The organism is Raskinella chloraquaticus (SeqCode), from assembly GCF_021731865.1.
Classification (GTDB): Bacteria; Pseudomonadota; Alphaproteobacteria; order Rhizobiales; family UBA4765; genus Raskinella; species Raskinella chloraquaticus.
In genome coordinates, this window is record NZ_JAKFWN010000015.1 from 1 (window position 1) to 55,498 (window position 55,498).

Sequence of the window (55,498 nt, forward strand, 5' to 3'; positions counted from 1 at the left end):
GCCGTGAAGGCCAATCAGATGAACATCGTCAATTTCGCCAGCGCCACCGACGGTGCCAAGGCGCAAGGCTTCACAATCGCGGGAAATCGTGTTCTGGGGGTTTATCGCAATGATTTTGCCCGGCGCATGCTGGCGGCGAGCGTCGCCGCTGGTATCGAGGCGCCGATCCGTGTCTATCTCACCGAAGGACCGGATAAACTGGCCACACTGTCCTACCGCGCACCGTCCACCATGTTCGCACCTTATTTTGACGATGGTGGCGAGCCGCTGAAGACAATGGCAGGCGAACTCGACGTGATCTTTGCCAAGATCGCGGCTGACGCGACCAAGCCCTGAGACGCGACACAGGCATGCGCCAGGCCGTACTGTCATCGCGCGCAGACAGGGCTAAAACACGCGTTCGCTGATCACGGCGCGGGAGAAGGGCTAAATGAGCAACCACACCTCGGCTCTGCCCGTCGCTCCTGTCGTGACCTACAAGCCTGATCGCAAACTTGTCCTTGGAGCGCTTTGCGGCATGATTGCCGCCGCCTCCTGGGGCAGCTCCTTTGGTCTGGCGCGGGCCGGCACGCTGGCTGGCATGGGCCCGCTCGACTTCATCGTCCTGCGGTTGTTGCCTGGTGCCGTCCTTGCGTTACCGTTGGTGTTGCGACGCAGCTTTTTGACGTCGGGTGAATTCGTAGCCAGCCGGGCGGTCCTTCTCAGCCTGTGCATCGGCCCACCCTTTGTGGCGCTGGCAAGCGGCGGCTATCTCTTTGCGCCGCTTGCTCATGGCGCCGTCCTCCAGCCTGGCACCATGACGCTGTCGAGCCTCGTCATTGCCACGCTCTTTTTCGGTGATCGGCTGACCCTGCAAAGGCTGGCGGGCGCCCTTGCCGTCATCTGCGGTCTTGTGCTGGTGGCTGGCTCAGGGATCGCGCATGCCGGGCCACAAAGTCTGATTGGCGATGCCATGTTTGCCAGCGCGGGCCTGTTATGGGCAACCTACACGGCGCTGATCCGGCGCTGGAATATCTCCGCCCTCGGTGGCACGGCGATGGCCCTGGTGGTCGCCGGCATCATCACGCTGCCATTGGCATTGGCGAGCGGCACCTTTACCCATCTCACGCAATTTCCCCTGTCGCTCGTTTTGGCTCAACTCGCCGTTCAAGGGGTGATTTCAGGCTTTCTCGGCATCTTGTTCTACGGCTGGTCGATCCGCCTGATCGGTGCATCGCGGGCGACGCTCTTTGCCGCCATCGTCCCGGTGGTGGCGATCTTGCTGGGAATACCGGTTGCCGGCGAATGGCCCGATCCGGCGCAATGGCTTGGCGTCGGCATCGTCACCAGCGGATTGCTGTTAGGGCTTGGAGTGCTTGATCCGCTGTTTCGCCACGCCTCTCCACCCGCATGATCGCGCCGCTGCGGCGTTCTGCGTTCGCAGCGCCGGTCACAACACCATCAATTGCAAGGAGCAACCATGATCGACCTTTACTACTGGCCAACCCCCAACGGGCACAAGATCACCATCTTTCTTGAAGAGGCGGGCATTCCCTACACCATTCATCCCGTCAATATCTCGGCCGGTGATCAGTTCAAGCCGGATTTCCTGAAAATCGCTCCCAACAACCGTATGCCGGCGATTATCGACCGCGCACCGCAGGATGGGGGGGCGGCAATTTCGGTCTTCGAATCAGGCGCCATCCTGCTTTATCTCGCCGAGAAGACCGGTAAATTCCTTCCCGGCGATATGCGCCAGCGGCAGGCGGTGCTCGAATGGCTGTTCTGGCAGATGGGCGGTCTGGGGCCGATGGCCGGTCAGAACCATCATTTCAGCCAGTACGCCCCCGAAAAAATCCCTTACGCCATCAATCGCTATGTCAACGAGACCAACCGTCTCTACGGTGTGCTCAACCGTCGTCTCGAAGGGCGCGACTTTATTGGCAGCGCCTATTCGATCGCCGATATGGCGGCCTACCCATGGGTTGTGTCGCATGAGAAGCAGAGCCAGAAGCTGGAGGACTTCCCGCATGTCCAGCGCTGGTATGAGATGATCAAGGCGCGCCCGGCGGTTATCGCTGCCTACGCCAGGGGCGAGGCCTACCGCGGCCAGCCGGCGGTCACCGAGGAAGGCAAGAAGATTCTCTTCGGCCAGACGTCAACAACCACCCGCTGACGTTAGCGTACCTATCGCTGGCCGCCATGGTTGATCAACGTGTCAGGCGCGGGGCTGCAGCTTGACGCTTGCCTTGCCAATGTCCTCGATGCTGGCTTCAACCAGCGCGTCGGCCTTGACGGGAACAAGCCCGCACAGCGTGCCGGTGGTGACGATCTGTCCGGCACGAAATCCACCCAGATGATCAAGCGGCTGATTGGCATAGGCAATGACGGGCGTCAGAGGATCGCCATTGCCGTGGCCGCCACGCCTGGCATGGACCTCGATGCCATCGAAGCTGAGCCGCGTCATCAGGTTGCCGAGGTCAAATCTGTCCCATGTCGTGAGGACGTCGCCGATAATGTAGGCGCCATTGGCCATGTTATCGGCGAGCACCAGCGGGAAGGGGGCGTTGCCATGGTCGGTGAGGCGGGTCGAGACGATCTCGATACCGATAAAAATCTGGTCGCTCGCCGCCACAATATCAGCGCGCGTATACAAAGCGCCAGGGCGGGGAGGCAGATCGCGCGCCAGGCGCAGGCCGATCTCGACTTCAATTCCCATCAGTCCTGACGGCGCGACGGGGAAGGTGCGGGCGGTGCTGACGAGATGGTCAAAAAGCGGCGCTGCCACCGCCACGCCGTCAGGGCGGATCGCGACTTTCCAACCCGCCACCCTTGCCTTGAGTGTGCCGGCAACCTCGGCCTGGACCTTCATCGCCGCCGCGTAATCAGCCGGGACCGGTAAGCCGGCGAGCATGGCAGGGGGCGATTTATGCCCGGCGGCAAGTGCACTGGCGAGCGAGTGTGTGGTGTTGGTCATCGCATTCCCCATCGGATTGGCGAAACGGCCATGTTCTCTGTCGAGCACGCCCGGCAAGAGCGCCTATCTATAAACGGCTGGCGTTTCGCGGGGCAATGATTTCATCGCCATGGTTGCGGCGAAGGCGGCTCGATGGCAGTCCGATGACCACAGATATCAACGAATGCTTTCAAAAAAACGAACAGTTTATGTAAAAGTATTCAGATGTGTGACACAGTTGCAAAAATAATTATGCAATATTTTGGCACACACACTTAGCGTCTGACGTGCAGATAAAATACCAACACCACCATAGATAGGCAGATTTGTCCTCTTTTGGGACATGGCACAACTGGCAAGGATTTTGCAATTACTGGTCAACGAGAACATCGAGGGTCAGTGTTTTGTTAATTCTGTCGCACATTCAACGTTTTCTGGCCGACCGGGGTGGCGCAATTGCCCCGATCTTCGCCATCGTTGTCATCCCCGTTCTTGGGCTTGCAAGCGCAGCGATCGACTACAGTCGCGCCGCGACCGAACGCAGCCGCCTCCAGGCAGCCGTTGATGCCACCGCGCTTTCCGTCATTCACCTGCCGCAAGGCACACCGGCAAACGTCGTGCAGTCGACGGCGCAGTCCTTCTTTCAATCCATTTACACGCCGCCCTACGGCATCCCCGTGCCGCAGGTTGTCACCAGCTACGCCAACGCAACCTTGAACGTCAGTGCGAGCGAAACACTGCCGACGGGAATTGCCAGCATCATCGGCGTTTCGAGTGTGACCATCGGCGCGCGCTCGACCACGCTCAACCAGCAATCTTCAGTCGAGATCGCGCTTGCGCTCGATAATACGGGGTCGATGGCACAGAACGGCAAGATCCAGTCGCTGAAAACAGCGGCCAATAATCTGTTGACCAGTTTGCAGAATTATTCGCGCACGCCGGGCGATGTGAAAGTGTCGTTGGTGCCGTTCAACACGCAGGTCAACATCGGCACCGCCAACCCCAACGCCAACTATCTGCGCTATGACGTCGGTGTTACCAATACGTCCTTGCGCACCTATCTCCAGTCGGTCGGCATCTCACGCAATGCGCCAACACCTGCCAACTGGAATGGCTGCCTGTCGGATCGCGACCAGAGCTATTTCAATTATGATACCAGGAGCGATGGAGTCAGCGGTGTCACCAACACCAGATATGTCGCTTCATTCTGCCATTATTATACAACCGGCTCGGCCTCGCCGGGTGCGCAGATTGTACCCATGCGGACGCTGACCACCGACCTCGAGGCAATTCGCACCGGCGTGAACTCCATGCAGCCGACGGGTGCCACCAACATCACCATGGGCATGGTGATGGGCATGGCGACGCTGCGCAGCGACAATCCCTTCGGCACCAATAGCTCGTCTGATCCGTTCACCAAAAAATTCCTTGTTCTGCTGACCGACGGTGCCAATACACAGAACCGCTTTGCGGGAAATGGTTCGGCCAGCAGCTCTGCGGTCGATGACCGTATGACGCTCGCCTGCAACGACGCCAAGGCGCGCTCGGTCCGCGTCTTCACCATCGGCGTTCTTGATGGCCAGAGCGCTCTGCTGCGCGATTGCGCCAGCGACTCCTCAAGCTATTTCCCCGTGAGCGATGCCTCGCAACTCAACGCCGTGTTCCAGCAGATCCTCGGTCAGGTGACAGGCATCCGCGTCGGCAGCTGATCGAGGCGCCGTCTCACAGGTCGAAAATGTGGCGCACCGTCCTGCCGCTGGCGAGCGCCTCCAGCGCCTCGTTGATCCCGGCAAGCGAGCTGCGGCTGGTCAGAAGCTTGTCGATGGGCAGTTTGCCGCGACGATAGAGCCCCATATAGCGTGGCAGATCGCGCATCGGCACAGAGCTGCCGATATAACTTCCCTTCACCGTCCGTTCCTCGGCCACCAGCGATACCTGCTGGATGGACAGGGCATGGGCGGGATTGGCAAGGCCCGCCGTCACTGTCTGACCACCGCGCCTGGTCGCCCGATAGGCAAGTTCGAAGGCTTTGACCGAGCCGGCAAGCTCAACCGCGATGTCAACTCCGCCTTTACTCACCTGCCGGATCTGATCGGCCGCATCGGCGTTGGCGGCGTTCACCGCATGGGTCGCCCCGAGGTGGCGCGCTATGTCCAGCTTGTCCTCGGCAAGATCAACCGCGATGATCGTTTCCGCTCCCGCCGCCACCGTCCCCAGCAGAGCCGCCAGCCCGACGCCACCAAGGCCGATGACAGCAACCGACTGACCGGGGCGTATCTGCGCCGTGTTGACCACAGCGCCGACGCCGGTCAGAACGGCGCAGCCGAACATGGCCGCGATATCAAGTGGAAAATCTCGATCAATCTTGACCAGCGAGCGCTGCGAAACCACGGCATGCTCGGCAAAGGCCGATACGCCGACATGATGATGGACGGCATGGCCGTTCCACGCGAGGCGCCGATGGCCGCCAAGCAATGTTCCCGCTCCATTCGCCGCTGCGCCGGGCTCGCACAAAGCCGGTCGGCCCTCCGCGCAGGGATTGCAATGGCCGCAGGACGGCATGAAGACGAACACGACGTGATCGCCCGCCGTCAGCTGATCAACGCCGGCGCCTGTCTCCAGCACCACGCCTGACGCTTCATGGCCAAGCGCCATCGGCACCGGTCGTGGCCGATCGCCATTGATCACCGACAGATCGGAATGGCAGAGCCCTGCGGCTACCACCCGCACCAGCACCTCGCCTGGACCGGGGGCGGCAAGATCAACCTCCTCGATGACGAGCGGCCTGGTGACATGGAAAGGGCGCTCCACAGGCGCTGATTTCAGCAAAGCCGCTTTGGTTTTCATGAGCTCATCCTGCTTCGAGATGTTGCAAGCCTCTGCCGCGCGCGCCTGAAGGTCAAGCGACAGGCCGCAGTCCCGCCGCGCCGGCGCCAATCAGATCAGAGGGAAACTCATTCTGGTACAAACAAAATGGGCGTAGAAGCATGATACTAAACAATAAATTGGCACATTAGTACATCACGTCCGACTGTCGTGAATGTGTCGCACAGGGCAGCTAGAACAGCGCGTGACAGACCTTAAGTAACCTTCCCGATCGGAAACCTGCTTTGGAGATAATGATGTCCTTGATGAGTCGAAACGGCATGCGCGCAATTATGTTGGCCGGTTCAGTGGCCGGACTGGCATTTGCCGCGCCAGTTGCCAAAGCCGTTGATTTCACAGGCGCAGGCGCCACCTTCCCGGCGCCGGTCTATGCCGCCTGGGCGGCTGATTACAAGGCAAAATCCGGCGAAAGCCTGAATTATCAAGCGATTGGCTCGGGTGGTGGGCAAACCCAGATTCTCAACCGGACCGTCGATTTCGGCGCCTCCGACGCGCCTGTTGCCGGCGACAAGCTCGCTGCCGGCAAGCTTCTTCAGTTCCCCGCCGTCATCGGCTCGGTCGTCATCATCGTCAACCTTGATGGTATCGCCGCCAACCAGTTGAAACTTGACGGCCCTTTGGTCGCCGACATCTACCTCGGCAAGGTCACCAAATGGAACGACAAGCGGATCGCTGACCTCAATGAAGGCGTCAAGCTGCCTGATCTGGCGATCATCCCGGCCTACCGCTCGGACGGATCAGGAACAACCTTCGTCTACGCGTCGTATCTGGCGGCCGTCAGCCCGGAATGGAAAGAGAAAGTAGGCGTTGCCACCTCGATTTCCTGGCCTGCCGGCAATGGTGCAAAGGGCAATGACGGTGTCGCCGCCTCGGTGAAGAATTCCAAGGGCGCCATCGGCTACGTTGAGCATGTTTATGCCGCTGCCAACAACCTTGTGACGGCGCAGCTTAAGAACAAGGCGGGCAAGTTTGTTTCGCCCTCGACCCCGGCGTTTCAGGCCGCTGCTGCCAATGCTGATTGGGCCGGTGCCAAGGATTTCGCTGCCAGCATGATCAACACTCCCGGCGACACCACCTGGCCGATCACCAGCGCCACCTTCATTCTGTTGCCGAAGAACCCGGCCAAAGCCGAACAGTCTCTGGCTGTCATGAAATTCTTCGACTGGGCGTTCGCCAATGGCGGCGCCACGGCGGAGAAGCTGCACTACATCCCGCTTCCCGCCAGCGTGACCGCGCGGGTCAAGACGGCCTGGGAAAGCGAGATCAAGGACAGCGCCGGCAATCCGGTGTGGAAGAAATAAGCGCTCGGGCACAGTCCGGCGGGCCCGATCTGCCCGCCGGCTCCCCGGTGCTGGCGCGTGATACATGTCGCACCCGACACGCGTCGTGATAGGGTGGGGCGTTGCGGTGAAGCGACAAGTAGAGGGTTTTGCCAGTGAGTGATGTTGCAGTAGGCACGTTATCCTCTGCCCCCGTATCGCGGCACCGTGGCTTTGCCCGGGGCGAGCAGGCCTCTGATGTCATTTTCCGGGGCGTGCTTTATGCTGCTGGCATCCTGGTTCTGACACTGCTCGGCCTCATCATCATCCTGTTGTTTCACGGCGGTTTACCGGTTCTCTATGCCTTCGGCATTGATTTCTTTACCAGTTCAGCCTGGAACCCGGTCACCGAAAAATACGGCGCCGTGGTTGCCGTCTACGGAACAATTATCACCGCTGTCATTGCCGTTGTGGTTGCTGTCCCTGCGGCGTTCGGTATCTCCTTTTTCCTGACCGAAGTAGCGCCACCGGTCCTGCGTCGCTCCATCGGCACCGCCATTCAGCTGCTTGCCGCGATCCCTTCGATCATTTTTGGCATGTGGGGTTTTTTCGTCGTCGTGCCTCTGATGGCAACCTATGTCCAGCCCGCGCTCGCCAGCACGCTTGGAGTGGTGCCGGTGATTGGCACGCTCTTTTCCGGTGCGCCGATCGGCACAGGCATTCTCACCGCCGGGCTGATCATGGCCCTCATGATCCTGCCCTTCATCACCGCGCTTTTCGTTGAAGTCCTTGAATCGGTGCCGCCGATGTTCAAGGAGGCGGCTTATGGTGTGGGCGCAACCACGAGCGAGGTCTTCACTGCGGTTTCCATTCCCTATGGCCGCACAGCAATCGTCGGCGCCGTCATGCTGGGGCTCGGACGGGCTCTGGGCGAAACCATGGCTGTCACCTTCGTCATCGGCAACGCCAACCGTATTTCGGCATCCCTGTTTTCGCCAGGCGCCTCGATTGCCTCGACGATTGCCAACGAATTCCCGGAAGCTGCGCCCGGCTCTCTCAAGCTTTTTGCCCTGCTCGAACTGGGCTTCCTGCTTTTTGTGCTGTCATTCATCGTCCTTGCCGTTGCTCGCTTCCTTGTCAGAAGCCGGCTGGAGACCTGAACGATGTCGCAACGTCTTCCCCTCCGGCTTGCCCGTGATGCGACCTTCCGGGTCGTTGCCACGCTGAGTGCGGGGGTTGCCTTGCTGCTCCTCGCCTGGATCCTGTGGACCCTGGTCAGCCGGGGCGCCTCATCGCTGTCAACCGCGCTCCTCGTCACCGATACCCTGCCGCCCGGTCGCGGCGGCGGGCTCAGAAACGCCATCATCGGTTCGCTGATCCAGGTGGGAATGGCGGTTATCATTGCCACGCCCATCGGCGTATTGGCCGGTATTTTTCTGGCTGAGCTTGGCGACCGCAGCCTGCTTGGTCGGGTCGTCCGTTTCATCAACGACGTGCTGCTGTCTGCCCCGTCCATTCTCATCGGCCTTTTTGTCTATCAGATCCTTGTGCGCCCCTTCGGCGGCTTCTCGGGTATTGCCGGAGCGATCGCGCTCGGCATCATTATTCTGCCGGTGGTGGTGCGCGCGACCGAGGACATGTTGCGCCTCGTGCCGCCGGCCTTGCGCGAGGCAGCTTTCGCCCTTGGTGCCCCTCACTGGCATGTCGTTGCCAATGTTACGCTGCGCGGCGCGCGCGCCGGGATCGTCACCGGTATCCTGCTGGCGATTGCTCGTGCCGCCGGTGAAACAGCGCCTCTGCTGTTTACCTCTCTTGGCAGCCTCAACTGGTCGGTTGACCTGACGAAGCCGATGTCGAGCCTGCCCGTGACGATTTATCAATATGCCGGCAGCCCGTTCGATGAATGGGTTGGCATCGCCTGGGCTGGCGCCCTGCTGATTACGCTTGGCGTCCTTTGCCTTAACATTGTGTCGCGTCTGCTCCTGACGCTTGGCCGTGGGAAGTGACCTATGAATGATATTTCAACCACAGGCCTGATCGCGGCCGAGCGCAAGGTCAATGTTGATGCTGTTGACGACGGCATCAAAATTCTCGTCGAAAATCTCGATTTCTTTTACAGCGGCAAGCAAGCCCTGTTTGATATCAACATGGCGTTTCCCGAAAAGCGCGTAACCGCGATGATCGGACCGTCAGGTTGCGGAAAATCGACCTTCCTGCGTGTCATCAACCGCATGTTCGATCTCTATCCCGGCCAGAAGGCGACAGGGCGGGTGATGATGGACAATCAGAACATCGTTGAACCGCAAGTGCGCGCGGCCGTCGTGCGCAGCCGTATCGGCATGGTGTTCCAGAAGCCGACGCCCTTCCCCATGAGCATTCACGACAACATCGCCTACGGCATCAAATTGAACGAGCGGGTATCGCGGGCCGAAATCAACGAGCGTATCGAATGGGCGCTCACCAAGGCGGCCCTGTGGGGTGAGGTCAAGGACCGGCTGCACACATCCGCCATCGGCCTTTCAGGCGGTCAGCAGCAGCGACTGTGCATCGCGCGTACCATTGCGGTAAAGCCCGAAGTGGTGCTGCTCGATGAGCCGACATCCGCGCTTGACCCGATCTCGACCGCCAAGATCGAGGAATTGATCAACGAACTGCGTAGCGAATTCACCATCATCATCGTCACGCACAATATGCAGCAGGCGGCCCGCGTTTCCGACAAGGCGGCCTTTTTCCTTCTCGGCCGCCTTGTGGAATTCGACCAGACAGCCCGCATATTCACGAACCCGCGCGAAAAATCGACGCAGGATTACATCACCGGCCGCTTTGGCTGAAGCCTATCTCCCTGGTCGGGCAAGCCGCAGGCAGGTGCGGGCCTGAAGCGTGCTGGCAACCGCGTTCGCGCTGTCGATTTTACCGGCGCGTGCCAGCAGTTTTGCCTGCCGCCTGGCAATCCGTTTGATATTGGTCGACGCGGCGACCGAGGGCACGACTTCCTCATAGATGCGCTTCGCGTCAGCTTGCAGCGACACAGCGCACATATCGGCTTTTTCACGATCTGCCAGCGCGACGCTTGGCAGGCACATCACGAGCATTGCCACGACCAATCGCTTCATGTTCGCTCCTCCGCTTCACCCTCGTCGCTGAAACGCACTATCCCTCGAACGCGTTTGACGACGTGATCCGACACCATCATCCCGCCTGCATCGACACTAACAGACCACACGCGGTTTTAAACCGCGACGAAGGACCATCCAGCGCCGGCGTTTTCTAGTAGGAGCGCGGCATGCCAAGGACATGTTCGCCAATATAGGCAAGAATGAGGTTGGTCGAAATCGGGGCGACCTGATAGAGGCGCGTTTCACGGAACTTGCGCTCGATATCATAGTCAACCGCAAAGCCGAACCCGCCATGGAACTGGATGCAGGCGTTGGCAGCCTCCCAACTTGCCTTGGCCGCCAGATATTTGGCCATGTTGGCCTCCGCGCCGCACGCGGCATGAGCGTCAAACAGGCTGCAGGCGCCAAACCGCATGAGGTTTGCCGCTTCAAGCTCGATGAACGCCTCCGCAATCGGGAATTGGACGCCCTGATTCTGGCCGATGGGCCGGCCAAAGACGATGCGCTCCTTGGTATAAGCCGTCACCTTGTCGATGAACCAGTAGCCATCGCCGATGCATTCAGCCGCTATCAGGATGCGCTCGGCATTCAGACCATCGAGAATATAGCGGAAACCCATTCCCTCCTCGCCGATGAGGTTTTCAGCCGGGATTTCCAGATTGTCGAAAAACAACTCATTGGTCTCGTGATTGACCATGTTGGCGATGGGCCGGACCTCAAGCCCCTTGCCGATGGCCTCGCGCAGATCGACCATGAAAATCGACATGCCGAGAGATTTGCGGCTGACGTCAGCAAGCGGGGTAGTTCGCGCCAGCAGGATCATGAAATCGGAATGCTGGATGCGGGAGATCCACACCTTCTGGCCGTTGATGACGTAGCGGTCACCCTTGCGTAGGGCGCTCGTCTTGATCTGGGTGGTGTCGGTGCCTGTGGACGGTTCCGTCACGCCCATCGACTGCAGGCGTAATTCACCAGCTGCAATCTTCGGCAGAAAATAATCTTTCTGCGCCTGCGAGCCATGACGCAGCAGCGTCCCCATATTGTACATCTGCCCATGGCACGCGCCGGAATTGCCACCCGAGCGGTTGATCTCTTCCATGATAACGGACGCTTCCGTCAGCCCCAGCCCGCTGCCGCCATATTCCTGCGGAATGAGCGCAGCCAGCCAGCCGGCCTTGGTCAGAGCCTGCACGAATTCATCGGGATAGCCGCGTTTCTCATCGATCGCGCGATGGTAGGAGGCGGGAAAAGCTGCGCACAACGCTCGCACTCCCTCGCGAATGCTTTCATGGTCGGTCGCGCGCAGCCCCATCGATCTCTCCGCTCGTGCTCTCATCGCCAACGGACGATCGATCCGTTGCTTGTCAATCACCCGGTTACCTGTGCTAGCGCTGCAGGGCAACAACACAGACGGGCAGCCCTGATGACGAATGATACACCACATCTGCCAGCGGGCGCGGACGGCGTCGAGGCTGCTATTTCCAGCCGCCGCTCGATTCGCGCCTTCCTGCCAACCGAGGTGCCCGAGGCGCTCGTCTTGCGTATCCTTGATATCGCGCGGCGCGCCCCCAGCGGCACCAATATGCAGCCCTGGCAAGTCACGGTGTTGCGCGGCGCGGCGCTGGCAAGTCTGGGTGCGCGGCTGGAACAGCTGGCGCTTGCTGGTCATCAGGGTAAGGCAGCCTATGCGTATTATCCGCCGACCTTCCGCGAGCCCTACCTGTCACGCCGGCGCAAAATCGGTCTTGATCTGTACGGGCTGCTCGGCATCGCGCGCGGCGAAGACGACAAGATGCGCCGCCAGCATGCGCGCAATTTCCGCTTTTTCGACGCGCCTGTGGGCCTCATCTTCACCATCGACCGCGATCTCGAACTCGGCAGCTGGCTTGATTATGGCATGTATCTGCAAAACGTCATGACGCTGGCCCGTGCCTATGGGCTTGATACCTGCGCTCAGGCAGCCTTCATCACCTTCCATGAGGAGATCGCGGCGCATCTGGGTTTTGCTGAAGGCCGGGCTCTGGTGTGCGGCATGGCGCTTGGCTACGCCGACCCGCAAGCCCCTGAAAATCGCCTGGTGAGCGAACGCGCGGCGCTGGCGGATTTTGTCGAGGTCAGGGACAGCGTTTGAGCGCCATCAGGCCGGTGCCCGCACCGCGCATCAGGCCGCGCCCGACCAGCTGTTCTTGGTTCCGCAATCGGCGCAGATGATGGTGACCGGGCGTGCGCGCTGATCGCTCTCGCGCATGAAGCGTCCCGCCGGAAAGCGCATCAGGACAACGCCACAGCCTTCGCAATGCACTTCATTGACCGGCGCGGGTGAGGACATTGCGGCTGGAGCATAATTCATCAACGCATCACCAATGTTTGCCCGATTTCCGTCGACATCTCAGGTTTCGACAAGATTGCCCGGATATCCTGCAACGCGCCGGTATAACGGATGCTCCACTAATCATGCTGCAGCGCACACGTCAAGGATCGGCGGCACATGTGGTAAAGACCGCAAATCTGCTGTCTTGCGCATCGGGAAAATCCATGTTCCTTGCCGCTTCGAGGGAGAAAAGAATGAAATTTTTTATCGATAGCGTCTCGCTGGATGATATCAGCGCCCTATATGCGCTTGGCCTTGTGGATGGCGTCACCACCAACCCGTCGCTGGCTGCGAAAGCCGGTCAACCCTTCAAGCCATTGCTGAAAGATATCTGCGCACTTGTGCCGGGGCCGGTATCGGCGGAAGTCGCAGCCCTTGATGCGCCTGGCATGCTGGCCGAAGCAAAGGTGCTCTCGGCGATTGCTGCCAATATCGTCATCAAGCTGCCGCTGACGCCCGAAGGGCTCAAGGCCTGCCGGGCGCTCACCGCTGACGGCGTCAAAACCAATGTCACCCTATGCTTCAGCGCCAATCAGGCATTGCTCGCTGCCAAGGCCGGCGCGACCTTCATTTCACCCTTTATCGGCCGGCTGGACGATATCGGTATTGACGGCATGGACCTGATCCAGGACATCCGCCTTATCTATGATAATTATGGTTTTACCACCGACATTCTGGCAGCCTCCATCCGCAGCCCCGCTCATGTGCGCGCCGCCGCTCTCGCCGGAGCTGATACCGCAACGGTGCCTGCCGCCATTCTGCGCCAGCTCTTTCACCATCCCCTGACCGACAAGGGTATCGACCAGTTCATGGCTGACTGGAAGGCAAGCGGCTTGACCATCCTTTAATCGCCATCCGCTACGAAGAAGCCTCGGGACAAGCGCGAGCGGAGGTGGGCATGGCAGTTCTGGTAACCGGCGGCGCGGGCTATATCGGCAGCCATATGGTTCTGGCGCTGCGCGACCGCGACGAGCAGGTTGTGGTTCTCGACAATCTGTCGACCGGTTTCCGCGAGGCGCTCGCGCCCGGGGCGATCCTGATTGAAGGCGATGTCGGCGATCGAGCGCTCGTCTTGGCGCTCATCAAAAAACACGGAATCGAGGCGATCATCCATTTTGCAGCAAAAATCGTCGTGCCCGATTCGGTTGCCGACCCGCTCGGCTATTATCTCAACAACACTGTCAAGACCCGTGAGATGATTGCCGCTGCCGTCGAGGGCGGGGTCGGCCAGATGATCTTCTCGTCGACTGCTGCTGTTTACGGCAACCCGCAGGCGACGCCGGTCGCCGAGGACGCGGCGCTCATGCCTCTGTCGCCTTACGGCACGTCAAAGATGATGAGCGAGATGATGTTGCGCGATGCAGCGTTTGCCCATCCCTTGCGTTACGTCGTGCTGCGTTATTTCAATGTTGCGGGGGCTGACCCGGGCGGGCGCTCGGGCCAATCGACACCGAATGCCACGCATCTGATCAAGGTCGCGGTACAGACGGCGCTCGGCATGCGCCCGTCGATGCAGGTGTTTGGCGATGATTACGCGACACCCGATGGCACCTGCGTGCGCGATTATATTCATGTCAGCGATCTCATCGGCGCGCATGCGGCAGCCCTGGCCCATCTGCGGCACGGCGGTGCGTCCGATGTTTTCAACTGTGGCTATGGCCATGGCTATTCCGTGCTGGAGGTCATCGATGCGGTAAAGCGCCTGTCGGGCGTCGACTTCAAGGTCGATATGGCGCCACCGCGTGCCGGTGATCCGGCCTCGATCATTGCCGATGCCGCCAGGATCCGCCACAAGCTCGCCTGGATGCCGGAACATAACAGCCTTGATACGATCGTGCGTTCAGCCCTTGCCTGGGAACGCCAGCTGCTGAACCGACAGTCGTAACGAGGGAATGATGTCAACCGAGACGGATCGCTATCACGCTCAGGCGGTACACTTGTTCGAGCGCTCGATCGCAGTGAAGCAGGCGGTCCGTGACGCTCACCTCCGCGAGGTCGCGCGGATGGCTGCCATGGCGGTGACGTGTCTGGCCGGAGGGGGCAAACTTCTCTTTGCCGGCAATGGCGGCTCTGCGGCCGATGCCCAGCACATCGCCGCTGAATTCGTGGTGCGACTGCGCTCCGAGGTCAACCGCCGCGCTCTGCCCGCCATTGCGCTCAGCCTTGACGTGTCGACATTGACGGCTGCAGCCAATGATTATGGCTACGACCGAATCTATGCCCGCGCCATCGAAGCGTTGGGGCGGCCGGGTGACCTTTTCATCGGTCTGACGACATCAGGGCGCTCCGCCAACATTTTGCATGGCTTCGAGACCGCCCGCGCCATGGGGTTGCATACCGCCGGGCTGCTCGGTGGCGATGGCGGCAAGGCGCTGGCCTTGTGTGATGTTGCTCTGGTCGTGCCAAGCCTCGAGGCTGGCCGCGTCCAGGAAGTGCACATTACGGCTGGCCACGCGATTGTCGAAATCGTCGAGGATGCGCTAAAGGCTGGCGGCCTGGTGGGCTAGGAGGCGCTGATAGAGCGCGACGGCGGCGTCGCTCACATCCTTGGCGGTGAAGCCGTTTTCAAAGTGCCGGCGTGCCGCCTCTCCCATCCGCGCCAGCATCTGCCGGTCGCCAGCCAGCCGGCCAATCGCAACTGCCGCCGCCTTCGGATCACCCGGGGGTACGAGAAAGCCGTTGACGCCATCTTCGACGACGATGTTGTTGCCGGGCGCGTCGGTGGTGATGATCGCCCGCGCGCTTGCCAATGCCTCAACGAGACTGCGTGGCAGGCCTTCGCCCGTCGAGAGGAGAATGGCCCCATCCGCTTCCCGCCAGACCGCGGCGACATCGCGGGTTGGACCTTTCCACGTGATGCCCGGCAGGCGCGACCATGCGTCGAGTTCGGTATGGGTGTAGGACGCTGGATTGACCGGGTCGGGCGCGCCGTAAATGTCCAGTGACACGCGATGGCCGGCAGCCTGGGCAAGGCCAACCGCTGCAACCGCGTCGGCAATCCTTTTCGAGGCGATCATGCGGGCCACCACCGCGAGTCGCAATGTGTCGTCATGGCGCGGCGGCTGGGGTAGAAAGGCTGCGGGATCAACGCCGGCGCCGCGCACCAGCGTGATCTTTGAACGATCATCCGGATCAAGGCCGAGCGCGCGCGCGTCATCAGGGTTCTCGAAAAGAAAGAGAGTGCGCGGTGTGTCGAGAACATGGCTGACGATGAAGCGGATGAGGCGGCGCGCCAGACGAGCGGCAAAGTGATCATTGCTCCACAGGAAGCCAAGGCCGGTTGGCGCGAGGACAGCGCCCCGTACACCTGTGAGCCGGGCAGCCAGGCCCCCCGTCAGGACGGTGCGCAAGGCGATGCAGTGGATGATGTCGGGCTTTTCGGCCGCGATGATCCGGCGGAATGTGTCAATGGTGCGCAGAAGCGACAAGGGACCCATGCCCGCCCGGTCACGACCGACATCGATGACACGGATACCGGCAGCCTCGATGGTCAGGCGATGGGCCTGCACAGGTGTGGCAATCGCCACATCGAACCCCGCGTGGCGCGCCGCTATCCCCATGCCGATGAAGTGCGAAACGAAGAACCAGTCTTCAGGAACAAGAAAAAGGAGGCGCGGCGGCGTCGAAGTCGCATCGAGCACGGTCTTGTGACGGTAGCGAGCCACGATCCGCTCAGGCAGCCTTGCGGTATGATGGAATAAGGCGGCCAAACAGACTTTCAGCCTGGGCGCCGTCTTCCGCATTGACGCAGGCTTCAAGCTCGCTGAGAAACCCGCGCATGACGGCATGTGTAGGAGCGCTGGTCCGCGCCCCGACAATACCAGGTGTCGACAGTTCGCGTGTCGGTTCATCGCTTGCAAACAGAATTTCGTGCAGCCGCTCGCCGGGGCGAATGCCGGAGAAAACGATGTCGATGTCGCGGCGTGGCTCAAACCCCGACAACCGTATCATCTGCTCGGCAACATCAAGGATACGCACCGGCTGACCCATGTTAAGGACATACACCGATACGGGCGGAACAATCGGCTGGACGGCGTGCTCAGCCGCCGTCACCACCAGATCGCAGGCTTCGCGAATGGTCATGAAGTAGCGCACCATATCAGGGTGCGTGACCGTGACCGGTCCGCCGGCCTCGATCTGTGCCTTGAATTTCGGGATGACGGAGCCCGATGACGCCAGAACATTGCCAAACCGCACCGAGATCAGGCGTGTTTTGCGCTGGGCTTCCTTGCCCGAGATGAGTTCACTATCGAGGCATTGCGCGTACATCTCGGCCAGGCGTTTGGTGGCCCCGAGAATTGACACGGGCTCGATCGCCTTATCGGTCGAAATCAGCACCAGCGCGCTCGCCCCGCAGGCTATCGCCGCATCGCAGACATTGACCGAACCGAAGACGTTTGTTTTCACGCCCTCCTGCCAGTTCCGCTCGAGGATGGGCACATGCTTCAGCGCTGCGGCGTGGAACACCAGGTCAGGCTGAAAGGAGTGAAACAGCGTCATGACACGATTGCGGTCTCGGATATCAGCAATCCGTCCTTCGACCTGGATCTCCGGCGCAGTTATCGCCAGTTTCTCAAGGATCGCATGAAGCGCTGGCTCGCCATTTTCAAGAATGAGGAGATGTTTCACTCCGAAAGAGGCAAGCCGCAGGCAAAGCTCCGCACCAATCGAGCCGCCGCCGCCCGTCACTGCCACGCGCTTGCCGGCGGCGAAATGCTTCAGCCTGGCATAATCGATGTCAACGCGCTCACGCAGCATCAGGTCTTCGACGTCAACCGGTGCCAGTCTGATCATCTGGCCATCGAGCGAACGCCCTGCCTCAAGCGAGGGCAGGCGGTTGACGGGCATGCCGATTTTGCGCGCCTTTACCAGCAACCGGTCAATGCCGCTCCCTTCGCCCAGAACCGAAGGTGTGAGGATCAGCCGCGTGGCGCGGACGTCATTTTGTTCCAGGCTGAAGATGGCGCTGTCGAGATCATGAAGTGAGCCCAGAACGGCGATGCCGCGGATCGACTGACCGAGATCAGACGCAGCCGGTGAGAGGATACCGACGGCTTGGATCTTTTTGATGGCCCCGCTTTCAATCGCCCGCAGCACGACATCAGCATCACTTGCCCGACCGACAATCAGCACCGGGCTTGCGTCATTGGCGATCCCACGCGCCTTGGTTCGCGTCAGGCGGTAGTAACGGTAGGCTAGCCGCGGTCCACCAAGGAGACAGATTTGCAGCACCCAGAAGAGCGCAATCGTGATTTTTCCAAAAAGCAATTCGCCGTAAAATGTCGATGACGCCAGCAAATAATCGACGATCACCAGGGTGAGGGCTAGAACCGTCACGGCCTGCGCAATGTTCTTCAGATCGGGCAGCGATGCAAATCGCCATTTGGCGCGGTAAAGATGGAAGCGGGCATAAACGAGCCCGGCATAGGCCACGAAAACCGGCAGGAAATAGGCGAGGTCCAGGAGCCGCTCTTCAAGCCCGTCGCGCTCGAAACGGATATAGAAACTTGCCAGAACCGCCGTCACCGTGACGAGCAGGTCGTGGCCGATAATCATCAGCTTGCGGCGATTCATGCGACGACGAACTGCACTTCCCTAGGGTCAAGCCAAAAGCGGCACCGCCTGCTATAGCTGACGGAGACCAATCTCAAAAGGAAAATAATGGGCCAATTATGGCCCGCCGGTCGATGTGGTATGGAAGATTGTAAACTTCAGTAAGAGAATGTGACACCGTTTCCAAGCTTCGCGACTGGACAAGGGTGTCTCATACGTCGAAAACCCGCCGGCGATTGCCGTTAACCGGCGCTGATTTCAGAAACAGGTTGTTTTGGACGATGAATAAACCTTTCAATCCGCCCGCTTTGCCGTTCATCGATCTTCAGGCGCAGCGCCATCGTCTGGGTGCGGCGCTGGAAGAGGCCATCCTCAAGGTCACCCGATCGGGAGCCTACATTCTCGGGCCTGAGGTCTTTGAACTCGAAGCGCAATTGGCACAATTCTGCGGTGCCGGTGAAGTTGTGACCTGCGCCAATGGTACGGACGCTCTGGCGATGGTCCTCATGGCCAAGGGTGTCAAACCGGGCGATGGCATCTTTTGCCCCAGTTTTACATTTGCCGCCACCGCTGAGGTGGTTGCCTGGCTCGGCGCCACGCCGGTTTTCGTTGATGTCGATGCCGAAACCTTCAATCTCGATACCGCAAGTCTTCACCAGGCGCTGAGAACAGCAACAGAGAAAGGGTTGACGCCGCGCGGCATCATCAGTGTCGATCTTTTCGGGCAGCCCGCCGATTATGAGCCGATTGAGGCATTCGCTGCAGCTCACGGACTGTGGCTGCTGAGTGATGCCGCCCAGAGTTTTGGCGCAACCTACAAGGGCCGCCGTGTCGGTACCATCGGCACGGCGACGACAACCAGCTTTTTTCCCGCCAAGCCGCTTGGTTGTTATGGCGATGGCGGGGCCATTTTTACGGACGATGCCGCATTGGCTGACATTCTGCGTTCCCTGCGCAATCATGGTGCGGGAAGTGATCGCTATGACAATATCCGCATTGGCATGAATGGACGCCTCGACACCATGCAGGCGGCTGTGCTGTTACAAAAGCTGACGATTTTCGAAGACGAGATCGTGCAACGCAACCTGATTGCCGAACGGTATAACCTGGCCTTGAATCAGGTGGCCATTGTCCCGAATTTGCCCCCAGGCGTCACCTCTGTATGGGCACAATATACGATGCGCGTCGCGCCTGACCGTCGCGAGGCGCTGGCGGCCCATCTGAAGGCTGCGGGCATTCCAACTGCGATCTATTACCCGATCCCGCTGCATCGCCAGAAGGCCTACGCGCATTACCCGAGTGCGGGTAATGGATTGCCAGCCACCGAAGCCATTGCCCGGGAGGTGATCAGCCTGCCGATGCACCCCTATCTTGATCTGCAGGCGCAAAATCATATCACCCAAGCCGTCGTTGAATGCTTGAGTAATTGAGTGTCATGTTTTTTCTCGTAAATCCGCTGACCTTGCGCTAGGGACAGCGGATGATCGTGCTCCCCCATCCCGTTTCCAGCGAGCGTCTGTGCCGGTCCGCTGATGTGGCAGTTCTGTGCATTATCGCCACCCTGCCATGGTCCACCTCAGGGACGAGCATCTTCCTTGCCATCTGGTTGCTGTTGGTTCTGCCGCAGACCGATTGGCGGCAATTGCTGCGGCAAGCGCGCCGATCGCCGAGTGTTTTTGCCATCATCCTTTTTCTGCTGACCGCGTTGTCGGTGCTGTGGTCGGGAGGTGTGGCGCAGGAGAAGCTGAATGGTGTGGGCGCGGTCGCAAAACTGGCCGTCATTCCGGTTCTGATTTTGCATGTGTCCAGGCGCGGTCATCTGGCGCACGAAGCTCTGCGCGTCTTTCTGGTCAGCACCACGGCATTGATGGTTCTGTCGTGGGTCAGCCTGATGATAAGTATCCCCAAGACAGCGCTGTTGTCGATGCTGGCGCCGGGTGTGCCGGTCAAGGATTGGATCTCCCAGACGAATTTCTTTTTGATCGCAGCCTTCGCCGCAGCCCACCTTGCGTGCGATGCCTGCACGCGCAATCACCATATCCGCGTGGCCGGCTATGCCGGGCTTGTGGCGGCCTTCATCGCAAATCTAATGTTCATCCATCCCTCGCGCACAGGGCTGCTGATCATCCCGGTGCTCGTCTTGCTTTTCATGGTTCAGCGCATCGGGGTGCGGCGCGGAACGCTGATCGGCTTGGCAACGTCGATCCTGGCGTGTTTGCTGCTATGGCAAACCTCTGAGCGGATCCGCGAGCGCGTGGAAAGTGCGATTACAGAAGTTCATCGCTATTCAGCAAATGGCGAAGCGACATCGGCAGGATATCGTTTGGAGTGGTATCGCCAGACGTCCGGGCTCGTCGCCCACTCCCCGATCATCGGTTATGGTGCAGGCGGCGTCCGTGCGGCAATGGAGGGCATGGTCAAAGCCGGAACGCTCGATGAAAAATTTGTAACCTCAAATCCGCATAATCAGGCGCTGCTGACCGCCATGCAGACCGGCCTGATCGGCGTTGGGCTGTTGATGGCGATGTGGCTTTCCCACACCATCGCGCTCGCTGGTTCCAGCCTCGCGGCTCGTATCGGTCTTGCCATCGTCATACAAAACATCGCCGGTGGCTTCTTCAATAGTCATTTGGCCGATTTTACCCAAGGCTGGATGTACGTGATCGGTGTTGGCGTTACGATTGCCGCCGCACGCTCTCAGGCCTCGATCACTGCGAATGGATAAAATGACAGCAGGTCACCAGGCCGGACCTCGGTGATCGCTTCGTCAAGATCAACCAGCCCGTCCGATGCGGTCAGCGATGTGATAACGCCGGCCCCATCCTGCCGATGTTTTCTCGCCAGGCGGACCGGCTGCTCATCGCCAAGCGACACGCGCACGAATTCGCGCCGCCCGGCGCGTTTGCGATAGGCGAAATCGGCGCGCACTGGCAGCCCAAGCGGGGGCCGCCACGTCTCACCGGCAAGCGCGGCCAGCAACGGGCGGACGATCTGGGTGAAGGTGACATAGGCTGCCACCGGATTGCCCGGCAGACCGACGAAGGCTTTGCCGTTGATGACCCCGGCGGCGACCGGCCGCCCGGGCTTGATGCCAATCCGCCACCAGTCAAGACGCCCGATGCGCTCGATAACCGCTTTGACGTGATCTTCTTCGCCCGTCGATACGCCACCCGATGAAATGACGACGTCAGCCTCGCTCGCCGCTTGGGTCAAAGCTGCCGCAAGCGCTTCAGGTTCATCGCGCACGATGCCACCATCAATCACGTCGCAGCCAGCCGCCTGCGCCAGAGCCGCGAGCAGCGGGCGATTGGCATCGTAAAGCCCGGCATTGCCGACAACACTGCCGGGCGCCATCACCTCGTTGCCGGTCGACAGGAGCGCCATGACCAGACGTCGGCGCACCGGCAGGTCTGCCAACCCCAATGCCGAGGCGAGCGCCACATCCTGCGGGCGCAGCCGCAATCCCTGACGAAGCGCGATCTCGCCAGCCGCTATGTCTTCGCCGGCAAATCGTGCATTGGCGCTACGTTTCAGCCCTGCCGGCACAACGACATGCGCTCCCTCGACGCGGACGTCTTCCTGCATGAAGATGGTATCGGCACCTTCTGGCAGCGGCGCGCCGGTGAAGATGCGCGCTGCCTCGCCAGCGCCCAGCGGATGTTTCGCCGAACTGCCGGCGGTGACCCGGTTGGTGATCATCAGGCGTGTGTCGCCAACCGGCGCCACATCGCCGATCCTGACCGCATAGCCATCGACGGCCGAGTTGTCGAAAGCCGGGATCGACAAGGGCGCGATGATGTCTTGGGCCAAAATGCGTCGGCCGGCCGCCATGACGTCAACGATTTCGACGGTTGCAACGGGCGTCAGGCGCTGTCGCAGCGCGGCGCGTACCTCATCCAGAGTGGCAAGCTTGCCACCGAACGCCAGACTGTCATCGCTGAGCTGCGCCATCTCTAGCCCGCATTGTCCGGAAAGGGCGCGGCAAACCGCAGACAGGCATCGGCGATTGCCGGGATGTCATCGAGATCAAGTAGCGGCAGCCGCGCGCCTTCAATCACGCTGTCACAGGCGATCGCCCGGATCGCCGGGTCGTCAGGATAAAGCAATGGCTTGTTGTTCGCCCGCCTATGGATTTCGATCTTGGCGTGCGGCGCACGCTTGAAGCCTTCGACGAGCACCAGATCGCAGGGAGCAAGACGGGTGAGCAGAGCCGGCAGCCCCGGCTCGCCGCGCTCGTCATGCTCGCTCATGAGGGCAAAGCGGCGCGCCGATGACACCAGGACTTCGCGGGCTCCGGCGCTGCGATGACGAAAGGAATCCTTGGTTTCATCATCAACATCGAAAGCGTGGTGCGCATGCTTGATGGTGGATACCTTGAGCCCGCGCCCGATCAGTTCGGGAAGCAACCTGACGACCAATGTCGTCTTGCCGGCACCGCTCCACCCGGCAAGACCGATGATGACGTGGCGGATCGTCATCGTGGCTTGAAACCCATCGCTACAAGGGCGCTACGCACGTTCTCGTCACGCAATGCGGCAAGGAAGGCTGCAATCGCCGGCGTTCCGCGGCGCGCTGCCGGGATGACAAAATCATAATGCTCCTCGGCGAGCGCTGCAAAGCCCAGCCCGTAGGCAGCAGCAATCGGCGCGATGGTGATCCCCCAGTCAGCGCGCCCCTGCGCAACCGCTGCGGCAACCGCATTATGCGATCGTGGCTGGTTCGACCAGCCGGGGGGCTGCGCACCCTCAAGCAGGCGGTCGATCAAAACTCGCGTGCCGGCACCGGGATTGCGATTGACCATGATGCACCCGGCATCATGGGCCGCATCACGAATAGCAGCCTCGGGTTCGCGACCGGCAAAGCGCGGATCATCTTTGCGGAAGGCCAGACCCTGCAGACGAAGCCAGCCGGGAACCAGGTCGAGGGAGCTGTCAACAAAGGGTGCGTTATAGCTATTGCTGGACGCGTCCAGCAGATGGATCGGAGCCACATCGCATTCATCACGCTTCGCCATCGCCAATCCGGCCTGGCTGCCAAGCGCAAGAAGGCGGGGGCGCACATGGCGCGACACCAGATCAAGGCTGAGTGCGTTGAGGCCGACACACTGGCTGCCGGCAATCAGGAGATCAGGCAGACCCTGCGCGCCGGCGATCATGGTGACGCTGAGCGTTGAACCTGCCTCCACGCGCTCGACAAGGGGTGCGATCTCGACGAAGCCATCGGCCTGCGAGAACGACGTGACAGCACCCGAACCCTTGCCGGTTGCCAGAGCCTTGAGACCGTCAGGCGAGGACGCAAGCGTCACCATGGCAAATTCGCTGCGCCCCAGTTCGGAGACAATGCGAAGGGGTGTCACAGCCTCGATGACGGCATGACGAGCGCCCGCCAGACCCGCCATGGCCCGGATCAGCGGGGCGACAAATGTCTGGAAGGTGACGATGGCGGAGGTTGGAAAACCAGGCAGAAGCGCGATCGGCTTGCCGTCTGCCACCGCGAGGCAAAGCGGCTTGCCAGGCTTCAGCGCCACGCCGTGGACAACAATGCCGGGCGCTCCCAGGCCGGCGACGATACGGTGAGTGAGGTCGCCATTGCCCTTCGATGTCCCGCCGGAAACGACCAGCATGTCGCATCCGGCCATCGCGTCGGCCAGCGCCTTGCGCAGCGCCTTCTCATCGTCGCGGATGACACCAAACGACACCGGCAGCCCGCCGCTCTCGGTAATGGCTGCTGCGAGAATGGCCGAATTGGAATCATAAATCGCGCCGGCCTCCAACGGCGCCCCGGGTGTGACCAGTTCATCGCCCGTGGAGATGACGGCAATGCGCGGCTGCCGCACCACCTCGACCTCGCCAATTCCGCAAGCGGCCAGCACGCCGATGTCGCGCGAGCCAAGGATGGTGCCCGCCAGCAGCACCGTTTCGCCGCGCGCGATATCCGAGCCGGCGAAGGCCATCGCCTGTCCGGACCTCACCGCCTGGCGGATGGCAACGCCCGCGCCGTCAGGTTCGCTGTGCTCGACCATGACAACGCTATCCGCACCACGCGGCATCATGGCGCCCGTGGCGATCCATGTGGCGCTTCCCTTTTCGACCATACTGGCAGGCGTTGGAACGTCGCCGCAGGCAAGGCTCTGCCGGGTGAGCGCCAGATAGCGCGGCTGGGCCTCGTTTGCGCCGGTGCTGTCGACCGATCGTATGGCAAAACCGTCGACCAGGGCGCGATCGAAAGGCGGCACATCGATGGGACTGTTGACCGCCTGCGCAAGCACGCGAGCGAGCGCATCCTCAAGGCGCACTTTTTCGCTTCCAAGCTGGCGCGGCGGGTAGGCTTGATGCCAGCGCGCCAGCGCTTCCTCCTTCGACACAACGTCGAGAAATTGCTGCTGGGCGATGACGGACGGCTTGATGATCTCGGTCATCGAACGCTCACTCACAATCTGGCCAATGATTAAGGTCGAGAATAGCCACCTCGCTGCCTTCGGCAAAGCCTTCGCTTTGCGGCGAGACGACAACAATCCCGCCTGCTTCCGCCAGCCCCTTGAGGCCCATCCGTTCGCTGCCAAGCGGCATAATCCCGTCGGCCTCGGCGCGGACAAAAACCAAGCGCGTCAATCCCGCCGGTCCGGCAATCTTGCGTTTGAGGCGGCGAGGTGAGGGCGCAGGTCCACGACGTTCTCCCGACAGGCGGGCAATCATCAGCCGCCCGAGCGTCATCGTCAGCGCCATGACGGCTTCCGGCGCGCCCGGCAGTGCCAGAACAGGCGCCTTACCACACATCGCCAGTGCCGCCCGTCTTCCCGGCGTCACCGCCATTTCAGCCGCAAGCACAATCCCCGCCGACGCCAGTCCTGCCCTTGCAACATCATCGGTTCCCGCACCAAGCCCGCCGATGGTGATCACAGCATCAGGGTTCACGGCTTGCAGGGTGCTTTGCAAGGCAGGAAGCGCGCCGCTCATCGTCGTGCAACGGATGTAAGGGGAAAGCCCGCCTAACACGTCGCGGCAGGCTTCGGCCAGCAACCCGTTCGCCTCACCGAGAGCGAGGATCGCCAGGCGCGGTCGCCGTACCATCACGCTCCGGGTGCCGCCGAGCCTGAGCGCTGCCATCGTCGCGCCCGTCAACCGTGTTCCGGCATCCGCCAGCACCTCGCCCTGCCGGGCCAGCGTGCCGCGGTGAAGGACATGCCCGCCAGAGTTTGCTTCGCCAATTGCCTCACCGCTCTCCGTCACATCCTCGCTTGGCAAGATCGCATCGAACCCGTCGGGCAGGCGCTGTCCCGCCATGATGAACGGCGCGGCCGCGTCAAGCGGCAGGGGGGACAGGGGGCTGGCGCCGATGAGGCGTTCGGACATAACGACATAACCGTCGCGCAGCGCCATCGCATAGCCCGGCACGTCCGCATCGGCAGCGACTGGTTCGGCCAGCACCAGACCAGTCGCCTCGTCAAGCGCCAGCGTCTCTGCGGCGCAAGGGCGAACATGCTGCGCGATCAGCCGGCAGATGGCTGAAAAGGCGAGCATGCCGCCTGCTGGCACGGGGCGCGCGCTGGTGCTCATGCCTTGCGTACGGTAAACGTCAGGATGCTGCTATCCCGGCTCGTGTCTTCGAGATGGTCACCCGTTTCCTGCAGAAGATGGGGAATGTCGATGGCGGCCAGCGGATCGCTGCATTCAACGACAATAACGGTGCCGCTCGCAAGGCGCGTCAGAGCCTTGCGTAATTTCAACGCCGGCAAGGGGCATTTCAGACCCTTCAGATCAAGGCGGGACGTTTCCATCACAGAGGAATGCGAGATCGAGGCGTCGTCGTCAACTCTGGCCTTCGGTCTTGCCAAATCGCTGCCGCCACCCCCATTCTGGTGACATGGCTCTTTCGCTCGACAGCTACCTCATCCGCCCCGACCCGCACGACCCGCGTCTGACGGTGAAGGTGGATGGTATAGATCAGAACGGCCGGGCCATCACCAGTGCTGTAACCGTCGAGCGGCCGCTGACGCTTTATCTCAACGCCCAGGAGATCGTCACCATGATGACGATCGGCGATCATCCTGATTTGCTGGCGCTGGGCTATCTGCTCAATCAGAACATGCTGCAGGCTGACGATCAGGTGACGGGCGTCGACTACGATGAGGATCTGGCCGTCGTCGTGGTGCGGACCGCGCATCATACCGATTACGAGGGCAAGCTGAAAAAACGCACCCAGACGTCAGGTTGCGCGCAGGGTACGGCTTTTGGCGACATGATGGAAGCGCTCGACAAGATCGTTCTGCCGCCGGCGGAACTGCGGACCTCATGGCTCTATGGGCTGACGCACACCATCAACCAGACGCCTTCGCTCTATCTCGAAGCCGGCGCCATTCATGGCTGCGTACTGGCAAAAAGTGCCAATCCGCTGGTCTATATGGAGGATGTGGGGCGCCATAATGCTGTCGACAAGATCGCCGGCTGGATGTTTCGCAACGCCGTCGATCCCGCCGACAAGATTTTCTACACCACCGGGCGCCTGACCTCGGAGATGGTCTTGAAGACCATCCGCATGGGCATTCCGGTTCTGGTCTCGCGCTCGGGCTTCACAGCCTGGGGTGTTGAGTTGGCACGCAAGGCCGGATTGACGTTGATCGGGCGCGCGCGCGGTACGCGCTTTGTTGCCCTGGCTGGCGCTGAGCGCCTCATCTTCGATCTTGATCCCGCCAAAATTCCTGAGGAAACATCGCGCCAGCGCCGCAAGGGATCATCTGACGATGATTGACGTGCCGCGCACGCTTGGCGTCATCCTTGCCGGAGGATTGTCGCGGCGCATGGGTGGTGGCGACAAGGCGCTGAAACCCCTCGCTGGCAAGGCCCTTCTTGACCATGTCATCGCCCGCTTTCACCCGCAGGTCGATTGTCTCGTGCTCAATGCCAATGGCGATGCCGGACGCTTTGCCGCTTTCGATCTGCCGGTCATCGCTGACGGCCTGCCGGATTATCCCGGGCCGCTCGCCGGCATTCTGGCGGCTCTTGATTTTGCCGCCGGACATCCGGCCGGCTACCAATGGGTTGTCTCGGTCACAGCCGACGGGCCGTTTCTTCCCGTCGATCTCGTAAGCCGGCTGCATAGCACGAGGAGCGAGGCGGACCGTCCTCTCGCCTGCGCGGCCTCCGGCGGTTATACCCATCCAACCATTGCGCTCTGGCAGGTGCGGCTCCGTGATCATTTGCGCCAGGCCATGGTCGATGAAAATTTGCGCAAGATCGATACTTGGACGGCGCGCCGTGGCTGCGTTGCCGTGCAATGGGCGAGCGACCCGGTCGACCCGTTCTTCAATGCCAATACGCCTGAGGAGCTTGCGGCAGCCGAGGCGATGCTCGCTGCTGTGCGGAGTAACGCGCGCGAGTGAGCGAGAACCTCAGCCCGCTGCCTTGACGACGGGCGCGTCGCTTGCCTGCGCTTCCGCTACCGCTACCGCCGTCATGTTGACGATGCCGCGCCCGGTAACGGAGGGTGTCAGGATATGGGCCGGCTTGGCGGTGCCAACCAGAATGGGGCCGACCGGCAGAGCATCCGTCGTCACGCGGATGGCGTGGAAGGTGCTGTTGGCGGCTGACTGATTGGGCATGATGAGGACGTTGGCCGCGCCTTTCAACCGGCTGTTTGCCAGTATTCTGGCGCGCTTTTCGGGCTCGAGCGCCGAATCGACATGCATCTCGCCATCGACCGCCAGTTCAGGCGCACGCTTCCATATGAGTTCGACGGCGCGGCGCATTTTGTCAGCTTCAGCGTCGTCATGCGAGCCGAATTCAGAATGCGAGATAAGCGCGATGGCTGGTTCTAGTCCAAAGCGGCGTACATGGCCGCCTGCCAGGATCGTCATGTCGGCGATCTCCTCGGCGCTCGGATTGAGCGTCACATGGGTATCGGCCATGAACAGCGTTCCCCATGAGGTGATGAGGAGCGACAATGCGGCAAGGCTGTCGGCGCCGGGAGCAAGCCCGACAATCTGGCGGATATGGCGCAGATGCGACACAAAACGCCCTTCGACGCCACAGATCATCGCATCGATCTCGCCGCGCCACAGCGCCAGCGCCGCGATGACGGTATTGGAGGTGCGCACGATGGTGCGTGCGGCATCCAGCGAGATGCCCTTGCGCCCGGTGCGCTCGTGATAGGTCTTGACGTAATCGCGGTAGCGCACGTCGCTCTCCGGATTGACGATCTCGAAATCAACCCCCGGCCGCATCGCAAGCCCGAAACGCTGGCAGCGCGCCTCGATCACCTGCGGTCGACCGATGAGGATGGGAATCGCAAGCCCGTCGTCCAGGATGACTTGGGTGGCGCGCAGCACGCGCTCATCCTCGCCCTCCGCATAGATGATGCGCTTCATCTGCCCGCGCGCTGAATCGAAGATCGGTTTCATCAGCAGGCCGGAGCGGAAGACGAAGCGGTTGAGTTCTTCGATATAGGCGGGCATGTCGACAATCGGCCGGCTCGCCACGCCGCTTGCCGCCGCCGCTTCCGCCACCGCCGGGGCAATGCGCAGGATGAGACGCGGATCAAAAGGCGAGGGGATCAGCATGTCAGCACCGAACGTGCGGCTTTCCCCGCCATAGGCGCGCGCCACCACTTCCGAGGGCGCCTCGCGGGCAAGGGCGGCGATCGCCTTGACGGCAGCCGCTTTCATCTCCTCGTTGATGGTGGTTGCCCCGCAATCAAGCGCGCCGCGGAAGATGTAGGGAAAGCACAGGACATTATTGACCTGATTGGGAAAATCAGATCGCCCAGTGCAGATCAGCGCGTCAGGGCGTGCCGCCCGCGCCTCTTCCGGCATGATTTCCGGTGTCGGATTGGCAAGCGCCATGATGAGCGGACGCTCGCCCATCGCCTTCACCATATCAGGCTTCAGAACTCCGCCTGCCGACAGGCCAAGAAAGACATCGGCACCAGCAATGACCTCGGCGAGCATGCGCAGGTCACTCTTCTTGGCAAAGACGTCCTTGTAGCGATCCATCAGCTTGCCGCGTCCGACATAGACCAGGCCTTCGATATCCGTCACCCAGATATTCTCGGGTTTCGCCCCCAGCGCCACCAGCTGGTTGAGGCAGGCGATCGCCGCCGCGCCGGCACCCGACGTGACGATCTTGACCTTCGCCAGATCCTTGCCGGCAATTGCCAGGCCATTGACGATCGCGGCGGCGACGATGATGGCCGTTCCGTGCTGATCGTCGTGAAAGACGGGGATCTTCATGCGCTCGCGCAGGCGCGCTTCAATCTCGAAACATTCCGGTGACTTGAAATCCTCAAGATTGATGCCGCCAAACGTCGGCTCCAGCGCCGCCACGACATCAACTGCGCGATCAACCTCCGGCGCGTCGATTTCGATATCGAATACATCGATCCCGGCGAATTTCTTGAACAGGACCGCTTTGCCCTCCATCACCGGCTTTGAGGCAAGCGGCCCGATATTGCCAAGCCCCAGCACGGCGCTGCCATTTGACACCACCGCCACCAGATTGGCGCGCGCCGTCAGATGGGCCGCCTGGGCCGGATCGGCGGCAATCGCCTCGCAGGCCACCGCCACGCCGGGCGTGTAGGCAAGGGCAAGGTCGCGCTGGTTGCCAAGCGGCTTGGTGGCCTTGACCTCGAGCTTTCCGGGGCGGGGATAACGATGATAGTGGAGGGCGGCCTCGCGCAGTTCCTCGGTGACGTCGCGGCCCATGATGTACCCTCCAATCCTCGTTTTCTTGACATCGACCATGGCATGGGCGCACGCGGCTAATCAAGCATTGATGGATGCCTCACCCCTTGCCCGCACCACCGTCACCGTGCAGGGGGCTTCGGCAACCACGCGTGAGGAGACGCTGCCAAGAAAACGCCGGATCGCCGAGGACGAGCGTGCACCGATCACAATCTGGTCAACCGCGTTGTGGCGGGCAAAATCGATGACGGCGGCAGCCGGATCACTGGCCTCGATGACATGAAACGTCACCTGGTCGGCGGCTTTGGCAAGATCGCCCGCCCAGTGCTTCAACTCCGCCAGATGGTGCAGGTGAATGTTGCGACCCTCGGCATCAAGTGTCGAGTCGATACCGACCGCACGTATCTTTTGCACCGTCAGGCAGGCAAGCCGCATATGCGCCTGGCTGGCGATCAGGCGGGTGACGGTATCATGAACTGCCTGCAGCAGAGATGCTTGCGCCTTCAGATGCACGCACACAAGGATGATCGGCGCGCTGGCGGGTGTCAGCGCCTGAGTGACATCACCAGCTTCCTGTCCAATCGAGCGCAGCCAGCTTTTGAACGCCGTCATGAGATTGCCGCGCGTGAGGCGGTGGGCGCGTTCGGTCAAAACCGTCTGCTCGGGGTGTTCGAGCGCGAAGCTCAGCTGCGATGCCGAGGGGTAGCGCATGGCCGGATCAACTTCGAGGCAGCGCAGGATGATTTCCTGTAGCCACGGCTGAATGTCGGGATTGAGGGCCCGTGGCGGGATGGGCTGACGCCATATCCGTTTGCGCAAAGCGGACAGTGATTCCGGTTTGCCGAAGGGCCGGTGGCCGGTTGCCAGCACATAGAGCATCACCCCCAGCGCGAACTGGTCGCTGCGTGGATCATTGCGCTGGCGCAGCACCTGTTCGGGTGAAATGTAGGGCCCGGTGCCAAGCGGCAGGCGAAACTCTTCGCTCAGCAGATCTGGCAAGTGCAAATGGCGCGACAGGCCAAAATCAATGAGACAGGCCTCACCGCTGGAGCGCAGCATGACGTTGGATGGCTTGATATCAAAATGGATAACGTGCTGCAGGTGGAGCGCGTGGAGCGCGCGTGCCACTTTGGCGCCAAGTGCCGCGACCTCCTCACCACGCTGCGGGCCTTCATCCATCAGCGGGCGCAGCGACGTGCCATCGATCCGCTCCATGACAAGATAGGGTTTACCTTCTATCTCGCCACTCGCCACATAGCGCGGGACATGCGGCCCGCTGAGCCGTGGCAGGATCATCTGCTCCATCTCGAAACCGACGATGGCGGTTGGATCATCACCCTCGTGAACAAAGGGAATTTTCATGGCAAGCGGCTTGGTTTCGTTGGGAGTGTCGACGGTCCACAACTCGGCCATGCCACCGCGATGAAGAGGGGCAACCAGCGTGAAGCCGTCGATGACCATCCCTGCCGCAAGGCGCCCTGGCATCTTCAAGCTCCCCGCGCCAGCCGTGCCGCGAGGCTTTCAGGCAGGCCGGCGGCACGGATCGCCGCTTGCGCGCCGGCGACATCGTAAGGCGCACGCAGAATGGTCAAGGTATTGGCACTCGTATCAAGAAGCGCATAGGCGGCGGCAGGTACGCCGTCGCGGGGTTGGCCGACCGAGCCAAGAACGCCGATCCACCGTCGTTGCGCGAGTAGCGGGACGGCAACACCGCTGATGGGAACGAAATGCTCCACACGGCCGCCGGAGCGGGCATGGTAGAGAGTTGGACGATGCACATGGCCACACAGCGTCACCCGCGATTTCGTCGCCGCCAGAGCCCGTTCCGCATCGCGGTTCTGGGTGATGTAGGGCCAGCTTGCAGGTGATGCTGGTGAGGCGTGAACGAATTCGAGGTCTTCGATGATCGCGCTCATCGGCAGTGTCGACAGAAATCCGGCCTGGGCTGGTGAAAGCTGTTGGCGTGTCCAGTCAAGGGCGGCGCTCGCCGCGTCATTCATCGCCGTGGAAGGTGTGGCGATGGCCGCGTCATGATTGCCTTTGACGACGACGGCACCCTGTGCCGCAAGCCCGGCTACCCGCTCAACCGCCCAGTCGGGATCGCCGCCATAGCCGACAATATCACCGAGAATGACGATGCGGTCGGGCCGCGCCGCTGCCGCCTGGGCGAACGACGCTTCAAAGGCCTGCCGATTGGCGTGAATATCGGAAAACACGGCAATGCGCATGGGTCACTGAACGGCTGTGTGAATGGTCTGGCGGATGCCTATCATACTGCCCGCAGCGCCAGCAGGCCGAGGCCTGCCGCCACGGTTGCAAATCCGGCTGAACGCTGCATCACTTGGCTGCCACTGAGCGGCAGGGAGAGGAGAACGCCGGACATGTGGAGAAGAGCGGTCATCACCAGAAAGCCGGCAAAATAGCCGATCGCCGACGCATGATCGGGAAGTTCGACGCCGTGACCATAGCCATGAGCCAGCGCGAAACCGGCGATGAGCGTGCTCACCATGGCCAGCGGCAAGCGGACATTGCCGGCAAGCAGTCCGCCCAGCACGACCAGCGACAGGGCGATCAGCATCTCGTTTGCCGCTTGTGGAGCAAAAGACAGCGCCATTCCCGCCCCGACCGCCAGAAACGCCAGAAAGCACGCCGGCAGTGCCCATAGCGCCCTCCCGCCGTGAAGCCCGGCAAGCGCGCCAACGCTGACCATGGCGAGAACGTGGTCAAGACCGGTGAGCGGATGGACAAGGCCTGATGTCAGGCCAAACACATGATCATGCCCGGTGTGGGCGAAAGCCGGCAGGACGGGGAGCGTTGTCAGAAGTGCGGCAACGATGAATCGCAGTCTCGGTGTCGACATGTCATTTTCCCTGATCAAGCAGTAATGGTCACGATCATAGGCGGCGCGAAATGGCACGCAAGGCACCTTCGCGCTCATTTTGTGTGTCGGCAGCGTTCATCACCGAGGCTTGCGCCAGGACGCAAGCTCGCTTATGTAGACAGTCATTCAACGACATCTCATGCGGACGATGCATCGATCCGAAGTGAGGTGGGTCCCCCGGGGCCCGCCCCCGAACTCTTTGCATCAGCGCCTGCGGATGGCGGGCAACCGGACAGTTCACAGTCGAAAGCCGTCGAGGCATGAGCGCAAACAGAAATCACGACCAGCCAGAACCCATACTGTCGCCGGCAGCCGAGACCGTGATGGTGCCGGCTGCGCCCGATGCCCTGCTCGCCGAACCTCGTCTTTTTGTCGAGGCGGGGGTGGCGGCGCGGGTGGCGGAAGTCTGCGGGCCGGCTCTCGGCGATATCGGTTATCGCCTGGTCCGCGTGAAGATCCTCGCGGTCAATGGCTGCACGGTTCAGATCATGGCGGAGCGCCCTGATGGTATTTTTTCCATTGATGATTGCGAGGCCGCCTCACGCGCTGTCTCGCCCGTCCTTGATGTCGCCGACCCCGTCGACAAGGCCTATTATCTGGAGATGTCCTCGCCGGGGATTGATCGCCCTCTGGTGCGGGTCTCTGATTTTGTCCGCTGGCAGGGGCATGAGGTAAAGCTCGCCCTCAACATGGCCGTCGAAGGCAGGCGGCGTTTTCGCGGGGTTCTGGGCAAGGTCGAGCGAGAGGGCGTGCTGTTGACCCCGGACGCCGGCGAGATGGGAAGCACAGCCGACATCCACATTCCCTTTGCGATCATGAGCGAGGCGCGGCTGGTTCTGACCGACGACCTCATCAGGGAAAGCCTGCGTCGCAACGGGCCGCCATCGCTTGAGGACGCCGGCAAAGATACGGATCATCAACCCGCGCCAGCGGGCAGGACATCACCAGACAAAAAGTCTGACAAGAGGAGTAAGCGCCATGGCCGTTAGCGCCAATCGTTTGGAATTGCTGCAGATTGCCGACGCGGTCGCCCGCGAGAAGGCCATCGACAAGAAAATCGTTCTGACGGCGATGGAAGACGCCATCCAGAAGGCGGCCCGCTCGCGCTACGGTCTGGAGACCAATGTGCGCGCCGAGATCAATGCCAAGACGGGCGAAATTCATCTCGCCCGCCTGCTGGAAGTCGTCGAGGCCATTGACAATGATGCAACCCAGATTGTCCTTGAAGATGCCAAGCGCCGCAATCCGGCCGCCCAGCCGGGTGATTTCATTTCCGAAACCCTGCCGCCGATGGATTTCGGCCGCATCGCTGCCCAGTCGGCAAAGCAGGTTATCGTCCAGAAGGTGCGCGAGGCCGAACGCGACCGGCAATATGACGAGTTCAAGGACCGCATCGGCGAGATCATCAACGGCCTCGTCAAGCGCGTGGAATACGGCAATGTGATCATTGATCTGAGCCGCGCCGAAGCCATCATCCGGCGCGATGAAATGCTGCCGCGTGAGGCGTTGAAGCCGGGTGATCGCGTGCGCGCCTATGTCTACGATGTGCGCCGCGAGCAGCGCGGCCCGCAGATTTTTCTCTCGCGCACCCATCCCATGTTCATGGCCAGGCTTTTTGGCCAGGAAGTGCCGGAAATCTATGATGGCGTGATCGAGGTGAAGGCGGTGGCGCGGGACCCCGGTTCGCGGGCAAAAATTGCCGTTTATTCGCGCGATTCCTCCATCGATCCCGTCGGCGCCTGCGTCGGCATGCGCGGCAGCCGCGTCCAGGCCGTCGTTAATGAATTGCAGGGCGAGAAGATCGACATCATCCCGTGGTCGCCCGATCAGGCGACCTTCATCGTCAACGCCCTCGCGCCCGCTGAAGTGGTCAAGGTGGTGCTTGATGAGGAAGCCGAGCGCATCGAGGTGGTGGTGCCCGACGACCAGCTGTCGCTTGCCATCGGCCGGCGCGGCCAGAACGTCCGCCTGGCCTCCCAGCTCACCGGCTGGAACATCGATATCCTGACGGAGGCTCAGGAATCGGAGCGCCGCCAGAAGGAATTCGCCGAACGCACCCAGCTATTCATGACCGCGCTTAACGTCGACGAGGTGGTGGGCCAGCTCCTGAGTTCGGAAGGCTTCGCGTCGGTCGAGGAACTGGCGTTCGTTGATCTCACCGAACTTGCCGAGATCGAAGGATTCGATGAGGACACGGCAAAGGAAATCCAGCAGCGCGCCACGAGCTTCCTCGAGCAGCAGGATCGCGAACTTGATGATCGGCGCAAGGAGCTTGGCGTCGCCGATGAACTGCTGTCGGTGCCCGGCATGTCGAAGAAGATGATGGTGGCGCTTGGCGAAGGCGGCGTGAAGACGCTGGAAGACTTCGCCGATTGCTCGACCGATGAACTCACCGGCTGGCAGGAGCGCAGCGAAGGCGAGACCAGGCAACATGCCGGACATTTCCAAGGGCTCGATATCACACGCGAAGAGGCAGAAAACCTGATCCTGCAGGCTCGTGTCGCGGCCGGCTGGCTGAAACCGGAGGATATTCTCCCGCCTCAGGCGGTGGCGGAGGAAGCCAGTGACGAAGAGGCTCCAGCGTCGCTCTGACGGCAGGGATACAACGAGGCGAAGGGGCGATGGTGGCGGCAGGCAGCGATAGTGCCGGGTCTTTGGCGGATGGCGAGCACGATGGTGGCAAACCGCGTGGGCGGCTTGAGCGTATGTGCGCCCTCACCCGCGAGCTTCGCCCCGTCGATCGGCTGATCCGCTTCGTGCTCGCCCCCGACGGCTCGCTTGCCGCTGACCTCAAGGCGGTCCTTCCCGGGCGCGGCGTGTGGATATCCGCAAACCGCCGCGCCGTTGGCGAGGCGCAGCGCAAGCGGGTTTTTGCCCGTGCCTTGAAACGGCCAGTCGCAATCATCGACACGCTGGAAGATGATGTCGAGGCATTGCTGGTCAAGCGCGCCCGCGACAGTCTGAGCCTTGCGATGAAAGCCGGGCAGGTGGTATCGGGCTTTGCGCAGGTCGAAGCAGCGTTGAAGCAGGGCGCCCTTGGCCTGCTTCATGCGCGGGACGGCGCGGAGGATGGTTGCGTCCGACTTGATCGCCTTTTTCGTGCCGTATCGGGGGATTCAGCCCCGATCTGGAAAGTTTTTGCAGGCAGCGATTTGGACTTGGCGTTAGGCCGGTCGAATGTGGTACATGCTGCGCTGTTGAATGGATCAGCCGCCCAGGCTTGCCTGGCGCGGATTGTTTTGCTTTCAGCCTATCGCAATGATGGGATGGAGGCGGAAAATGTCTGACGGCACTCCCGACGGGGCCGGCTGACAGGCAATTTCCGAAACGTGTTGCAGTTGATACAGCGCCAGGTGGCAGAGACGGTTTTCGAATGAGCGACAGCAAACAACCGGGCGACAAGACGATCACGGTCTCTCCGGCCTCCAAGACGCTGACCCTGAACAAGGGCAGCGCTGGAGCCAACATCGTGCGGCAGAATTTCTCGCACGGGCGGAGCAAGGCGGTCGTCGTCGAGGTGCAGAAGAAGCGCCGCATCGGCAGCGATGGCAAGCCGATTGTCGAGCGCCCCCCGGTGACGGCCGCGCCTGCGGCCAAGGCAGCGGCTCCAGCGCCTGCGGCAACGCCACCCGTCGCTGCCAAGCCGGCAGCACCTGCCACCGCCCCGGCACCGGCGCGGCCCTCCGCCACGCCCTCGCGCTCGAGCGGGATGGTGTTGCGCACGCTGAGCGAGGAAGAAAAGCAGCTGCGTTCACGCGTCCTCGAAGAGGCTCGCTCGCGCGAGGCCGATGATCGCAAGCGCGCGGATGATGACCGCCATCGCTGGGCCGAGCAGGAAGAACAGGCAAAGCGCGAGCGTGAGGCAGCGGAAGCGCGCCGCATCGAGGAAGAAGAGCGTCGCCGCCGCGAGGAAGAAACGCGCCGGCGCTCCGAGTCCGAAGCCAAGCGCCAATTGGGCGAGGAGCCAGGCCGCGCGCCCGCCCCGCCACTCAGCCGCTCGACAACGCCGCGCCCTGCGGCCTCGCCGTCAGCGCCAGTGGCTGCCCGCCCGCCAGGCCCGCGCGCTGTTGAAAGCGAAGAAGACGAGCAGCGCCGCACGGGCGTTCGCAAGGGCGTGGCTGCCCGCCCCGTCGCGCCTAAGCCTGAAAAGCGCGAGATCGACCGCCGCCAGGGACGCCTTACGCTTGGTAATGCCCTTCTGCAGGATGATGAGCGCAATCGCTCGCTGGCCGCCATGCGCCGGCGTGTGCAGCGCAATCAGCGCAAGGCGATGGGTGGAGAAACGCGCGAAAAGATCGCCCGCGAGGTGGTGTTGCCCGAGGCTATCACCATTCAAGAACTCGCTAACCGCATGTCGGAGCGTGGTGTCGATGTCATCCGCCTGCTGATGAAGCAGGGCCAGATGCACAAGATCACCGATGTGATCGATGCCGACACCGCCCAGCTCATTGCCGAGGAACTGGGCCACAGCGTGCGCCGCGTTGCTGATTCTGACGTTGAAGAAGGGCTGTTCAATGCCATCGATGATGATGGCGAGATGCAGCCGCGCCCGCCGGTCGTTACCATCATGGGCCATGTCGACCATGGCAAGACCTCGCTGCTGGATGCCCTGCGTAAGACCAATGTCGTGTCCGGTGAAGCCGGTGGCATCACCCAGCATATCGGTGCCTATCAGGTGGTGTCGCCGCTGGGGGGCAAGATCACCTTCGTCGACACGCCTGGTCACGCCGCCTTCACCGCCATGCGTGCCCGTGGCGCCAAGGTGACCGATATCGTCGTGCTGGTGATTGCCGCTGATGATGGCGTCAAGCCGCAGACGGTGGAGGCCATCGCCCACGCCAAGGCTGCGAAAGCACCGATCATTGTCGCCATCAACAAGATCGACAAGCCGGACGCCAACCCGCTGCGCGCCCGCACTGAATTGCTGCAGCACGATATCCAGGTGGAAAGTCTGGGCGGCGAAACGCTGGAAATCGAGGTATCGGCCAAGACGGGCCACAACCTCGACAAACTCCTCGAAGCCATCCAGTTGCAGGCTGAACTGCTTGATCTGCGGGCGTCCGCCGATCGCCTGGCTGAAGCCTATGTGGTGGAAGCCAAGCTTGATCGCGGGCGGGGACCGGTGGCGAGCGCCATCATCAGCCGTGGCACGCTCAAGGTTGGCGACATTGTCGTTGCCGGAGCGGCCTGGGGCCGCGTGCGCGCGCTCATGAACGATGCCGGCCAGTCGATCCCGCAAGCTGGTCCGTCCATGCCGGTCGAAATTCTCGGCTTCTCCGGCGTGCCGGAGGCCGGTGACCGGCTTGCCGTGGTTGAAAACGAGGCGCGCGCCCGCGAGATCGCCGATTACCGTGACCGCCAGCGCCGCGACAAGATGCAGGCTCGCCTTGCCGGCAACCGCACCTCGCTCACCGATATGATGACGCAGATCAAGTCGGGCGCCGGGCGCAAGGAATTCATCCTGGTCGTCAAAGGCGACGTGCAGGGATCGGTGGAGGCTATCGCCGGCTCGCTCGATAAGCTCGGCACCGACGAGGTGGGCGCCCGCATCATCCATTCAGGCGTCGGTGGCATCACCGAATCGGATGTGACGCTGGCTGCTGCATCGGGTGCGGTCATCATCGGCTTTAACGTCCGCGCTTCGCGCGAGGCGCGCGAAGTTGCCGAGCGTGATGGCATCGAAATCCGCTATTACAACATCATCTATGATCTGGTGGATGACGTGAAGAAGGCGATGACCGGCCTTCTTGCCCCCACTTTCCGCGAGGAAATGCTGGGCAACGCCGCCATTCTTGAAGTGTTCAACATCTCCAAGATCGGCAAGGTCGCGGGCTGCCGGGTCACCGATGGTGAAGTGCAGCGCGGCGCCAATGTCCGCCTCATCCGCGACAATGTTGTCATCCACGAGGGCAAGCTCAGCCAGTTGAAGCGCTTCAAGGACGACGCAAAAGAAGTCACGGCCGGGCAGGAATGCGGCATGTCGTTTGAGAATTATCAGGACATGCGGGCTGGCGACGTCATCGAATGTTACCGGGTGCACGAAGTCCAGCGCACGCTGTGAGGATGGTCGAGATGGGAAACAAGATTACAGAAAATCCCAAGATTGCAGGCGCGAAGAAAGCGAATCAGGAGATGGTGAGAGGCGCGGCGGCGCTGTCTGCGGCGACCCTTGGCATGTCACTCATACCTTTTATGGGCCCGTTACTGGTGGGGGGATTAGTGGGGCCGCTGGGCTTGGCGAAAACCTTAGAAGGCGTCACGCCATCTGCCGATGATCAGAACATGCTTTTTGACCTCCAATTCGATCATATTTTGGCTGAGCTGTCTGAGATCAATAAAACGGCCGATGATGTGGTGCAAAGCAATATCGAAGCGCTTGGCGCTATTTCAGCCAGCGGCGAGCGGATCGACCGCCTTAATCGCGATAATGAGCATTCTCTGGCCAGATTGGTGACAGGGTCGGTTGCATGAGCGACGGCAAGGAGGTTGCGGGCAGAGCTGGCAAGACCTGGCTGCCGTCGGCCAAGAAATTCGGGGAGTTTGTTCTTGCGGTTTTCCAGATGCAAAGATCTCTGGAGGCGCTTAAGAGCCAAAACAAGCAATTGCAGGATGAAGTCTCGAGGCTTCAACGGCAAGTCGACGAGCAGGCAGGTCAATTGAAATCAATTCAGTCGTTTGTGCAGACCGCTGTATATGAACACGTCGACCGTCGCGCCGAACGAGCGGCCATGGCCGTCATGCAGCAATTTATCCGTGTAGGCCCCGAAGCGGAATAGGATCCTTGCGGAAATCAGTGAAAGACCAGGCACGCGGCCCCTCGCAGCGACAATTGCGCGTTGGGGAGACCATTCGCCACGCTCTCGCAGAAGCCTTGCAGCGCGAGGCGATTGCCGACAGCAAGATCGACACGCGTCTGGTCACTGTGCCTGAGGTGCGCATGTCGCCTGATCTCAAGCTCGCCACCTGCTACATCATGCCGCTTGGCGGCCGGCTGGTAAGCGAAACCGTGGCCCTGCTGGAGCGCAACAGCAAGTTCCTGCGTGGCGCCATCGCCCGGCGCATCGCCATGAAGTTCATGCCCGAGCTGCGCTTTCGCGCCGATGACAGCTTCGAGCGCGGCCATTCCATTGATCGCCTGCTGGAATTGCCCGAAGTCCGTCGCGATACCGAGGCTCAGGACAAAGGGAATGCCTCATGAACGCGCCGCGACGCATCAAGCGCGATATCGATGGCTGGATCATTCTCGACAAGCCGACCGGCACGACCTCGACGCAGGCGGTCGGCGCAGTCCGCTGGGCGCTGTCGGCCAGGAAGGCCGGACATGCCGGCACGCTTGACCCTCTGGCAACCGGCGTCCTGCCGATCGCGCTCGGTGAGGCGACCAAGACGGTCGCTTATGTGATGGATGGCCAGAAGCGCTACCGTTTCACTGTCACCTGGGGGCAGGAAACCGATACGGATGACAGCGAGGGCAAGGTTGTGCGCGAGAGCGCCCTGCGTCCGACCCGCGAGGCCATCATGGCGCTCCTGCCGCGCTATACCGGCACCATCGAGCAGGTGCCGCCGCAATTCTCCGCCATCAAAATCCAGGGCGAGCGTGCCTATGATCTGGCGCGCGAGGGGGAAAGCGTCACTCTCGTCGCCCGCCAGGTCAATGTCTATGAGCTGACGCTCGCCGACATGCCCGATGATGACCATGCCGTGTTTGAATGCGAATGCGGCAAGGGCACCTATGTACGATCCCTGGCGCGCGATATCGGGCGTGATCTCGGCTGCCTTGGCCATGTGTCGACGCTGCGGCGTACGCAGGTCGGCGATTTTCGTGCCGACGAGGCCGTCAGCCTCGAAGCAATCCTTGCCCTGCGCGAGCATCCCGAGGCGGCAGCACAGCTCCGCACCATTCTTCACCCTATCGCCGGCGCCCTTGCCGATCTGCCGCATATCGCCATTGATCGTCATGCCGCAGAGCGTCTGCGCCGTGGGCAGGCAGCGCTGCTGCGGGGACGAGACGCGCCGATCATCGAGGGTGAGGCCTATGCGACCTGCCATGGCGAGCTGATTGCCATCGGCACCGTGGAAGCCGGTATGTTTCAGCCATCCCGTGTGTTCAGGTCCGGTGGCATCATCACATCCTGACGTCGTTTCAGGCCCCTTGCGCCTGACAGTTCTCTTCCCCATATGGCGATCTATAGCACAAGGCGGATGCCGAAATCGGGTCCGCCGGTTTGAAGTCGCTTCAAGGAGGGCTTCGTCATGGCACGTCAACCGCAATTTTCCTCGCCTCTCCTGCTTGGATTCGAGGACATGGAGCGCCTGCTTGAGCGCGCCGCCAAAAGCCAGAGCGATGGCTACCCGCCCTATAATATCGAACGCGTGAACGAGGACCGCGGGACGGCGCTGCGCATCACGCTGGCGGTGGCCGGTTTCAGCCGCGATGAGCTCGAAATCACCGTCGAGGAGCGCCAGCTGATGGTACGCGGCCGCCAGAGCGACGATATGTCCGACCGGCTGTTTCTCCATCGTGGCATCGCCACCCGTCAGTTCCAGCGCACGTTCGTTATGGCGGAGGGCATCGAGGTGACCGAGGCCCGGCTTGAGAACGGGCTGCTTTCCATCGATTTGCTGCGCCCCGAACCGCAGCGCCTGACGCGGCGCGTCGACATCATCGCAAAGGATTAACTTCTTGAGCGCAGCATTGCTGTCTCAGGATCGTTGAGGAGGGTACCATGCCCCGTAATATTGTCAGTACCGATCCGTCTTTTGCCACCCTTGGCGAGGGCAGATTGGCCTATGTCCGCACACTGTTGGCCGAAGAGGTACCGAACCTCTTCCCGCAAGCGCCGCGTCTCCAGCCCGGTCTGCGCCTGTTCGCGCTCTTCAGCGCCGATGGCACGCCGATCATGCTGACCGACACGCGGGAAGCTGCATTGGCCAATGCCTGGCAGCATGATCTGGTGACGCTGAGCCTCCACTGAACGCAAGGCGCGCGGAACTCAGCGCGGCGCCCGCTTGCCCAGAATACGCTGCAGGGTGCGCCGGTGCATGCCAAGCCTGCGGGCGGTTTCCGACACGTTGCGCTCGCACAGTTCGTAGACGCGCTGGATGTGTTCCCAGCGTACGCGATCAGCTGACATGGGGTTGGCGGGGGGTTCAGGCCGCGAGCCTGCCTCGCTGACAAGCGCGCTCATTACTTCGTCGGCATCCGCTGGTTTTGCCAGATAATCCATGGCTCCGAGCTTCACGGCGGTAACGGCGGTGGCGATATTGCCGTAGCCGGTCAGCACGATGGCGCGCGCATCCGCCCGCTCCGCCTTCAGCCGGCGCACCACATCAAGCCCATTGCCGTCACCAAGTCGCAGGTCAACCACAGCGAATGCGGGCGGGGATTTCGCCACATGCGCTACCCCTTCGGCGACGCTTTCAACAGCACAGACATCAAAGCCGCGCGTTGACATGGCACTGCTCAGACGCTGAAGAAACGCCCGATCATCATCGACGATCAGCAGGCTTCTATCCTTGTGCATATCAAGTGACATGGTGCGTTCCTGTGTCGTATGGACCTTCAAAAGGGTGGTTTGGCTGCAAAAAGAGCAAAAAATGAAACAAAAAGGCGCGCAAAGATTAAACAGATCAGGCTCGGAAACACCCGACGGCGTCATAAGTGTATTCCATTACGCTTCATTTTGGGCAGTGGATTGCCTGGGACGGTAAATTTATTTTCACGCGTTGGCATAGGTCGACGTGATCTCGTCTTTTTCGAAATCGGCCCTCATCCAGTCGATCTTCAACTGCGCCCCGTGGTCAGGTGGCGGTCGATTGGCCAGCGCAATGCGCCCGCCGCTTCGCTCGAGGAGCCGTTTGGCAATGAAGAATCCGAGGCCCAGCCCTCCGCTGTCTTGGCTTCGCCCCGAAACGTACGGCTCACCAAGGCGCGTCATGATATCAGCGCGAATGCCGGGACCATCGTCGATAATCAGCACCGATATCTGGCGCTCGCTCCAGCGTGCATCGATGCGAACGGTGTCGTGTGCAAAGTCGATGGCATTTTCGATGAGATTGCCGAGACCATAAAGGATGGCCGGGTCGCGCCTGCCGACAGGCTCCGGCCCGCTTCCCCTGCATTCAACGGTGACCTGAACGCCGAAATGGCGATGCGGTTCGACGATATTCTCAAGAAGATGGGAGAGCGTCAGGCGATGAAAGGGCTCGTTATCCGACGCTCCCAGTGACGTCAGCTTGCTCATGATATCGCGGCACCGCAAGATTTGCTCGCGCAACAGGGCTATGTCCTCGCCATGGTCGGCTTTGAGCGCCGGATCGCCTTCCAGATCCTTGGCTATGAGGGCGATGGTCGCAAGCGGTGTCCCCAGCTCGTGTGCTGCTGCTGCGGCAAGGCCGTCGAGCTGTGACAGATGCTGTTCGTGGACCAGCGCCAGCTCGGTCGCGGTCAACGCGTCCGACAATTGCTGGCTCTCGCGGGCAATGCGAGACACGTGAAGCCCCATGAAGACCATCGAGGCGGCAAGTGAAAACCAGGCGCCGAGAACAAACAGCGTCGCTGGCCGGTAAACTTCCCCCGGCGACCATGGCAGCGGCAGGTGCCATATGCCGATCACTGCAGCGGCCACAAGCGTCAGGCACCCGAGGAGCAGGGTCTGTGCCGGATGCAGGCTGGAGGCCGAGACCATCACCGGCACGAGGAACAGGAAGGCGAAAGGATTGCCAAGCCCGCCAGTGAGATAGAGCAGGGCTGCCAGCTGGGCGATGTCGAAGCCTAGATAGGCAAGGGCCATGCGACCGCTCAGACGCATCGTTGCCGGAAAAACGTAGCGTGACGCCAGATTGGCCGCGACCAGCGCAAGGATGACGGCAAAACAGGGCAGCAATGGCAGGGTGAAGCCGAATCCGTAGCGAACAAGGAGGATGGACGCAGTCTGTCCCGCGACCGCCAGCCAGCGCAGCCGCACCAGCGTATCAAGGCGCAATCGTCCCATGTTGGAGACAGCAAGCGGTGGTAAGTGCGGTAACGTGAACATCGCCTATCTCCGAATTTGCCGCTATGCGAGACTGGACGGGTTGATCGGTGTCGCCATCGCTGCCGACCCTGCTTATAACCCAAAGCTCAGAACCGTGCCGAGGCCTCCCTTGTCCGCATCTCCTCCTGTCGTTCCAGGCGATCACGTCTTTCTTGTCGATGGTTCATCCTTCGTCTTCCGCGCCTATTTCCAGTCGATCAATCAGGATCAACGGTATAATCGCCGCTCCGACGGATTGCCGACGGGCGCCGTCCGCCTGTTCTGCAACAAGCTTCTTCAATTCGTTCGCGATGGCGCGCTTGGCATCAGGCCAACCCACCTGGCGATCATCTTCGATAAATCGGAAGCTTCCTTCCGCAAGGAGCTTTATCCGCTGTACAAAGCCCATCGCCCGGACCCGCCTGACGATCTGGTGCCGCAATTCCCGCTGATGCGCAGCGCTGTGCGCGCCTTTGGCCTCGTTCCTGTCGAGCAGATACGCTACGAGGCGGATGATCTGATCGCCACCTACGCCCGGCAGGCTCGCGAAGCGGGTGCTGATGTGCTGATCATCTCCGCCGACAAGGATCTGATGCAGCTCATCGGCCCGAAAGTGGCGATGTATGATCCAGCCTCGGGCGAGCCGCAGCGCGGCAAGGGATTTCGTGCCGAGCGGCGCATCGGCGTCGATGAGGTGAAGGATTATTTCGGCGTGCCGCCGGAGCGCGTCGTCGATGTGCAGGCACTCGCCGGGGACGCCACCGACAACGTGCCGGGCGCACCGGGCATCGGCATCAAGACGGCAGCCCAGCTCATCACCGAATATGGTGACCTCGAGGCATTGCTGGCACGTGCCGGCGAGATCAAACAGCCCAAGCGCCGCGAAACATTGACCGACCCGCACGTGGTCGAGAAAGTACGCCTGTCCCGCCAGCTTGTTCATCTGGTCGATGACGTGGAAACCGAAGTGCCGCTTGGCGATCTGCGGCTGGTCGATCCTGATCCGCGCCCGCTGATTGCGTTTCTCAAAGGGCTTGAATTCACCACCATCACCAAGCGTGTGGCGGAACTCTACGACGCTGACGCGACCCTCATTGACGCGGATGCAGGAACACTCGCCCTGGTGCCGCCGGCCGCAAGCACATCTGTTGCAGCAGCAACGCCCGCACCCGCGTCTGCCGGTCTCGATGGCGCCAGCCCCGCCACCCTTGCAGCAAAGCGTCGGACAGAAGCCGCCGGCGCCAGCGTCGATCTTGACCGCTATGAGATGGTCAGCACTCTGGAGCGGCTGGATCACTGGATTGGGGTGGCGATGCGCTCCGGCGTCCTCTGTGTTGATACGGAGACGAACGCCCTCGATGCGGTGGGCGCTGATATCGTCGGCCTGTCACTGGCGACCGACACCAACGAAGCCTGCTATGTGCCGCTGGCGCATCGCGGCGGCGATGGTCTTTTCGGCGGTGGCAGGATCGAGGGCCAGCTTGCGGCCGAATTGGTGATGGAGCGATTGAAGCCGCTGCTGGAACACCCAGGCGTTCTGAAGATCGGCCAGAACATCAAATACGACCTCAACGTGTTCGCCCGTTGGGGTATAACCTTGGCGCCCATCGATGACACGATGCTGCTTTCCTACGCGCTTGATGCCGGGCGTGGCGGCCATGGCATGGATGAGCTGAGCGAGACATATCTTGGTCACAAGCCAATAGCCTTCAAGGAGGTGACGGCGGCACAAAAAGGCGCAACGAAGGATTTCTCACTGGTGCCGCTTGCCGAGGCTACGCGCTACGCCGCCGAGGATGCCGACATCACGCTGCGCCTGTGGCGGGTTTTGAAACCGCGCCTGCCGGCCGAAGGCATGACCACGCTCTACGAGACGCTGGAGCGTCCGCTGGTGCCGGTTCTGGCCCGCATGGAAGCACGCGGTATCCTCGTTGATCGCCAGATTCTCTCGCGGCTCTCGGGTGAATTTGCCCAGCGCATGGGGGCCATCGAGGAAGACATCTACAAGGACGCCGGTGAGCGTTTCAATATCGCCTCGCCCAGGCAGCTGGGCGACCTCCTCTTCGGCAAGCTTGGTCTTCCGGGGGCCAAAAAGACGGCCACCGGCCAATGGTCGACGACCGCAAGCGTGCTGGAGGATCTGGCCGCAGAAGGCCATAAGCTGCCGCGCCTCATCGTCGACTGGCGGCAATTGTCAAAGCTGAAATCGACCTACACGGATGCGTTGCCAGGCTTCGTCAACCGCGAGAGCGGACGCGTCCACACCTCTTATTCGCTGGCCGCCACGACGACGGGGCGCCTCTCATCGTCGGAACCCAACCTGCAGAACATTCCCGTGCGCACCGAGGAGGGACGCAAGATCCGCACCGCCTTTATCGCGGCGCCGGGATGGCAGCTGGTATCAGCCGACTATTCGCAGATCGAGCTGCGATTGCTGGCCCACATCGCCGACATTGCGCAATTGAAGGCCGCTTTCGCCAGGGGCATCGATATTCACGCGCTGACGGCGTCCGAAATGTTCGGTGTGCCGGTTGATGGCATGCCCGGCGATATCAGGCGGCGCGCCAAGGCGATCAATTTCGGCATCATCTACGGTATTTCCGCCTTCGGCCTTGCCAATCAGCTGTCCATCGCGCGCGAGGAGGCGGGTGCCTATATCAAGACCTATTTTGAGCGCTTCCCCGGCATACGCGACTACATGGAGGCGACCAAGGCACAGGCGCGCCGCGATGGTTATGTCACCACCATCTTCGGGCGCAAATGCCACCTCCCGGCGATTGCCTCGAAGAACCCCTCCGAGCGTGCCTTCGTCGAGCGCCAGGCGATCAACGCTCCCATCCAGGGCAGCGCGTCCGACATCATCCGCCGCGCCATGATCCGCATGGAGGCGGCACTTGGCAAAGCAGGGCTCGGCGCCCGCATGCTGCTGCAGGTCCATGATGAACTGATCTTCGAAGTGCCGGAAGACGAGGTGCAGGCAACGCTGCCGGTCATCCGTCATGTGATGGAAGGATCAAGCCTGCCGGCGCTCGCGCTTTCCGTGCCGCTGGTGGTTGACGCCCGCGCCGCGCGCAACTGGGAGGAGGCGCATTAGTAGAACATGTCAGATGTCACGCAGCCAGTCTGATCGCCTCCGGCTCGAAGCCAACAACACGCACGCTTTCGCCCTTGCGCAATATGATGGCATGCGCCGCCGGCAGCGCCTGCCAGCGCTGGCGCTCGCGGTCTGTCGGCTCCGAGACGATCAGAAGATCATCGCCCTCCTGGCGGTAATAGACGGTGGGAGCCTTGTCATCGGAGGCCCAGCGGAAGGCAAACAGATTATCGCCATCGGTCATGGCGGCGGCAAAGCGCAGCGGTTCATCAATGCCTGCCTCGCGCATCATCGCTCTCACCAGCGCCAGTGTTTCCGCCATGCCAACCGCCGGACAGGCGCCGGCACCACGCGCCAGCGCGATGAGGAACAGCGCCTCGCTGTCGGTCGTGCCGAAGCGGCTGGCATAGTAGGCATCGGGAATGAGGTTCTCAATCTTCCGGCGCAGCGCCGCATAGCCGCCGATCTGGCCGTTATGCATGAACATCCACGGCCCGCAGGCGAAGGGATGGCAATTGGGGCGGCTGGTTGCAGTGCCGGTCGAGGCACGGACATGGGCAAAAAAAGTCCCGGCGCGGACATGGCGGGCGATGTTGCGCAGATTATCATCCGACCATGCGGGCAGGATTTCGCGGTAAAGACCGGGCTCCGTGCGCTCGCCATACCAGCCAAGCCCAAAGCCATCGCCATTGGTCTCGGTCTTGGCCTGTTCCGCATGAAGCGATTGATGGACCAGGCTGTGGTCGGGTTTTGACACGACATCTTCGAGAAAAACCGGTTGGCCCTTATAGGCAATCCAGCGGCACATGGTTCAACCCCGCGCAACGAACGCAATCCGGCATTTTCATCCTAGAACCTTACCAGAGGCTGAACAGTTCAGCGCCACCAGGCAAGCGCAGCAAGTGCGATCGCTGCGAGTGCCACGAGCCACGGCAGCCGGCTTGGCTCATTGGCAACCGGCGGGGCAAGCGGCGCCTCGCGGCGTGCCAGCCAGTCCTCTGCCGCGCTTTGAACGCGCATGAGAATTTCCGGCGATTCAGAGGCCAGATGGACGAGCTGACGCGCTGTCTCGCCCACCCGTTCCAGGCCCCCGCGCGGACCCAGATGATGCGCCATCCATTCGCGCACGACGGGCTCAGCCGTCTTCCACATATCGAGTTTCGGGTCGAGGGAGCGACCGACACCTTCCACCACGACCATGGTCTTTTGCAGCAAGATCAGCTCAAGCCGCGTGCGCATCTCGAAGACCTGCGTGTATTCGAGAAGCTGCGCCAGCAGGCGGGCCATGGAAATTTCATCCGCCGTCTTCTGATGGATCGGTTCGCCGATCGCCCGCAGCGCCTGTGCAAAGGTGGCAACCGATTGATGGCGTGGCACGTAGCCTGCCTCGAAATGCGCTTGCGCTCCACGCCGGTAATCGCGGGTGATGAAGCTGTAGAGGATGGTGGCCAGAAACCGCCGCTCGCGCTGGTCGAGCCGCCCCATGATGCCGCAATCGACCGCCACCAGGCGCCCGGCTGAATCGACGAAAAGATTACCCTGATGCATGTCGGCGTGGAAAAATCCATCACGCATGGCATGGCGCAGGAAATGCTGGATGACCGCGCGCCCGAGCCCTGGCAGATCATGCCCCTCGCGCCGCAGCCGGTCCGTGTCAGACAGCGGAATGCCGTCGATCCAGTCGGTCGTGAGGACGTTCCTGACGGTACGGTGCCAGTCAACGCCCGGCAGGCGGAAGCCATCGTCATCCCTGGTGTTTTCCGCCAGCTCCGAGAGCGCTGCTGCTTCAAGCCGCAGATCCATTTCAAGCCTCACACTGTCGGCAAGCGTGCGCACCACACCCACCGGATCAAGCCGGCGCGCCGAGGGGACACAGCGTTCGATGAGGTGGGCTGCGGTAAAATAGGCCCTGAGATCACGGTAGAAGCGCGCGCTCACATCCGGCCGCAGCACCTTGACCGCGACATCGCGCCCGTCAGCAAGGCGAACCTTGTGCACCTGGGCAATCGAGGCAGCGGCAACGGCAGGTTGGAGGGTACCAAAAAAATCATCGACATTGCGTGAAAAGGCCGCTTGCAGGATGGTGCGCGCCTGCTCGACGGGGAAGGGTGGCAGGCGGTCCTGTAACCGCTCGAGATCGCGCGCCACGCTCTGGCCGACGACATCGGGACGGGTGGCGAGAAACTGCCCGAGCTTGACATAAGAGGGCCCGAGGCGGGCGAATGCCGCTGACAGCCGGTCGGCACGGCTTTGCTCGCCGATGTCGCCACGCTCGATAGAGCGCGCGACACGGACCGCCAGTCTCACGGGCGGCGGCATGTCATCTTGCGGCACAAAGCGCAGAACGCCTTCGCGCACCATGACAAAGCCGGCGCGTGCCAGGCGAAAGAGATCGATGACAAGACTGACCATCGCCCGGCCTATCCCCTTACAGCCGCCAGCCGGAATGAATGGCAACAATGCCGCCCGACAGCGGCCTGGCGCTGACGCGGGCAAATCCCGCCCCGCCGATCATCGTGGCGAAGCGCTCGGCATCGGGAAAGCGGCGGATCGATTCAACCAGATAGCGATAGGCCGCCTCATCGCCGGCGATCAGGCTGCCGAGACGCGGGATGACGTTGAACGAATAGAGGTCGTAAAGCTTGTCGAGCAGCGGCACATCGACGGTTGAAAATTCGAGGCAGAGAAAGCGCCCGCCCGGCCGCAGCACCCGGTAGAACTCACCGAGCGCCACGTCGATGCGCGGCACGTTGCGGATGCCAAAGGCGATCGTCACCAGATCAAAACAGCGATCGCCAAAGGGCAGGGCCTCGGCATTGGCCTCGCACACCTCGACACGGGCGCCAAGCCCCGCCTTGTCGATACGCTCGCGCCCGACCGCCAGCATGTCGCCATTGATGTCGGAGAGAACGGAGGTAACCTGCGGTCCTCCAGCCGCCAGCAGGCGCAGCACGATGTCGCCGCTGCCGCCCGCCACATCGAGATGGCGGTAGGCGAGGGTGCGTGGCGGCGCAGCCATGGTGACGAAGATATCCTTCCACACGCGGTGGAGCCCCGCTGACATCACGTCGTTCATGATGTCGTAGCGCGCCGCAACCGAGCGGAAGACCTCGTCAACGCGCTGCTGCTTTTCGCTTTCGGGGACATCCTCGAAACCGAAATGGGTGGTGGAGGGCGAAGATTTCTGAGCCATGCGTCCCTTGATAGCCGAGCTTTACTGCAAGCGCCAACCGGGGTATGCGCCGTCACCCTGTTTCTCCCAAGCAAACGAGCATCCCATGACCCCGACACTTGACGTCCTTGGCATCGGTAACGCCATTGTCGACATTCTTGCGCGTACCGAAGAGGACTTCCTGGCAAGCCGCCATCTCGCCAAAGGCTCGATGCAGCTTATCGACGAGACGGCAGCCGAGGCGCTCTATCAGGGCATGGGACCGACGGAGGAGATTTCCGGCGGCTCAGGCGCCAATACGATTGCCGGCATCGCCTCGCTGGGCGGCAAGGCAGCCTTCATCGGCAAGGTGAAGGAGGATCATCTGGGCGCGCGCTTCATCCATGACATTCGTGCCGCCGGCGTTGCCTTCACCACGCCTCCGGCTAAAGACGGCCCGGCCACCGCCCGCTCCTTCATTCTGGTGACGCCTGATGGCGAGCGCACGATGAACACCTTCCTGGGCGCCTGTCAGGCGCTTGACGAACATGATGTTGATCCCGCGCTCATCGAAGCGGCCAAGATCACCTATCTCGAAGGTTATCTGTGGGACCCGCCGCACGCCAAGGCGGCCTTCCGCAAGGCATCCGCCATCGCCCGCGCCAAAGAGCGCCGGGTGGCATTGACGCTCTCGGATGCGTTCTGCGTCGAGCGCTACCGCGAGGAATTCCTCGATCTGTTGCGCTCAGGCGCGGTTGATACGCTGTTTGCCAATGAGCACGAGTTGAAAGCGCTCTATACGACCGCCGATTTCAACACCGCCTTGGAAGCCTTGCGCAAAGACGCCAAACTGGCTGCCGTCACCCGCTCGGAAAAGGGCTGTGTCATCATCGAGGGCATGACGACGGTTGAGGTGCCGGCAGCGCCGGTGGAGCAGGTGGTGGACACAACCGGGGCTGGCGATCTCTTTGCCGCCGGCTTCCTCTACGGCCTTGCCCACGACCTTGGCCATCGCCGCTCGGGCGAGCTGGGCGGCCTTGCCGCCGCCGAAGTGATCTCCCATCTGGGCGCGAGGCCCTTGGTCAGCTTGAAGGATATCGCCAAGGCGAACCGGCTGCTGTGAGGGGCGAACCTGCTGGCGCCATGCTGTTGCTGAAAAATGGCGCGCCCGAAAGGAGCAGGGCCATATCTCTTGTGAAGAGATGGAAGCTACGCGGTACAGGCGGGTGTTTCGAGCTTTATCGTGCGCAATCTTTTGCGGCATCGGAACATCACGACAGCGGCGCGTCAAGCAAACTTCGACGCAAGCCCTGTGAACCAAGTATTCAACACAGTTGGCGATATGCTGACGGCCACGCTCGAAGGGCAGGCGGGGACAACCATCGTGCCCCTTGCGCGCGGATTGGAGACAAGTTAGCTGCGCCCATGCACGAATTGACGTAGTAACAAAAATCTTGTGTCGTTACTATTTTTGTAGTAACGATAATCATGAAAATCGAAGTCGATCCAGCCAAACGCCAAGCCGTTGTGGAACATCGCGGCTTGGATATGGCGCGGGCCGGAACGATTTTCGACGGCAACACCCTCACCATCGAGGATGACAGGGCGGATTATGGCGAACCGCGCTTCATCACGATTGGTAGGCTCGATGGGCGAATGGTTGTGCTGGTGTGGACGCCTCGGGCGAATGCACGCCGGATCATTTCAATGAGGAAGGCCAATGACCGCGAACAGAAAGCCTATGGACGTCGGCTGGATTGCCCCTGATGACGCCCCGGACATGAGCGCCCCGGAATGGGTAGCGAAGCTCGACAGGACGGAAGTGAGGCGCGGGCGCCCCAAGGCCGAAGCGCCCAAGGTTTCTACCACGCTGCGACTTGACGCGGACATTATCGAGCGTTTCCGGGCCGATGGTCCGGGCTGGCAATCGCGCATCAATGCGGCCCTGCGGGATTGGCTTAAAGCGGGATGACAAGCCTGACGGAATGACGCCTTGGACGGTGAGGCTTTGACGCGCTCAATGATGGTCTCGATACGCAATTGCGAGGCTGCACAATTGCGAAATGGATCGGCGGCGCTGAGCGGGTGCGGCACGATATCTATCCCTCGGCAGGGCAGGCGCTAGATGCGCTCTCGATGCTGGCGCGGCAAAAGGAACGGCGAGGGTATTGACCGAACCTCCCAGCTCTTCACCATAGTGCCGAACGCGTGCCCTGACATTTAAAAGCGCGCCTAACATTAACTCGATCGACTAGGGACGGTCGGCGCCCGGATGACTGGCGAAGAGATGCGGCAATTTCTCACCGATTTTGCCGGTCTGCAAGACCTGCTTGCCCGGCTCGAAGCAGCCAAGCTCTATGTGCTCGTGGCTGCCGAATACTGAAGGCGCACGCTCGACCCTAATCGCTCGAAAGCCATGCGGTTGCCGTCACGGGAATGGCATGTTGCTCTAGAAAATGAAGGATATCGTCATAGGGATTTTGATCTCCTGCAAAATGATTTGCAAGCACGTCCAGCACGCTCGCATCAGCAGGAACGGCGAAAGAAGATCGTGCGTCTTTCGTTAAAGCCGCAAGCAAGAGAGGCACGTGCGCCGCCAGAATGGTGTAATGCCATTCATTATCCGCATTGCCAGAGATGATGACGAGATCGCTATGATCTTGAAGTGTGGCATCGGTCTGCCAGAACGGTATAGCGTTTTGAAAAAGAATAACCCGGCCCATCGACTGGTTATCTCCACGTTTATAATTCTGTTTTGCTATATAAATATTATTATAGTGTTGTCTTTGTTGCATATCAATCAATAAAATACTTAGTGTTACAAATTATTGGTTGCCGTGGAATAAGATTTATGAACGCAGAAGCGATACGGATTCCATCGCAGTGATGAGCCCCTATCGCGCTCCGGCGTGATTCAAACCCTTTTTTGATGGCTTGTCGATCGGCCGCTACGATCTGACGAAGAAGGAATGGCAGGTGATCAGGCATCACCTGCCAAACAAGCTGCGGGTGTGCCGCGCGCAACCTCGCTCGTGCTATATCCCGCTTCAACAGACTTGCCGAGTAACGGGTCGACCACGCTTATCTGCACTGACGTTGCGCCAAAAATTACCGGATCTTAATCGGGGTTCGCTCGGGTACGACAAGCTGGACCAGTAAGTCATTGATTTTGTGAACATGAAAAAACTAAATGGCGCGCCAATTAGTTGAAATTGTGAATTTTTTTGTTGCCGACATAGACTCTAACAATAGCCAGATATCAAGAACGTTCAAAGAACATTGCTCTATGCAAGAGTCACAGCATGGGGTATTATTTGGAATGACAACAATTGAGACTAAGGGCTGCAGATAATGTCGTCACTGCCGTACGTGACTTCGCCAGGCAATATCATCAAGGCGCTCGATGAGATAAAGAAGGCGGCTGTGCCTGAGCGCGTAAGTCAAGATTTTGTTAAAACAATTCTGAAGATACCTGGTGGCTCGGGTGATCAAATGACTTCGTTTCTGAAGAAATTGAACCTAACAAATTCCGATGGTTCGCCGAATGATAGGTATCGTAAGTTTAGAAATCCTGTTCAATCGGGAAGTGCAATTGCCGAATCAATAAAGTATGCATATGCACCTTTATATAATCGCAACGAATTTATGCATCAACTCAATAAAAACGCTCTTGTTAGTTTGGTTGTTGAGGAGACAGGGCAAGCACATGACTCTAATCCAGTGAAATTGATCGTAAGCTGCATTAAAAATCTAAAGTCTTTTGCAAATTTTGATGCCGCGTTGGTAGAACCAGAATCCAACAAGCGGATGACGAGTCCTCCCGCGCTAGCAAGCGATCATTCAAATCAGCCATCGATACAAGAATTCGGTTTGAACCTCGGCTACACAATCAATTTAAATCTTCCAGCTACGTCATATCCGGCGGTCTTTGATGCAATTTTCAAGAGTTTGAAGCAAAATTTGTTGCGAAAAGACGATGCCTAAACGACCAGATGGGATTATCCGAGCATTTGGAATGTCCGGATTGCAGATCGTCAGCAATCTATCTCAAGTTGAGAAGGAATTCTCGATAAATCTTGGGCATTTAGCAGATGGACCTAAGAATAGAAAGGCGACAGAGTACGAGCAATTTGAGGTAAATCTTCGCAATGAAGCGGCAAGAATGTCCGAATTCTATGAAGTTTTTTATTGTCTTGAGAATTCTATTCGTAAGTTAGTCGCCGATATGCTTATTGAGGCCGAAGGAGCAGATTGGTGGAATAGCAAGCGCGTCGATGAAAAGAGAATAAAAGAGCCTTCGGAAGCAAGAAAAAAGAAAGAAGTAGACAGCGGTATCACACCGCGCTCTGATCAACTGATTGATTACACTACTTTTGGGGAACTATCACAAATTATTACAGATAATTGGGATCTTTTTGAACCAATATTTCAATCGAAAACAGCTGTTAGTAATGTATCAAACCAATTGAATTTATTAAGAGGGCCGATTGCTCACTGTAACCCGACAGACGAGTTGGAACAAGAACGGCTCAACCTCGCGGTACGAACTTGGTTCAAAATCATGTCCTGAACTGCTACACGAATTTCAGTGTGTCCCGGGGATGCAACGGGGGCTCAGCCCCCTTGCCATGATAGGCGCGGTAGTACCACGCACATCTTGCCTTCTGTGCCACAGCCTGCAGACGCCTGTGCGCCTTGGATGGATTTGTGAATCTGACGCCAGAGCCAAAACAGCCTTTGGGCTACTGGCCGATCCACCAGCGATCACGGCTTACGAGAAGAAAATCGCCGATCTTGAAATCCGCAGGCTTCTGATCGCGGAAATGCTCGAGAATTAGAGCAAGCCGCAATATGCCTTTGACGATTTGTTCCAACGCGCCATGGAATTCCTCTCAAGTCCTTGGAATTTATGGCAAAGTGGACAGCTTCAGTACCGCCGTCCGGTGCTCCGATTGGCCTTCGCCGAGCGTGTGCCGTATCGTCGGTGTGAAGGGTTTTCCAACGTCAAAACAGCATTGCCGTTCAACGTCTTAAGTCGGTTATCCATGGGTGGAAATAAGATGGCGCGCCCGAAAGGCGTGCACAGATTGAATGAATTCAATGCGCTATAGATGATCCGTGTCGCACCTTGCAACACAAAAAATCAAGGCTTTTCGCCGCGATTGTCGCACCTAAAACACAAAAAGCCCCGCCCCGGCGCAGTGGCCAGGACGGGGCGGAAGAGATGTCACCCGAAAAGCGCGGGCTGGAGTAGCGGCCGAAGCGGCAACCCATGGGCTGTGATGATCAGTTCGCGGACAGTCTTCGCCGCTCCGCCGTCACACGCCGGCTGAAGGCGCGGCTTGACCAGAATGCGTGCAGTGTTGCGGCGTTCGGTCAGAAAAAAGCGATCTGATTCGCTGGACATCGCTTTCAAGCCCCCGGATCAGATCGCCCATGGCTACATGGGGCGGCCTGTCATCATTGAGTTTCTGCGCAAGGCTGGCATCGAGGAGAATACCTGCGCAAGCCAGAATGGATGCCAGATGCGGGACACCGGTTTGCGGGTCAAGCTCCTCGCCGT

General features: G+C 60.8%; 57 protein-coding genes (1 of these 57 cut by a window edge). 33 read left to right on the top strand and 24 right to left on the bottom strand.

Going from position 1 to position 55,498, the window contains the following annotated elements; genetic code table 11:
- The 3 genes from ACINK1_RS05370 to ACINK1_RS05380 all read left to right on the top strand — a co-directional run.
- Window positions 1-336: DUF302 domain-containing protein (locus ACINK1_RS05370; RefSeq protein WP_395760018.1), on the top strand; the 336-nt coding region annotated here is incomplete at its 5' end.
- Window positions 337-430: 94 nt separating this feature from the next.
- The gene (locus ACINK1_RS05375) at window positions 431-1,393 is read left to right on the top strand and encodes a DMT family transporter (RefSeq protein ID WP_376800063.1); all 963 of its coding nucleotides are present in this window, start codon (window positions 431-433) and stop codon (window positions 1,391-1,393) included.
- Window positions 1,394-1,459: 66 nt separating this feature from the next.
- Window positions 1,460-2,155 carry a glutathione S-transferase N-terminal domain-containing protein gene (locus ACINK1_RS05380; protein WP_376800064.1) on the top strand — a complete coding sequence of 232 codons (696 nt, stop codon included), beginning with the start codon at window positions 1,460-1,462 and terminating at the stop codon, window positions 2,153-2,155.
- 42 nt (window positions 2,156-2,197) lie between these two features.
- Here the strand turns inward: ACINK1_RS05380 and ACINK1_RS05385 are convergent, their stop codons facing one another.
- Window positions 2,198-2,956 (bottom strand): fumarylacetoacetate hydrolase family protein, encoded by a 759-nt coding sequence (locus tag ACINK1_RS05385; RefSeq protein ID WP_376800065.1) that lies wholly within the window; start codon window positions 2,954-2,956, stop codon window positions 2,198-2,200.
- A 383-nt stretch (window positions 2,957-3,339) separates the two neighbouring features.
- On the opposite strand from ACINK1_RS05385, the gene ACINK1_RS05390 reads away from it, so the two are divergent.
- Entirely contained in the window at window positions 3,340-4,644 is a 1,305-nt protein-coding gene (locus ACINK1_RS05390) for a pilus assembly protein (protein ID WP_376803889.1), read from the top strand.
- 13 nt (window positions 4,645-4,657) lie between these two features.
- Here ACINK1_RS05390 and ACINK1_RS05395 read toward each other — a convergent pair whose 3' ends face one another.
- A complete protein-coding gene (locus ACINK1_RS05395) occupies window positions 4,658-5,782 on the bottom strand; it encodes a zinc-dependent alcohol dehydrogenase family protein (protein WP_376800067.1) in 1,125 nt (374 codons plus the stop codon).
- A 299-nt stretch (window positions 5,783-6,081) separates the two neighbouring features.
- On the opposite strand from ACINK1_RS05395, the gene pstS reads away from it, so the two are divergent.
- The 4 genes from pstS (at window position 6,082) to pstB (ending at window position 9,911) form a co-directional block, all read left to right on the top strand.
- Complete coding sequence (pstS, locus tag ACINK1_RS05400; protein WP_376800068.1) at window positions 6,082-7,122, top strand: phosphate ABC transporter substrate-binding protein PstS; 1,041 nt, start codon at window positions 6,082-6,084, stop codon at window positions 7,120-7,122.
- A 134-nt stretch (window positions 7,123-7,256) separates the two neighbouring features.
- Window positions 7,257-8,240, top strand: coding sequence for a phosphate ABC transporter permease subunit PstC (pstC, locus tag ACINK1_RS05405; RefSeq protein WP_376800069.1), 984 nt, complete (start codon window positions 7,257-7,259; stop codon window positions 8,238-8,240).
- Window positions 8,241-8,243: 3 nt separating this feature from the next.
- A complete protein-coding gene (pstA, locus tag ACINK1_RS05410) occupies window positions 8,244-9,086 on the top strand; it encodes a phosphate ABC transporter permease PstA (protein WP_376800070.1) in 843 nt (280 codons plus the stop codon).
- 3 nt (window positions 9,087-9,089) lie between these two features.
- A complete protein-coding gene (pstB, locus tag ACINK1_RS05415) occupies window positions 9,090-9,911 on the top strand; it encodes a phosphate ABC transporter ATP-binding protein PstB (protein ID WP_376800071.1) in 822 nt (273 codons plus the stop codon).
- Between the two features lie 3 nt (window positions 9,912-9,914).
- On the opposite strand, the gene ACINK1_RS05420 is transcribed toward pstB, so the two are convergent.
- A complete protein-coding gene (locus ACINK1_RS05420; RefSeq protein ID WP_376800072.1) occupies window positions 9,915-10,193 on the bottom strand; it encodes a hypothetical protein in 279 nt (92 codons plus the stop codon).
- Between the two features lie 154 nt (window positions 10,194-10,347).
- Entirely contained in the window at window positions 10,348-11,508 is a 1,161-nt protein-coding gene (locus ACINK1_RS05425) for an acyl-CoA dehydrogenase family protein (RefSeq protein WP_376800073.1), read from the bottom strand.
- 111 nt (window positions 11,509-11,619) lie between these two features.
- On the opposite strand from ACINK1_RS05425, the gene ACINK1_RS05430 reads away from it, so the two are divergent.
- Window positions 11,620-12,327, top strand: a complete 708-nt coding sequence (locus ACINK1_RS05430) for a nitroreductase (protein WP_376800074.1) — start codon at window positions 11,620-11,622, stop codon at window positions 12,325-12,327.
- 30 nt (window positions 12,328-12,357) lie between these two features.
- Here ACINK1_RS05430 and ACINK1_RS05435 read toward each other — a convergent pair whose 3' ends face one another.
- A complete protein-coding gene (locus ACINK1_RS05435; RefSeq protein WP_376800075.1) occupies window positions 12,358-12,546 on the bottom strand; it encodes a hypothetical protein in 189 nt (62 codons plus the stop codon).
- A gap of 215 nt (window positions 12,547-12,761) precedes the next feature.
- Here ACINK1_RS05435 and fsa point away from each other — a divergent pair, with 215 nt between their 5' ends.
- Genes fsa through ACINK1_RS05450 form a run of 3 tightly spaced genes read left to right on the top strand, consistent with a single transcriptional unit; the run spans window position 12,762 to window position 15,074 of the window.
- Complete coding sequence (gene fsa / locus ACINK1_RS05440) at window positions 12,762-13,415, top strand: fructose-6-phosphate aldolase (protein ID WP_376800076.1); 654 nt, start codon at window positions 12,762-12,764, stop codon at window positions 13,413-13,415.
- A gap of 50 nt (window positions 13,416-13,465) precedes the next feature.
- Window positions 13,466-14,452 carry a UDP-glucose 4-epimerase GalE gene (gene galE / locus ACINK1_RS05445; protein ID WP_376800077.1) on the top strand — a complete coding sequence of 329 codons (987 nt, stop codon included), beginning with the start codon at window positions 13,466-13,468 and terminating at the stop codon, window positions 14,450-14,452.
- A gap of 10 nt (window positions 14,453-14,462) precedes the next feature.
- A complete protein-coding gene (locus ACINK1_RS05450) occupies window positions 14,463-15,074 on the top strand; it encodes an SIS domain-containing protein (RefSeq protein ID WP_376800078.1) in 612 nt (203 codons plus the stop codon).
- Here the strand turns inward: ACINK1_RS05450 and ACINK1_RS05455 are convergent.
- Window positions 15,048-16,232, bottom strand: a complete 1,185-nt coding sequence (locus ACINK1_RS05455) for a glycosyltransferase family 4 protein (RefSeq protein ID WP_376800079.1) — start codon at window positions 16,230-16,232, stop codon at window positions 15,048-15,050. The genes ACINK1_RS05450 and ACINK1_RS05455 overlap by 27 nt on opposite strands.
- Window positions 16,233-16,239: 7 nt before the next feature.
- Window positions 16,240-18,141, bottom strand: coding sequence for a nucleoside-diphosphate sugar epimerase/dehydratase (locus ACINK1_RS05460; protein WP_376800080.1), 1,902 nt, complete (start codon window positions 18,139-18,141; stop codon window positions 16,240-16,242).
- 260 nt (window positions 18,142-18,401) lie between these two features.
- Between ACINK1_RS05460 and ACINK1_RS05465 the strand changes: the two genes are divergently transcribed.
- The gene (locus ACINK1_RS05465; RefSeq protein ID WP_376800081.1) at window positions 18,402-19,550 is read left to right on the top strand and encodes a DegT/DnrJ/EryC1/StrS aminotransferase family protein; all 1,149 of its coding nucleotides are present in this window, start codon (window positions 18,402-18,404) and stop codon (window positions 19,548-19,550) included.
- Between the two features lie 176 nt (window positions 19,551-19,726).
- Window positions 19,727-20,845, top strand: coding sequence for an O-antigen ligase family protein (locus ACINK1_RS05470; RefSeq protein WP_376800082.1), 1,119 nt, complete (start codon window positions 19,727-19,729; stop codon window positions 20,843-20,845).
- Here the strand turns inward: ACINK1_RS05470 and glp are convergent.
- Genes glp through ACINK1_RS05495 form a run of 5 tightly spaced genes read right to left on the bottom strand, consistent with a single transcriptional unit; the run spans window position 20,818 to window position 25,897 of the window.
- Complete coding sequence (gene glp, locus ACINK1_RS05475) at window positions 20,818-22,071, bottom strand: gephyrin-like molybdotransferase Glp (RefSeq protein WP_376800083.1); 1,254 nt, start codon at window positions 22,069-22,071, stop codon at window positions 20,818-20,820. The genes ACINK1_RS05470 and glp overlap by 28 nt on opposite strands.
- Window positions 22,072-22,073: 2 nt before the next feature.
- Window positions 22,074-22,598, bottom strand: a complete 525-nt coding sequence (mobB, locus tag ACINK1_RS05480) for a molybdopterin-guanine dinucleotide biosynthesis protein B (RefSeq protein ID WP_376800084.1) — start codon at window positions 22,596-22,598, stop codon at window positions 22,074-22,076.
- Window positions 22,595-24,538 (bottom strand): molybdopterin biosynthesis protein, encoded by a 1,944-nt coding sequence (locus ACINK1_RS05485; protein WP_376800085.1) that lies wholly within the window; start codon window positions 24,536-24,538, stop codon window positions 22,595-22,597. The genes mobB and ACINK1_RS05485 overlap by 4 nt, the downstream gene beginning before the upstream one ends.
- Window positions 24,539-24,545: 7 nt before the next feature.
- On the bottom strand, window positions 24,546-25,676 hold the full coding sequence (locus ACINK1_RS05490; protein WP_376800086.1) for a molybdopterin-binding protein: 1,131 nt from the start codon (window positions 25,674-25,676) through the stop codon (window positions 24,546-24,548).
- On the bottom strand, window positions 25,673-25,897 hold the full coding sequence (locus ACINK1_RS05495; RefSeq protein WP_376800087.1) for a sulfurtransferase TusA family protein: 225 nt from the start codon (window positions 25,895-25,897) through the stop codon (window positions 25,673-25,675). Before ACINK1_RS05495 ends, ACINK1_RS05490 begins: the two co-directional genes overlap by 4 nt.
- Window positions 25,898-25,983: 86 nt before the next feature.
- Here ACINK1_RS05495 and ACINK1_RS05500 point away from each other — a divergent pair, with 86 nt between their 5' ends.
- On the top strand, window positions 25,984-26,868 hold the full coding sequence (locus ACINK1_RS05500) for a formate dehydrogenase accessory sulfurtransferase FdhD (protein ID WP_376800088.1): 885 nt from the start codon (window positions 25,984-25,986) through the stop codon (window positions 26,866-26,868).
- The gene (mobA, locus tag ACINK1_RS05505) at window positions 26,861-27,499 is read left to right on the top strand and encodes a molybdenum cofactor guanylyltransferase MobA (RefSeq protein ID WP_376800089.1); all 639 of its coding nucleotides are present in this window, start codon (window positions 26,861-26,863) and stop codon (window positions 27,497-27,499) included. The genes ACINK1_RS05500 and mobA overlap by 8 nt, the downstream gene beginning before the upstream one ends.
- 9 nt (window positions 27,500-27,508) lie before the next feature.
- On the opposite strand, the gene ACINK1_RS05510 is transcribed toward mobA, so the two are convergent.
- From ACINK1_RS05510 to ACINK1_RS05525, 4 genes are read right to left on the bottom strand one after another with little or no spacing between them, the layout of a single operon-like run.
- Complete coding sequence (locus ACINK1_RS05510; protein WP_376800090.1) at window positions 27,509-29,815, bottom strand: NADP-dependent malic enzyme; 2,307 nt, start codon at window positions 29,813-29,815, stop codon at window positions 27,509-27,511.
- Window positions 29,816-29,875: 60 nt separating this feature from the next.
- Window positions 29,876-31,279, bottom strand: a complete 1,404-nt coding sequence (locus ACINK1_RS05515) for a bifunctional serine/threonine-protein kinase/universal stress protein (RefSeq protein ID WP_376800091.1) — start codon at window positions 31,277-31,279, stop codon at window positions 29,876-29,878.
- 2 nt (window positions 31,280-31,281) lie between these two features.
- Window positions 31,282-32,022: a metallophosphoesterase gene (locus tag ACINK1_RS05520; RefSeq protein ID WP_376800092.1), complete on the bottom strand. Its 741-nt coding sequence runs from the start codon at window positions 32,020-32,022 to the stop codon at window positions 31,282-31,284.
- A gap of 41 nt (window positions 32,023-32,063) precedes the next feature.
- Window positions 32,064-32,654, bottom strand: coding sequence for a HupE/UreJ family protein (locus ACINK1_RS05525; protein WP_376800093.1), 591 nt, complete (start codon window positions 32,652-32,654; stop codon window positions 32,064-32,066).
- Between the two features lie 281 nt (window positions 32,655-32,935).
- On the opposite strand from ACINK1_RS05525, the gene rimP reads away from it, so the two are divergent.
- The 10 genes from rimP (at window position 32,936) to ACINK1_RS05575 (ending at window position 41,650) form a co-directional block, all read left to right on the top strand.
- Complete coding sequence (rimP, locus tag ACINK1_RS05530) at window positions 32,936-33,664, top strand: ribosome maturation factor RimP (RefSeq protein ID WP_376800094.1); 729 nt, start codon at window positions 32,936-32,938, stop codon at window positions 33,662-33,664.
- Window positions 33,654-35,267, top strand: coding sequence for a transcription termination factor NusA (gene nusA, locus ACINK1_RS05535; protein ID WP_376800095.1), 1,614 nt, complete (start codon window positions 33,654-33,656; stop codon window positions 35,265-35,267). Before rimP ends, nusA begins: the two co-directional genes overlap by 11 nt.
- 29 nt (window positions 35,268-35,296) lie before the next feature.
- Entirely contained in the window at window positions 35,297-35,962 is a 666-nt protein-coding gene (locus tag ACINK1_RS05540; RefSeq protein WP_376800096.1) for an RNA-binding protein, read from the top strand.
- An 86-nt stretch (window positions 35,963-36,048) separates the two neighbouring features.
- On the top strand, window positions 36,049-38,736 hold the full coding sequence (gene infB / locus ACINK1_RS05545) for a translation initiation factor IF-2 (RefSeq protein ID WP_376800097.1): 2,688 nt from the start codon (window positions 36,049-36,051) through the stop codon (window positions 38,734-38,736).
- An 11-nt stretch (window positions 38,737-38,747) separates the two neighbouring features.
- Window positions 38,748-39,146: a hypothetical protein gene (locus tag ACINK1_RS05550; protein WP_376800098.1), complete on the top strand. Its 399-nt coding sequence runs from the start codon at window positions 38,748-38,750 to the stop codon at window positions 39,144-39,146.
- Window positions 39,143-39,451, top strand: a complete 309-nt coding sequence (locus tag ACINK1_RS05555; RefSeq protein WP_376800099.1) for a hypothetical protein — start codon at window positions 39,143-39,145, stop codon at window positions 39,449-39,451. The genes ACINK1_RS05550 and ACINK1_RS05555 overlap by 4 nt, the downstream gene beginning before the upstream one ends.
- Window positions 39,452-39,456: 5 nt before the next feature.
- On the top strand, window positions 39,457-39,873 hold the full coding sequence (rbfA, locus tag ACINK1_RS05560) for a 30S ribosome-binding factor RbfA (protein WP_376800100.1): 417 nt from the start codon (window positions 39,457-39,459) through the stop codon (window positions 39,871-39,873).
- Window positions 39,870-40,811, top strand: a complete 942-nt coding sequence (gene truB, locus ACINK1_RS05565) for a tRNA pseudouridine(55) synthase TruB (protein ID WP_376800101.1) — start codon at window positions 39,870-39,872, stop codon at window positions 40,809-40,811. The genes rbfA and truB overlap by 4 nt, the downstream gene beginning before the upstream one ends.
- A gap of 117 nt (window positions 40,812-40,928) precedes the next feature.
- Window positions 40,929-41,354: an Hsp20 family protein gene (locus tag ACINK1_RS05570; protein WP_376800102.1), complete on the top strand. Its 426-nt coding sequence runs from the start codon at window positions 40,929-40,931 to the stop codon at window positions 41,352-41,354.
- A gap of 47 nt (window positions 41,355-41,401) precedes the next feature.
- Window positions 41,402-41,650: a DUF1150 domain-containing protein gene (locus tag ACINK1_RS05575; RefSeq protein ID WP_376800103.1), complete on the top strand. Its 249-nt coding sequence runs from the start codon at window positions 41,402-41,404 to the stop codon at window positions 41,648-41,650.
- A gap of 18 nt (window positions 41,651-41,668) precedes the next feature.
- Here ACINK1_RS05575 and ACINK1_RS05580 read toward each other — a convergent pair whose 3' ends face one another.
- On the bottom strand, window positions 41,669-42,211 hold the full coding sequence (locus tag ACINK1_RS05580; protein ID WP_376800104.1) for an ActR/PrrA/RegA family redox response regulator transcription factor: 543 nt from the start codon (window positions 42,209-42,211) through the stop codon (window positions 41,669-41,671).
- A 183-nt stretch (window positions 42,212-42,394) separates the two neighbouring features.
- A complete protein-coding gene (locus tag ACINK1_RS05585) occupies window positions 42,395-43,669 on the bottom strand; it encodes an ActS/PrrB/RegB family redox-sensitive histidine kinase (protein ID WP_376800105.1) in 1,275 nt (424 codons plus the stop codon).
- 151 nt (window positions 43,670-43,820) lie between these two features.
- Here ACINK1_RS05585 and polA point away from each other — a divergent pair, with 151 nt between their 5' ends.
- Window positions 43,821-46,784, top strand: coding sequence for a DNA polymerase I (gene polA, locus ACINK1_RS05590; protein WP_376800115.1), 2,964 nt, complete (start codon window positions 43,821-43,823; stop codon window positions 46,782-46,784).
- Between the two features lie 16 nt (window positions 46,785-46,800).
- Here the strand turns inward: polA and ACINK1_RS05595 are convergent, their stop codons facing one another.
- The 3 genes from ACINK1_RS05595 to ubiE form a co-directional block, all read right to left on the bottom strand.
- A complete protein-coding gene (locus ACINK1_RS05595) occupies window positions 46,801-47,592 on the bottom strand; it encodes a class II glutamine amidotransferase (protein WP_376800106.1) in 792 nt (263 codons plus the stop codon).
- 68 nt (window positions 47,593-47,660) lie between these two features.
- On the bottom strand, window positions 47,661-49,196 hold the full coding sequence (gene ubiB, locus ACINK1_RS05600) for a 2-polyprenylphenol 6-hydroxylase (RefSeq protein ID WP_376800107.1): 1,536 nt from the start codon (window positions 49,194-49,196) through the stop codon (window positions 47,661-47,663).
- Between the two features lie 16 nt (window positions 49,197-49,212).
- Entirely contained in the window at window positions 49,213-49,977 is a 765-nt protein-coding gene (ubiE, locus tag ACINK1_RS05605) for a bifunctional demethylmenaquinone methyltransferase/2-methoxy-6-polyprenyl-1,4-benzoquinol methylase UbiE (protein WP_376800108.1), read from the bottom strand.
- Between the two features lie 85 nt (window positions 49,978-50,062).
- On the opposite strand from ubiE, the gene ACINK1_RS05610 reads away from it, so the two are divergent.
- From ACINK1_RS05610 to ACINK1_RS05620, 3 genes are all read left to right on the top strand, one after another.
- The gene (locus ACINK1_RS05610) at window positions 50,063-51,058 is read left to right on the top strand and encodes an adenosine kinase (RefSeq protein ID WP_376800109.1); all 996 of its coding nucleotides are present in this window, start codon (window positions 50,063-50,065) and stop codon (window positions 51,056-51,058) included.
- Between the two features lie 365 nt (window positions 51,059-51,423).
- A complete protein-coding gene (locus ACINK1_RS05615) occupies window positions 51,424-51,702 on the top strand; it encodes a BrnT family toxin (RefSeq protein ID WP_376800110.1) in 279 nt (92 codons plus the stop codon).
- Window positions 51,703-51,715: 13 nt separating this feature from the next.
- Entirely contained in the window at window positions 51,716-51,907 is a 192-nt protein-coding gene (locus tag ACINK1_RS05620) for a BrnA antitoxin family protein (RefSeq protein ID WP_376800111.1), read from the top strand.
- A gap of 427 nt (window positions 51,908-52,334) precedes the next feature.
- On the opposite strand, the gene ACINK1_RS05625 is transcribed toward ACINK1_RS05620, so the two are convergent.
- Window positions 52,335-52,739 (bottom strand): hypothetical protein, encoded by a 405-nt coding sequence (locus ACINK1_RS05625; protein WP_395760019.1) that lies wholly within the window; start codon window positions 52,737-52,739, stop codon window positions 52,335-52,337.
- Between the two features lie 547 nt (window positions 52,740-53,286).
- On the opposite strand from ACINK1_RS05625, the gene ACINK1_RS05630 reads away from it, so the two are divergent.
- Window positions 53,287-53,919 (top strand): DUF5343 domain-containing protein, encoded by a 633-nt coding sequence (locus ACINK1_RS05630; protein ID WP_376803890.1) that lies wholly within the window; start codon window positions 53,287-53,289, stop codon window positions 53,917-53,919.
- A gap of 31 nt (window positions 53,920-53,950) precedes the next feature.
- Entirely contained in the window at window positions 53,951-54,505 is a 555-nt protein-coding gene (locus ACINK1_RS05635; protein WP_395760020.1) for a Swt1 family HEPN domain-containing protein, read from the top strand.
- A 172-nt stretch (window positions 54,506-54,677) separates the two neighbouring features.
- Here ACINK1_RS05635 and ACINK1_RS05640 read toward each other — a convergent pair whose 3' ends face one another.
- Window positions 54,678-54,809, bottom strand: a complete 132-nt coding sequence (locus ACINK1_RS05640) for a hypothetical protein (RefSeq protein ID WP_395760021.1) — start codon at window positions 54,807-54,809, stop codon at window positions 54,678-54,680.
- Window positions 54,810-54,815: 6 nt separating this feature from the next.
- Between ACINK1_RS05640 and ACINK1_RS05645 the strand changes: the two genes are divergently transcribed.
- On the top strand, window positions 54,816-55,046 hold the full coding sequence (locus ACINK1_RS05645; protein WP_395760022.1) for a hypothetical protein: 231 nt from the start codon (window positions 54,816-54,818) through the stop codon (window positions 55,044-55,046).
- A 207-nt stretch (window positions 55,047-55,253) separates the two neighbouring features.
- On the opposite strand, the gene ACINK1_RS05650 is transcribed toward ACINK1_RS05645, so the two are convergent.
- On the bottom strand, window positions 55,254-55,498 hold the 3' portion of the coding sequence (locus ACINK1_RS05650) for a dATP/dGTP diphosphohydrolase domain-containing protein (RefSeq protein ID WP_395760023.1). Its footprint extends 208 nt past the window's final position; 245 of the gene's 453 nt are visible here — the last part of the coding sequence; its start codon lies beyond the right edge, outside the window — the gene reads right to left on this strand; it ends in the stop codon at window positions 55,254-55,256.

What these genes read in the sequence shown, in the direction of transcription:
- ACINK1_RS05375 (WP_376800063.1), top strand. Translation starts at nt 431, where the DNA reads ATGAGCAACCACACCTCGGCTCTGCCCGTCGCTCCTGTCGTGACCTAC.
- ACINK1_RS05380 (WP_376800064.1), top strand. Translation starts at nt 1,460, where the DNA reads ATGATCGACCTTTACTACTGGCCAACCCCCAACGGGCACAAGATCACC.
- ACINK1_RS05385 (WP_376800065.1), bottom strand. Translation starts at nt 2,956, where the DNA reads ATGACCAACACCACACACTCGCTCGCCAGTGCACTTGCCGCCGGGCAT.
- ACINK1_RS05395 (WP_376800067.1), bottom strand. Translation starts at nt 5,782, where the DNA reads ATGAAAACCAAAGCGGCTTTGCTGAAATCAGCGCCTGTGGAGCGCCCT.
- pstS (WP_376800068.1), top strand. Translation starts at nt 6,082, where the DNA reads ATGCGCGCAATTATGTTGGCCGGTTCAGTGGCCGGACTGGCATTTGCC.
- pstA (WP_376800070.1), top strand. Translation starts at nt 8,244, where the DNA reads ATGTCGCAACGTCTTCCCCTCCGGCTTGCCCGTGATGCGACCTTCCGG.
- pstB (WP_376800071.1), top strand. Translation starts at nt 9,090, where the DNA reads ATGAATGATATTTCAACCACAGGCCTGATCGCGGCCGAGCGCAAGGTC.
- ACINK1_RS05420 (WP_376800072.1), bottom strand. Translation starts at nt 10,193, where the DNA reads ATGAAGCGATTGGTCGTGGCAATGCTCGTGATGTGCCTGCCAAGCGTC.
- ACINK1_RS05425 (WP_376800073.1), bottom strand. Translation starts at nt 11,508, where the DNA reads ATGGGGCTGCGCGCGACCGACCATGAAAGCATTCGCGAGGGAGTGCGA.
- ACINK1_RS05430 (WP_376800074.1), top strand. Translation starts at nt 11,620, where the DNA reads ATGACGAATGATACACCACATCTGCCAGCGGGCGCGGACGGCGTCGAG.
- ACINK1_RS05435 (WP_376800075.1), bottom strand. Translation starts at nt 12,546, where the DNA reads ATGAATTATGCTCCAGCCGCAATGTCCTCACCCGCGCCGGTCAATGAA.
- fsa (WP_376800076.1), top strand. Translation starts at nt 12,762, where the DNA reads ATGAAATTTTTTATCGATAGCGTCTCGCTGGATGATATCAGCGCCCTA.
- galE (WP_376800077.1), top strand. Translation starts at nt 13,466, where the DNA reads ATGGCAGTTCTGGTAACCGGCGGCGCGGGCTATATCGGCAGCCATATG.
- ACINK1_RS05450 (WP_376800078.1), top strand. Translation starts at nt 14,463, where the DNA reads ATGTCAACCGAGACGGATCGCTATCACGCTCAGGCGGTACACTTGTTC.
- ACINK1_RS05460 (WP_376800080.1), bottom strand. Translation starts at nt 18,141, where the DNA reads ATGAATCGCCGCAAGCTGATGATTATCGGCCACGACCTGCTCGTCACG.
- ACINK1_RS05465 (WP_376800081.1), top strand. Translation starts at nt 18,402, where the DNA reads ATGAATAAACCTTTCAATCCGCCCGCTTTGCCGTTCATCGATCTTCAG.
- glp (WP_376800083.1), bottom strand. Translation starts at nt 22,071, where the DNA reads ATGGCGCAGCTCAGCGATGACAGTCTGGCGTTCGGTGGCAAGCTTGCC.
- mobB (WP_376800084.1), bottom strand. Translation starts at nt 22,598, where the DNA reads ATGACGATCCGCCACGTCATCATCGGTCTTGCCGGGTGGAGCGGTGCC.
- ACINK1_RS05485 (WP_376800085.1), bottom strand. Translation starts at nt 24,538, where the DNA reads ATGACCGAGATCATCAAGCCGTCCGTCATCGCCCAGCAGCAATTTCTC.
- ACINK1_RS05490 (WP_376800086.1), bottom strand. Translation starts at nt 25,676, where the DNA reads ATGAGCACCAGCGCGCGCCCCGTGCCAGCAGGCGGCATGCTCGCCTTT.
- ACINK1_RS05495 (WP_376800087.1), bottom strand. Translation starts at nt 25,897, where the DNA reads ATGGAAACGTCCCGCCTTGATCTGAAGGGTCTGAAATGCCCCTTGCCG.
- ACINK1_RS05500 (WP_376800088.1), top strand. Translation starts at nt 25,984, where the DNA reads ATGGCTCTTTCGCTCGACAGCTACCTCATCCGCCCCGACCCGCACGAC.
- mobA (WP_376800089.1), top strand. Translation starts at nt 26,861, where the DNA reads ATGATTGACGTGCCGCGCACGCTTGGCGTCATCCTTGCCGGAGGATTG.
- ACINK1_RS05510 (WP_376800090.1), bottom strand. Translation starts at nt 29,815, where the DNA reads ATGGGCCGCGACGTCACCGAGGAACTGCGCGAGGCCGCCCTCCACTAT.
- ACINK1_RS05515 (WP_376800091.1), bottom strand. Translation starts at nt 31,279, where the DNA reads ATGCCAGGGCGCCTTGCGGCAGGGATGGTCATCGACGGCTTCACGCTG.
- ACINK1_RS05520 (WP_376800092.1), bottom strand. Translation starts at nt 32,022, where the DNA reads ATGCGCATTGCCGTGTTTTCCGATATTCACGCCAATCGGCAGGCCTTT.
- ACINK1_RS05525 (WP_376800093.1), bottom strand. Translation starts at nt 32,654, where the DNA reads ATGTCGACACCGAGACTGCGATTCATCGTTGCCGCACTTCTGACAACG.
- rimP (WP_376800094.1), top strand. Translation starts at nt 32,936, where the DNA reads ATGAGCGCAAACAGAAATCACGACCAGCCAGAACCCATACTGTCGCCG.
- nusA (WP_376800095.1), top strand. Translation starts at nt 33,654, where the DNA reads ATGGCCGTTAGCGCCAATCGTTTGGAATTGCTGCAGATTGCCGACGCG.
- ACINK1_RS05540 (WP_376800096.1), top strand. Translation starts at nt 35,297, where the DNA reads ATGGTGGCGGCAGGCAGCGATAGTGCCGGGTCTTTGGCGGATGGCGAG.
- infB (WP_376800097.1), top strand. Translation starts at nt 36,049, where the DNA reads ATGAGCGACAGCAAACAACCGGGCGACAAGACGATCACGGTCTCTCCG.
- ACINK1_RS05550 (WP_376800098.1), top strand. Translation starts at nt 38,748, where the DNA reads ATGGGAAACAAGATTACAGAAAATCCCAAGATTGCAGGCGCGAAGAAA.
- ACINK1_RS05555 (WP_376800099.1), top strand. Translation starts at nt 39,143, where the DNA reads ATGAGCGACGGCAAGGAGGTTGCGGGCAGAGCTGGCAAGACCTGGCTG.
- truB (WP_376800101.1), top strand. Translation starts at nt 39,870, where the DNA reads ATGAACGCGCCGCGACGCATCAAGCGCGATATCGATGGCTGGATCATT.
- ACINK1_RS05570 (WP_376800102.1), top strand. Translation starts at nt 40,929, where the DNA reads ATGGCACGTCAACCGCAATTTTCCTCGCCTCTCCTGCTTGGATTCGAG.
- ACINK1_RS05575 (WP_376800103.1), top strand. Translation starts at nt 41,402, where the DNA reads ATGCCCCGTAATATTGTCAGTACCGATCCGTCTTTTGCCACCCTTGGC.
- ACINK1_RS05580 (WP_376800104.1), bottom strand. Translation starts at nt 42,211, where the DNA reads ATGTCACTTGATATGCACAAGGATAGAAGCCTGCTGATCGTCGATGAT.
- ACINK1_RS05585 (WP_376800105.1), bottom strand. Translation starts at nt 43,669, where the DNA reads ATGGGACGATTGCGCCTTGATACGCTGGTGCGGCTGCGCTGGCTGGCG.
- ACINK1_RS05595 (WP_376800106.1), bottom strand. Translation starts at nt 47,592, where the DNA reads ATGTGCCGCTGGATTGCCTATAAGGGCCAACCGGTTTTTCTCGAAGAT.
- ubiB (WP_376800107.1), bottom strand. Translation starts at nt 49,196, where the DNA reads ATGGTCAGTCTTGTCATCGATCTCTTTCGCCTGGCACGCGCCGGCTTT.
- ubiE (WP_376800108.1), bottom strand. Translation starts at nt 49,977, where the DNA reads ATGGCTCAGAAATCTTCGCCCTCCACCACCCATTTCGGTTTCGAGGAT.
- ACINK1_RS05610 (WP_376800109.1), top strand. Translation starts at nt 50,063, where the DNA reads ATGACCCCGACACTTGACGTCCTTGGCATCGGTAACGCCATTGTCGAC.
- ACINK1_RS05615 (WP_376800110.1), top strand. Translation starts at nt 51,424, where the DNA reads ATGAAAATCGAAGTCGATCCAGCCAAACGCCAAGCCGTTGTGGAACAT.
- ACINK1_RS05620 (WP_376800111.1), top strand. Translation starts at nt 51,716, where the DNA reads ATGAGCGCCCCGGAATGGGTAGCGAAGCTCGACAGGACGGAAGTGAGG.
- ACINK1_RS05630 (WP_376803890.1), top strand. Translation starts at nt 53,287, where the DNA reads ATGTCGTCACTGCCGTACGTGACTTCGCCAGGCAATATCATCAAGGCG.
- ACINK1_RS05635 (WP_395760020.1), top strand. Translation starts at nt 53,951, where the DNA reads ATGTCCGGATTGCAGATCGTCAGCAATCTATCTCAAGTTGAGAAGGAA.
- ACINK1_RS05645 (WP_395760022.1), top strand. Translation starts at nt 54,816, where the DNA reads ATGGAATTCCTCTCAAGTCCTTGGAATTTATGGCAAAGTGGACAGCTT.